General features: G+C 44.8%; 55 protein-coding genes and 1 riboswitch (2 of these 56 cut by a window edge). Of the genes, 33 read left to right on the top strand and 22 right to left on the bottom strand.

Annotation, left to right across the window (positions count from 1 at the left end):
- Positions 1-633, top strand: partial view of a FecCD family ABC transporter permease gene (locus L4D74_RS15620; protein WP_428753124.1) — the 3' portion only. It extends 402 nt beyond the left edge of the window; the window shows 633 of its 1035 coding nt (coding positions 403-1035); its start codon lies beyond the left edge, outside the window; the stop codon is at positions 631-633.
- Positions 633-1454 carry a heme ABC transporter ATP-binding protein gene (locus tag L4D74_RS15615; protein WP_428753122.1) on the top strand — a complete coding sequence of 274 codons (822 nt, stop codon included), beginning with the start codon at positions 633-635 and terminating at the stop codon, positions 1452-1454. Before L4D74_RS15620 ends, L4D74_RS15615 begins: the two co-directional genes overlap by 1 nt.
- Positions 1455-1623: 169 nt before the next feature.
- On the opposite strand, the gene L4D74_RS15610 is transcribed toward L4D74_RS15615, so the two are convergent.
- A complete protein-coding gene (locus L4D74_RS15610) occupies positions 1624-2085 on the bottom strand; it encodes a TetR/AcrR family transcriptional regulator (RefSeq protein ID WP_428753120.1) in 462 nt (153 codons plus the stop codon).
- Between the two features lie 521 nt (positions 2086-2606).
- Between L4D74_RS15610 and L4D74_RS15605 the strand changes: the two genes are divergently transcribed.
- Positions 2607-2906, top strand: a complete 300-nt coding sequence (locus tag L4D74_RS15605; protein WP_428753119.1) for a YfcZ/YiiS family protein — start codon at positions 2607-2609, stop codon at positions 2904-2906.
- A gap of 37 nt (positions 2907-2943) precedes the next feature.
- On the opposite strand, the gene L4D74_RS15600 is transcribed toward L4D74_RS15605, so the two are convergent.
- The gene (locus L4D74_RS15600; protein WP_428753118.1) at positions 2944-3255 is read right to left on the bottom strand and encodes a YnjH family protein; all 312 of its coding nucleotides are present in this window, start codon (positions 3253-3255) and stop codon (positions 2944-2946) included.
- A 43-nt stretch (positions 3256-3298) separates the two neighbouring features.
- Between L4D74_RS15600 and L4D74_RS15595 the strand changes: the two genes are divergently transcribed.
- A complete protein-coding gene (locus L4D74_RS15595) occupies positions 3299-3901 on the top strand; it encodes a hypothetical protein (protein ID WP_428753117.1) in 603 nt (200 codons plus the stop codon).
- A gap of 71 nt (positions 3902-3972) precedes the next feature.
- Here the strand turns inward: L4D74_RS15595 and L4D74_RS15590 are convergent, their stop codons facing one another.
- A complete protein-coding gene (locus L4D74_RS15590; protein ID WP_428753226.1) occupies positions 3973-4875 on the bottom strand; it encodes a LysR family transcriptional regulator in 903 nt (300 codons plus the stop codon).
- 135 nt (positions 4876-5010) lie between these two features.
- On the opposite strand from L4D74_RS15590, the gene L4D74_RS15585 reads away from it, so the two are divergent.
- The 5 genes from L4D74_RS15585 to L4D74_RS15565 all read left to right on the top strand — a co-directional run bounded on the left by L4D74_RS15585 (position 5011) and on the right by L4D74_RS15565 (position 11400).
- Positions 5011-5769: a (Fe-S)-binding protein gene (locus L4D74_RS15585; protein ID WP_428753115.1), complete on the top strand. Its 759-nt coding sequence runs from the start codon at positions 5011-5013 to the stop codon at positions 5767-5769.
- Complete coding sequence (locus L4D74_RS15580) at positions 5766-7220, top strand: LutB/LldF family L-lactate oxidation iron-sulfur protein (protein ID WP_428753114.1); 1455 nt, start codon at positions 5766-5768, stop codon at positions 7218-7220. Before L4D74_RS15585 ends, L4D74_RS15580 begins: the two co-directional genes overlap by 4 nt.
- Positions 7221-7230: 10 nt before the next feature.
- The gene (locus L4D74_RS15575) at positions 7231-7896 is read left to right on the top strand and encodes a LutC/YkgG family protein (RefSeq protein WP_428753113.1); all 666 of its coding nucleotides are present in this window, start codon (positions 7231-7233) and stop codon (positions 7894-7896) included.
- A gap of 19 nt (positions 7897-7915) precedes the next feature.
- A complete protein-coding gene (locus tag L4D74_RS15570) occupies positions 7916-10795 on the top strand; it encodes an FAD-binding and (Fe-S)-binding domain-containing protein (protein ID WP_428753112.1) in 2880 nt (959 codons plus the stop codon).
- A 260-nt stretch (positions 10796-11055) separates the two neighbouring features.
- Positions 11056-11400 (top strand): helix-turn-helix domain-containing protein, encoded by a 345-nt coding sequence (locus L4D74_RS15565; protein ID WP_428753111.1) that lies wholly within the window; start codon positions 11056-11058, stop codon positions 11398-11400.
- A gap of 90 nt (positions 11401-11490) precedes the next feature.
- On the opposite strand, the gene mepA is transcribed toward L4D74_RS15565, so the two are convergent.
- Both mepA and L4D74_RS15555 read right to left on the bottom strand, forming a co-directional pair.
- Positions 11491-12336 (bottom strand): penicillin-insensitive murein endopeptidase, encoded by an 846-nt coding sequence (gene mepA, locus L4D74_RS15560; RefSeq protein ID WP_428753110.1) that lies wholly within the window; start codon positions 12334-12336, stop codon positions 11491-11493.
- 348 nt (positions 12337-12684) lie between these two features.
- Positions 12685-13692: an adenosine deaminase gene (locus tag L4D74_RS15555; RefSeq protein WP_428753108.1), complete on the bottom strand. Its 1008-nt coding sequence runs from the start codon at positions 13690-13692 to the stop codon at positions 12685-12687.
- Between the two features lie 183 nt (positions 13693-13875).
- A riboswitch (purine riboswitch) is annotated at positions 13876-13975 on the bottom strand.
- Positions 13976-14210: 235 nt separating this feature from the next.
- On the opposite strand from L4D74_RS15555, the gene L4D74_RS15550 reads away from it, so the two are divergent.
- Positions 14211-15059: a pirin family protein gene (locus L4D74_RS15550; RefSeq protein ID WP_428753106.1), complete on the top strand. Its 849-nt coding sequence runs from the start codon at positions 14211-14213 to the stop codon at positions 15057-15059.
- A 183-nt stretch (positions 15060-15242) separates the two neighbouring features.
- On the opposite strand, the gene ppnP is transcribed toward L4D74_RS15550, so the two are convergent.
- Positions 15243-15524 (bottom strand): pyrimidine/purine nucleoside phosphorylase, encoded by a 282-nt coding sequence (gene ppnP / locus L4D74_RS15545; RefSeq protein ID WP_428753105.1) that lies wholly within the window; start codon positions 15522-15524, stop codon positions 15243-15245.
- A 353-nt stretch (positions 15525-15877) separates the two neighbouring features.
- Between ppnP and L4D74_RS15540 the strand changes: the two genes are divergently transcribed.
- From L4D74_RS15540 to L4D74_RS15520, 5 genes are all read left to right on the top strand, one after another.
- On the top strand, positions 15878-16300 hold the full coding sequence (locus tag L4D74_RS15540) for a DUF2850 domain-containing protein (RefSeq protein ID WP_428753225.1): 423 nt from the start codon (positions 15878-15880) through the stop codon (positions 16298-16300).
- A gap of 248 nt (positions 16301-16548) precedes the next feature.
- A complete protein-coding gene (locus tag L4D74_RS15535) occupies positions 16549-16845 on the top strand; it encodes a hypothetical protein (protein ID WP_428753103.1) in 297 nt (98 codons plus the stop codon).
- 199 nt (positions 16846-17044) lie between these two features.
- Positions 17045-17785 carry a phosphatase PAP2 family protein gene (locus tag L4D74_RS15530; RefSeq protein WP_428753101.1) on the top strand — a complete coding sequence of 247 codons (741 nt, stop codon included), beginning with the start codon at positions 17045-17047 and terminating at the stop codon, positions 17783-17785.
- Between the two features lie 76 nt (positions 17786-17861).
- Positions 17862-18185: an ArsR/SmtB family transcription factor gene (locus tag L4D74_RS15525; RefSeq protein WP_428753100.1), complete on the top strand. Its 324-nt coding sequence runs from the start codon at positions 17862-17864 to the stop codon at positions 18183-18185.
- A gap of 312 nt (positions 18186-18497) precedes the next feature.
- Positions 18498-20114, top strand: a complete 1617-nt coding sequence (locus L4D74_RS15520; RefSeq protein WP_428753099.1) for a methyl-accepting chemotaxis protein — start codon at positions 18498-18500, stop codon at positions 20112-20114.
- Between the two features lie 106 nt (positions 20115-20220).
- Here L4D74_RS15520 and L4D74_RS15515 read toward each other — a convergent pair whose 3' ends face one another.
- Entirely contained in the window at positions 20221-21093 is an 873-nt protein-coding gene (locus tag L4D74_RS15515; protein ID WP_428753223.1) for a patatin-like phospholipase family protein, read from the bottom strand.
- A gap of 148 nt (positions 21094-21241) precedes the next feature.
- Positions 21242-21817 carry a YceI family protein gene (locus L4D74_RS15510; RefSeq protein ID WP_265674192.1) on the bottom strand — a complete coding sequence of 192 codons (576 nt, stop codon included), beginning with the start codon at positions 21815-21817 and terminating at the stop codon, positions 21242-21244.
- Between the two features lie 357 nt (positions 21818-22174).
- On the opposite strand from L4D74_RS15510, the gene L4D74_RS15505 reads away from it, so the two are divergent.
- The 6 genes from L4D74_RS15505 to L4D74_RS15480 all read left to right on the top strand — a co-directional run bounded on the left by L4D74_RS15505 (position 22175) and on the right by L4D74_RS15480 (position 29173).
- A complete protein-coding gene (locus L4D74_RS15505) occupies positions 22175-23068 on the top strand; it encodes a Fe(3+) dicitrate ABC transporter substrate-binding protein (protein ID WP_265674193.1) in 894 nt (297 codons plus the stop codon).
- The gene (locus tag L4D74_RS15500; protein ID WP_265674194.1) at positions 23068-24075 is read left to right on the top strand and encodes a FecCD family ABC transporter permease; all 1008 of its coding nucleotides are present in this window, start codon (positions 23068-23070) and stop codon (positions 24073-24075) included. The genes L4D74_RS15505 and L4D74_RS15500 overlap by 1 nt, the downstream gene beginning before the upstream one ends.
- On the top strand, positions 24072-25061 hold the full coding sequence (locus L4D74_RS15495; protein WP_428753096.1) for a FecCD family ABC transporter permease: 990 nt from the start codon (positions 24072-24074) through the stop codon (positions 25059-25061). The genes L4D74_RS15500 and L4D74_RS15495 overlap by 4 nt, the downstream gene beginning before the upstream one ends.
- The gene (fecE, locus tag L4D74_RS15490; RefSeq protein WP_265674196.1) at positions 25061-25825 is read left to right on the top strand and encodes a Fe(3+) dicitrate ABC transporter ATP-binding protein FecE; all 765 of its coding nucleotides are present in this window, start codon (positions 25061-25063) and stop codon (positions 25823-25825) included. The genes L4D74_RS15495 and fecE overlap by 1 nt, the downstream gene beginning before the upstream one ends.
- A 168-nt stretch (positions 25826-25993) precedes the next feature.
- On the top strand, positions 25994-28216 hold the full coding sequence (locus L4D74_RS15485) for a TonB-dependent receptor (RefSeq protein WP_428753095.1): 2223 nt from the start codon (positions 25994-25996) through the stop codon (positions 28214-28216).
- A gap of 201 nt (positions 28217-28417) precedes the next feature.
- Entirely contained in the window at positions 28418-29173 is a 756-nt protein-coding gene (locus tag L4D74_RS15480) for a YMGG-like glycine zipper-containing protein (protein ID WP_428753093.1), read from the top strand.
- Positions 29174-29311: 138 nt separating this feature from the next.
- Here L4D74_RS15480 and add read toward each other — a convergent pair whose 3' ends face one another.
- Positions 29312-30304 carry an adenosine deaminase gene (gene add / locus L4D74_RS15475; protein WP_265674199.1) on the bottom strand — a complete coding sequence of 331 codons (993 nt, stop codon included), beginning with the start codon at positions 30302-30304 and terminating at the stop codon, positions 29312-29314.
- 338 nt (positions 30305-30642) lie between these two features.
- On the opposite strand from add, the gene L4D74_RS15470 reads away from it, so the two are divergent.
- On the top strand, positions 30643-31647 hold the full coding sequence (locus tag L4D74_RS15470; RefSeq protein WP_265674200.1) for a LacI family DNA-binding transcriptional regulator: 1005 nt from the start codon (positions 30643-30645) through the stop codon (positions 31645-31647).
- Between the two features lie 271 nt (positions 31648-31918).
- The gene (locus L4D74_RS15465) at positions 31919-32500 is read left to right on the top strand and encodes a porin family protein (protein ID WP_428753092.1); all 582 of its coding nucleotides are present in this window, start codon (positions 31919-31921) and stop codon (positions 32498-32500) included.
- A 79-nt stretch (positions 32501-32579) separates the two neighbouring features.
- On the opposite strand, the gene L4D74_RS15460 is transcribed toward L4D74_RS15465, so the two are convergent.
- The 3 genes from L4D74_RS15460 to L4D74_RS15450 form a co-directional block, all read right to left on the bottom strand.
- A complete protein-coding gene (locus L4D74_RS15460) occupies positions 32580-33098 on the bottom strand; it encodes a DUF2058 domain-containing protein (protein ID WP_428753091.1) in 519 nt (172 codons plus the stop codon).
- Positions 33099-33391: 293 nt separating this feature from the next.
- Entirely contained in the window at positions 33392-35188 is a 1797-nt protein-coding gene (gene edd, locus L4D74_RS15455; protein WP_428753089.1) for a phosphogluconate dehydratase, read from the bottom strand.
- Entirely contained in the window at positions 35181-35693 is a 513-nt protein-coding gene (locus tag L4D74_RS15450) for a gluconokinase (RefSeq protein WP_428753087.1), read from the bottom strand. Before L4D74_RS15450 ends, edd begins: the two co-directional genes overlap by 8 nt.
- 152 nt (positions 35694-35845) lie before the next feature.
- Here L4D74_RS15450 and L4D74_RS15445 point away from each other — a divergent pair, with 152 nt between their 5' ends.
- Positions 35846-37222, top strand: a complete 1377-nt coding sequence (locus tag L4D74_RS15445) for a GntP family permease (protein WP_428753085.1) — start codon at positions 35846-35848, stop codon at positions 37220-37222.
- 8 nt (positions 37223-37230) lie between these two features.
- Positions 37231-37839: a bifunctional 4-hydroxy-2-oxoglutarate aldolase/2-dehydro-3-deoxy-phosphogluconate aldolase gene (locus L4D74_RS15440; protein WP_428753084.1), complete on the top strand. Its 609-nt coding sequence runs from the start codon at positions 37231-37233 to the stop codon at positions 37837-37839.
- Positions 37840-37973: 134 nt separating this feature from the next.
- Here L4D74_RS15440 and L4D74_RS15435 read toward each other — a convergent pair whose 3' ends face one another.
- Entirely contained in the window at positions 37974-38891 is a 918-nt protein-coding gene (locus L4D74_RS15435) for a LysR family transcriptional regulator (RefSeq protein WP_428753082.1), read from the bottom strand.
- A 160-nt stretch (positions 38892-39051) separates the two neighbouring features.
- On the opposite strand from L4D74_RS15435, the gene aptA reads away from it, so the two are divergent.
- The 6 genes from aptA to L4D74_RS15405 all read left to right on the top strand — a co-directional run bounded on the left by aptA (position 39052) and on the right by L4D74_RS15405 (position 46001).
- Positions 39052-40368, top strand: coding sequence for an omega-aminotransferase AptA (aptA, locus tag L4D74_RS15430; protein ID WP_428753081.1), 1317 nt, complete (start codon positions 39052-39054; stop codon positions 40366-40368).
- A 67-nt stretch (positions 40369-40435) separates the two neighbouring features.
- Positions 40436-41926: a CoA-acylating methylmalonate-semialdehyde dehydrogenase gene (locus L4D74_RS15425; protein WP_428753080.1), complete on the top strand. Its 1491-nt coding sequence runs from the start codon at positions 40436-40438 to the stop codon at positions 41924-41926.
- Positions 41927-42016: 90 nt separating this feature from the next.
- The gene (gene dctP / locus L4D74_RS15420; RefSeq protein WP_428753079.1) at positions 42017-43048 is read left to right on the top strand and encodes a TRAP transporter substrate-binding protein DctP; all 1032 of its coding nucleotides are present in this window, start codon (positions 42017-42019) and stop codon (positions 43046-43048) included.
- A gap of 180 nt (positions 43049-43228) precedes the next feature.
- Positions 43229-43789, top strand: coding sequence for a TRAP transporter small permease (locus L4D74_RS15415; RefSeq protein WP_428753078.1), 561 nt, complete (start codon positions 43229-43231; stop codon positions 43787-43789).
- The gene (locus L4D74_RS15410; RefSeq protein ID WP_428753076.1) at positions 43786-45090 is read left to right on the top strand and encodes a TRAP transporter large permease; all 1305 of its coding nucleotides are present in this window, start codon (positions 43786-43788) and stop codon (positions 45088-45090) included. The genes L4D74_RS15415 and L4D74_RS15410 overlap by 4 nt, the downstream gene beginning before the upstream one ends.
- Before the next feature lie 131 nt (positions 45091-45221).
- Positions 45222-46001, top strand: a complete 780-nt coding sequence (locus tag L4D74_RS15405; protein WP_428753075.1) for a sulfite exporter TauE/SafE family protein — start codon at positions 45222-45224, stop codon at positions 45999-46001.
- A 102-nt stretch (positions 46002-46103) separates the two neighbouring features.
- Here L4D74_RS15405 and L4D74_RS15400 read toward each other — a convergent pair whose 3' ends face one another.
- The 8 genes from L4D74_RS15400 to L4D74_RS15365 all read right to left on the bottom strand — a co-directional run bounded on the left by L4D74_RS15400 (position 46104) and on the right by L4D74_RS15365 (position 52490).
- Positions 46104-47048, bottom strand: a complete 945-nt coding sequence (locus tag L4D74_RS15400) for a YadA C-terminal domain-containing protein (protein WP_428753074.1) — start codon at positions 47046-47048, stop codon at positions 46104-46106.
- A gap of 607 nt (positions 47049-47655) precedes the next feature.
- Complete coding sequence (locus L4D74_RS15395; protein WP_428753073.1) at positions 47656-48249, bottom strand: outer membrane beta-barrel protein; 594 nt, start codon at positions 48247-48249, stop codon at positions 47656-47658.
- Positions 48250-48288: 39 nt separating this feature from the next.
- On the bottom strand, positions 48289-49185 hold the full coding sequence (locus tag L4D74_RS15390; protein ID WP_428753072.1) for a transporter: 897 nt from the start codon (positions 49183-49185) through the stop codon (positions 48289-48291).
- Positions 49186-49286: 101 nt separating this feature from the next.
- On the bottom strand, positions 49287-50222 hold the full coding sequence (locus L4D74_RS15385) for a DUF1989 domain-containing protein (protein WP_428753071.1): 936 nt from the start codon (positions 50220-50222) through the stop codon (positions 49287-49289).
- Between the two features lie 149 nt (positions 50223-50371).
- A complete protein-coding gene (locus L4D74_RS15380) occupies positions 50372-50695 on the bottom strand; it encodes a hypothetical protein (protein WP_428753070.1) in 324 nt (107 codons plus the stop codon).
- Positions 50696-51282: 587 nt separating this feature from the next.
- Positions 51283-51576 carry a hypothetical protein gene (locus tag L4D74_RS15375; protein ID WP_428753069.1) on the bottom strand — a complete coding sequence of 98 codons (294 nt, stop codon included), beginning with the start codon at positions 51574-51576 and terminating at the stop codon, positions 51283-51285.
- Positions 51577-51731: 155 nt separating this feature from the next.
- Entirely contained in the window at positions 51732-51989 is a 258-nt protein-coding gene (locus tag L4D74_RS15370; RefSeq protein WP_428753068.1) for a hypothetical protein, read from the bottom strand.
- A gap of 174 nt (positions 51990-52163) precedes the next feature.
- Positions 52164-52490, bottom strand: coding sequence for a hypothetical protein (locus L4D74_RS15365; protein ID WP_428753067.1), 327 nt, complete (start codon positions 52488-52490; stop codon positions 52164-52166).
- A gap of 504 nt (positions 52491-52994) precedes the next feature.
- Between L4D74_RS15365 and ggt the strand changes: the two genes are divergently transcribed.
- Positions 52995-54734, top strand: coding sequence for a gamma-glutamyltransferase (ggt, locus tag L4D74_RS15360; RefSeq protein WP_428753065.1), 1740 nt, complete (start codon positions 52995-52997; stop codon positions 54732-54734).
- 92 nt (positions 54735-54826) lie between these two features.
- On the opposite strand, the gene L4D74_RS15355 is transcribed toward ggt, so the two are convergent.
- Positions 54827-56203, bottom strand: a complete 1377-nt coding sequence (locus L4D74_RS15355; protein ID WP_428753063.1) for an aldehyde dehydrogenase — start codon at positions 56201-56203, stop codon at positions 54827-54829.
- Between the two features lie 520 nt (positions 56204-56723).
- On the opposite strand from L4D74_RS15355, the gene L4D74_RS15350 reads away from it, so the two are divergent.
- Positions 56724-57671 carry the 5' portion of a diaminopimelate decarboxylase family protein gene (locus L4D74_RS15350; RefSeq protein ID WP_428753062.1) on the top strand. Its footprint extends 696 nt past the window's final position, so only the first 948 of its 1644 coding nucleotides appear in the window; its start codon is at positions 56724-56726; its stop codon lies beyond the right edge, outside the window.

The following is a 57671-nucleotide window of genomic DNA, read 5'->3' as shown; positions in this document are numbered from 1 at the left end:
CTCGGCGGTGCATTGACCACCGTTTTAGTCTATAAATTAGGCTCTGGGAAATTTGGCACATCAGTGACTATTATGCTGTTAGCCGGGGTGGCAATAAGTGCTCTAGCTGGGGCGGGGATCGGTTTTCTCAATTTTGTCGCCGATGACCAAATGCTTCGCGATCTCTCTCTATGGTCAATGGGTTCTCTTGCAGGAGCAACATGGGGAAAAATATCGCTTGCCGCATTGACGCTTCTGGTTCTAATCATACTTTTTGCAAAGAAGGCAATGGCGATTAACGCATTGCTTCTCGGAGAATCTGAAGCGTTGCACCTCGGTATTGCCGTACAGCGCCTCAAACGTCAATTGATACTACTCACCGCCGTCGGTGTCGGAGTCACCGTCAGTGTTTCTGGCCCAATCGGTTTCATTGGCTTGATTATCCCTCACTTGGGGCGAATGCTCATAGGTCCTGATCACCGAACTCTGTTGCCGGTATCGGCACTGCTTGGTGCACTGTTAATGACGGCAGCTGACATGATTGCCAGAGTCGTAGTTGCACCAGCAGAATTACCTGTCGGGATTGTTACTGCGATCGTCGGTGCCCCGTTTTTCCTCTATCTGCTTTTTCAGCAAAAAGGGAAGATTCTTTAATGACATACCAAGAGACAACGACAGGAAATTCAGTGACAAGTAAATCTGAATACGCCATTTCGGCCAGCAATATTTCGGTTAAGTTTGCCGATACGACTATTCTGGACAATGTTTCAATAGACCTAAAGCCCGGTGAAGTCACCGCACTACTCGGCCCAAATGGAGCAGGGAAAAGCACGTTGCTAAAAGTACTCAGTGGAGAAATCAAAACACAAGCTAACCTTTGCTATTTCGGTCACTCACGCGACCTCTGGACGCCTGCTAAGCTCGCCATGCATCTAGGTCTCGTGTCACAGCACAGTACGTTAACGTTTCCATTTCTTGCTTCGGAGGTGGTTGAACTTGGGGCCATACCACTTAAATTGCCCAACCGAGATATCAAAGCGTTAGTAAAACACTACCTCACGACTGTCGATATGTTGCCGCTTGCCTCACGTCCCTACCCAAGTTTATCCGGGGGAGAAAAGCAACGTATCCACTTTGCAAGAGTATTAAGTCAGCTTCACCATGCTAAAGGGCAAACGATCCTCATGCTTGACGAACCGACTTCTGCCCTCGATCTTGCTCATCAACACAATACTCTTTCACTTGCACGAGAGATGGCAACCAAGAATAACGCAGCCGTCATCATCGTCCTCCACGATTTAAACCTAGCCTCTCAATACTCAGATCGGATCATTGTATTGAATCAACAAAAAATCGTTGCTGATGGCTCACCATGGGATGCAATTACCAGTGAAATGATCTCAGACGTTTATGGCTATGACGTCATTATTACTGAGCACCCTAAAAAGGGCTTTCCGTTAGTAATCTCACAGTAGTTAAATAGAGAAAATATACTAAATGAACGTTATTTATTTAAAATAAGATGATTTTTGGGCAAAAAAATACCGCAACTATTAATTAGTCACGGTATTTTTAGTAAATGCACAATCCACACTTGCGGGGCTGCAAGCTAACGATAGTACAAAATTAAGTAAGCGCGATGCCCTACTTACTTAATTGAATCAAAGAGCGGCCTAACAGCCACTCCAATTCTTTTTCACTTCCAGAGCCATATTGAGTTTCAACCAATTTGTATAAACGGTCGATACCTTTAGAGGCAAACTCATGCGCATTTTCTGAAGTAACAATATGATGAAAGAGCAATTTCAAAATTGCCAAAAATTCATCATTTTTCAGTGCCGCCAACCAACTATTTACAAAGCTATCTAGCCCACCTTCAAACTCAAGGTGTTCAACGAACATCTTGAAAATGCGTCCATCGAGCGCTGCTGTAAAGTCCGTTTTCTTTGGAAAATGGTGACTAATCCCTGTTCTTGATACACCGGTCTGCTGACTCAAAGTCGTGTAAGACATCTTGTCGTAACCCAAACGGATAATTTGGTCGACAACCGCCTCCATAATCTTCTGAATAGTGATTTCAGTATCTTCTTTACTACGCTTTGGCATTTGACGCTCTTCTCTTATCGCTGTGCTGCATTGACTGTATGCTATACCATAATTAAAGCAATTCTCTGTAAATTAATCTAATAAAATAACATGAATATTTATTAACCCTTGCTTACGGCATCAAGGGCCACACCCATTAGTGGATATTAGATATGCATACAATTGAAATATTATAAAAAATCATTAATAGATTTATAACTTATAAAGTCTACCACTTCTCCGTTAAGTAAATACAACTGTGTACTCTATCGCTAGGACACTGGTCTCGTTTTTGAGACATTAGTCACATTGACAACAAATCACTTGCATAATAAATGCAAATACGAAACTAAAACGCATTGATTGGGAAAATACCCATATCACTCATCCAATACCTTATTAGCAAAATGTGGATGATATAGGATCAATCACAACAAAGGGCCCTATGGTCCTAAAGCGCTGACATCATCGCTATCAATTTTTTCTGGCTACCTGAAAACCACAGTTATAGAATGGTCTCATAATTAGTAAGAGGTATTGTTATGTCAAACACGTACAAAGAAGAAGCGGTATGTGACGCATGTGGCGTCTCCGGAGAGATGGGCTTCATCATCAAAGAAGGTGACGATGTGGCTGAGGTTCAGCTCTTTGCTGAATCTAAAGCGCTATTAGAACAAGAAATTCAAAAGTACATCGATCTTGCTCAGTCAGTCTCTAAGGAAGTTGAATACGACATCTCTGCTCTCGAAGAGGACTCGACCGAACTTCAAGCCCGTTTTAAATTCGAAGTGAGTGCAGAGAAGCTCATTTTTGAACTTAAGACGCGCTCAATCTCACGCTAGCCTTTAATACATCGGCTAAACGTTACTAAAGCGAGCGCTATTGCTCGCTTTTTAAACGCTTCCACTTTAACTCACCATTCATCTCAAAGTCTTGCTCAGCCACGCACTGCAAGATGACACCTTCAACAGTGATCACTGACCCCAATGAAAACGCCTTGTCATTGTAATAACACACGCGTTTACCTAACTTAGAATCTGAAAGCAGCACCGCAGCCCCTACATCCACACCTGGTGTCGTAATGACCTTTGCATTAACAGATGACAGCGGTACGCCTACGGCTACAATAGCTATTGCCGTTAATTTTGAAATCGCTCGCCACGTTTTCCATTGTTTTCGTTGACTATCCATTGCACACTACCTGTATTGTCATTAATTTTCGGCTCTGTTTTCTATGATTCGCGTCTGTTTACTTATTATCACTTGGCTCGCTTCTACTAGTCAGCTTAACGCGACATCACTTGATCACTATAAAATTCTCAACCATCTTGATAATTATGGCAACCTCCACCTTCGCAACAAACCCTACACTGCATTACCTGATGGGTTAGTAGTCAAAGGTAACCTCAACATCGCAAAAACCGCTATAGAAGCGTTACCCAATAATTTAGATGTCCAAGGTAGCCTAGACGCTTCCAATAGTTTAGTGGCATATATCCCAAGAGGAACGAAAATCACAGGTTATGCGAATCTTCTTGGCAGCCAATTAAAGGCATGGCCTGAAGGCGTCACGCCCGGAGGGTATATCAACTTAACCGATACGCCCGTAGCTAAGCTTCCTGATGGCATGATCGTCAATGGTGATTTAGGCTTGATTCGAACCCCACTATCAGAGCTACCAGATAATCTTATCGTCAAAGGTAGTTTGTATATCGGTGGCTCAAATATTACCGTCCTTCCGGCTAGACTCACCGTTGACGGAAATATCTTTCTTGGCGGTAATCGCATTACAAAATGGCCAACAAACCTCACCCTTGGTGGTGCGGTTGCTCGCTAAGTAGCGCTATTTTCAAGCTGGTTCCTCCTGGCTCCTTTGCGTTTCACTGCGTTTAAAAATTGGGGATATGGTTAAAAATAATGGGATATGGTTAAATATCTTGTCCGTATATGTTCAATTAATAGACGGACTTTATTTGGCGGCTGCCGAGTAAAAGGGTACACCGCATAGATACCCAACTTTTTCCCAACTTGTTCCGGAAATATATCCACCAGCTGTCCGTTTCTTACATCGTGATACACAAGGCAACGCGGTACATACGCAATACCATGCCCTCCCAGTGCTGCCTTTCTCAATGCTCCAGCATTATTGGTTGAAAACGAACCCGAGACCTTAATAATTTCATTGCCACTCTGTCCAGCTTTAAACTCCCAATCCGACGCCCCTGTTGTTTGGTAGGCGTATTGCAAGCAATTATGCTGCGTTAAATCATGCGGTTTTAACGGCTTACCATTTTTGGCAATGTAAGAGGGTGAAGCACACACAACCCATTGGGAATCCAAAATGTGCCGAGCAATCAAACTTGAATCTTCTAAGTAACCAGTGCGAATCACTAAGTCATAGCCGCCATCTACCAAATCGACAAAACGATTGTCTAGCGACATATCGACGCTAAGACCCGGATACATATTACAAAATTCCGCCACGGCATCGGCTAAAATCAAATCACCGGAAATCGTCGGCACCGACATTTTGATATGACCACTAATATTCTCACCAAAGCCTGAGACAGACGCTGCAGCTTCCATAGTCGCTTGGGTCACATTTTTAGCACTGTGGAGCAAGGCTTTACCCGCTTCAGTTAACGTTAATTTACGCGTTGTTCGATATAATAATTGCACGCCGAGTTCATCTTCTAGCCGCGCAATCCTTTTGCTAACTACCGAATTTGTCAGGTTATTTTGCTCAGCAGCTCGACTAAAAGCACCCAGTTCAACTACCTGATAGAACAAAATCAAATCATCTGCACGCATCATATTAGGTCACTTTTGGAAATAATCATTTTCATTATTTCTCTGTATAAAGAAAATTGGAAGCGTTAACTTCACACTTTATTAACAGCCCAGTCACAACGTGGCATAACATGAGTTTAACGTTGGAGTCATACCATGCGCATCTACCCTTCACGACCAACAAAGGTCTATTTGTACGCTACCTGTCTCGTTGACGTGTTTGACCCTGATGCTGGGCTCGACGCAATAACGCTGCTCGAGCAGCAAGGCATCGACGTCATTTTTGTCGAAAAGCAAACCTGTTGTGGCCAACCCGCTTATACCTCCGGCTATACCCAAGAGGCAAAACACGTCGCACAGAGCCAAATTGACTTATTTCCAGACCCTTTTCCCATCATCGTGTTATCAGGGTCTTGCGGTGGCATGATGCACCACCACTACCCAAAGCTGTTCAAAGGAGACCGTCAAGAAGCCAATGTACACGCCTTCTGTGATCGAGTGTTTGAACTGACTGAGTTCCTAGTCAATGTCTGCCGAGTTAAGCTAACCGATCAAGGGCAGCCGACCTCAGTAGTGATGCATACCTCATGCGCGGCACGACGAGAAATGAATGTCCATACCACCTCAACCGAGCTTCTGTCGCAGCTCTCCAATGTCGAACTACGGGTACAAGATTACGAAAGCGAGTGTTGCGGATTTGGGGGAAGCTTTTCGGTCCGTCATCCCGACATCTCTCAAGCGATGGTAGAAGATAAGACTCGCCATATCAGCAATACACAATCTGATATTCTCGTCAGTGCTGATTGGGGCTGTTTACTTAATATCAACGGCGCGTTCGAATACCAACAGAAACCGATCATTGGTCGTCACCTTGCGTCTTTCTTACTTGAGCGTACGCAGGAGGTAAATTCATGAGCCAACAACCTAACAACTTTCATCAGCAAGCCAAAGAAGCGCTCGATGATGCTCAGCTTCGCGACAATTTTCGTGGCGCGATGGATTACTTACGCGACAAAAGAAAGACGGCGTTTGATGATCCTGCGGAAGAAAAGAATATCCGCAATATTGCAGAATCCATTCGCCAACGCTGCTTAAGCAAACTACCCGAACTTTTAGAGCAACTAGAGTTCAACTGTTATCGAAACGGAATACAAGTGCACTGGGCAGAAACACCACAACAAGCCAATGCTTTGATTGCTGATATTTCTGATCAGCACGATGCCAAACTGATCATCAAAGGTAAGTCGATGGTCAGCGAAGAAATAGAAATGAATCATACGTTGGAAAAGCTTGGGATCCGCTGCCTAGAAAGTGATATGGGCGAATATATTGTACAACTTGATGGTGACAAGCCCTCACACATCATCATGCCTGCGATCCACAAAAACAAGCAAGAAGTCAGCGACACGTTTAGTACTCATTTGGAGAACTTCACCCCGACTGACGATGTTGATAGCCTTATTCAAACGGGTCGTACTCGCCTAAGACGTAAGTTTTTTGAGGCGGATATTGGCCTATCTGGAGTGAACTTTGCGGTAGCCGAAACCGGCACACTCTGCTTAGTTGAAAATGAAGGAAATGGCAGAATGTCCACCACCGTGCCCAAAGTGCATATTGCCATTACGGGAATTGAGAAAGTTGTCGAGTTTCTGGCAGATGTACCACCTCTGTATAGTGCCCTAACCCGCAGCGCGACGGGGCAAGCTATTACCACCTATTTCAATATGATCAGTTCACCTCGAAAACATGCCGAAAAAGATGGTCCCGAAGAGGTTCACCTCATCTTACTAGATAACGGTCGCAGCCAAGCATACCAAGACGAAGAACTGCGTAAAACCTTACAGTGTATACGTTGCGGTGCGTGTATGAACCACTGCCCTGTCTACACAAAAATAGGGGGACATGCTTATGGGACGGTGTATCCCGGCCCAATAGGGAAGATCATTTCACCGCACTTATTAGGGCTGGATAAAACCAAAGACCTTGTGACGGCATCAAGCTTATGTGGCGCGTGTGGTGAAGTCTGTCCGGTTAAAATCCCTATTCCTGATATGCTGTTACGGCTAAGACAGGAAGCCAAGCACCCGGCACGCAAAGACAGTGCCCCATTAAAAGGGCAAAACACCGCGCATAGTACGATAGAGTCTGCGCTCATGTCCGGTTATGCGCTAGCCGCATCATCGCCAACCCTTTATCACTCGGCCACTTTTCTTACCAGTAAGCTGCAACACCTTATTCCCAGTGACCTTGGTGCATGGACGCAATGTCGCACACGCCCTAAGCCTGCCGGCAAAACGCTGCACCAGCGTATTAAGGCTCGTCAGCGAATGACCGACCATAAGGGTCAAACGAATAATCCGAAATGAGGTGATAACAATGGATACACGCAGTAGTAAAGAAAACATCCTTAATCGCCTCAAGCGCGCACCACGTACCGCTTATCAAGGCGATGAACCCGTTTATCGTCCATGGGGGAGTGATTCAGCGATCAGTATGGATGACAAAGCACAACGCTTTATCTCAATGATGACGGCCAATCATACCGACGTAAAAGTCACCACTCGTGCGACGCTCGTATCCACACTTCAGGACGTGATATCAGACTATCAACTTAATCACATCGCTATTGGGACCGCTGGTGAATACATAGACGCGTGCCAAGATGCCACCTCCCACGTTCAAGTAACGGAATTTAACCAATGTATAGAGCATTGGAAAGCGGAACTTTTTGACCAAGTTGATGCTGGCATCACACACTCGGCTGGCGGAATTGCCGATACTGGTGCCATCATTTTGTGGCCAACTGAGCATGAACCGAGAACACTCTCACTCGTTCCCCCTTGCCATATTGCACTGGTAAAAAAATCGATGTTATTTGGGCATTTTCAACAAGCAATGGCGCACAGTCAGTGGAATCATTATATGCCCACCAACGCCTTGTTAATTTCTGGACCATCAAAGACCGCAGATATCCAACAAACCTTAGCGTATGGCGCGCATGGCCCCAGCCAACTGGTCGTCATTTTCTTGGAAGATGAATAACATTTAAAGGATGATAGTAATGAGCCCCCCAAAGCATGACTCGACGATAGATCGCTACCAGACGCTGCAGACTATCCTCGCTAAAGAAATTCCTACGCAGCGAATCATCACCGGTGAACCTGAGCGACTGGCTTATGGTACCGATGCCAGCTTTTATCGCCTGATCCCTAAAATGGTCCTACGGCTTAAAAGCCTCGACGAGGTCATCTTCGCCATTCAACAATGCGCCACACTTAATATTCATTTCACCTTTAGAGCAGCGGGAACCAGTCTATCAGGACAAGCGGTATCTGATTCGGTTTTGATTACCCTGACCGACGATTGGCGTGGGCATGAAATTAAAAACGACGGCTATAAGATTCGTCTTCAACCTGGTGTTATTGGGGCAGACGCCAATCGGTATTTGGCGCCTTATCAAAGAAAAATTGGGCCAGATCCTGCGTCGATCAACACCTGTAAAATTGGTGGCATTGCGGCAAATAATGCCAGCGGAATGTGTTGTGGTACCGCTCAAAATTCTTATAAAACCGTTGATAGCATGAAAGTCGTGTTTGCTGACGGATCCATTCTTGACACGAGCGATAGTCACAGTATTGCTCGATTCAAAGAAACGCGTTCCGATATTGTCACTGGTCTACAAACCCTAGCTAAGCAAACGCAAGAAAACGTCACATTATCAGAAAAAATCAGCCATAAATATCGCCTAAAAAATACCACAGGGTATGCTCTCAACGCCTTGGTTGACTTTCACGAGCCCATCGAAATTCTAAAGCACCTGATGATAGGTTCTGAGGGCACGTTAGGGTTTATTGCCGACATCACATACAACACAGTGATAGAGCACCCATTTAAAGCTTCTACCCTACTTACCTTTGCCAGTATTGAAGAAGCTAGCCAAGCCGTCACTATCATTGCTGAGACCCCTGTCGCAGCTGTCGAAATGATGGATGGTCGATCACTTCGTTCTGTTGCTGAACAACCTGGCATGCCTGCTTTTATTCAACATCTCGATCTTGAAGCTGCCGCATTATTGATTGAAGTCCACGCGTCGCATGACGATGATCTTCAACGCTCTAACGCTATGGTTATGGAAGCACTCAGCGACTTTACTGTTATTGAATCGGTCCCCTTCACTTCCGACCCTAGCACTGTCGCAACGCTATGGGGAATCCGTAAAGGGATGTTCCCCGCCGTCGGCGCAGTCCGAGAAGTGGGAACGACGGTGATCATTGAGGATGTCGCCTTTCCTGTTGAAAACCTAGCCGCGGGTGTTCGCGATCTTCAGCAGCTCTTTGACCGCTACCAATACAATGAAGCGATTATTTTTGGTCATGCTCTCGAAGGCAACTTACACTTTGTTTTCACGCAAGGTTTTGATAGCGAAAAAGAGATCCAACGCTATGGCCAGTTTATGGATGATGTTGCAGAGCTTGTGGCGGTAAAATATCAAGGTTCACTAAAAGCCGAGCACGGAACGGGGCGTAATATGGCACCGTATGTTGAACTTGAATGGGGTCGAGATGGCTACCAATTAATGCAGCAGATTAAAGCCTTATTTGATCCTCACGGTTTACTTAACCCTGGAGTGATCATCAATGACAATCCTCACTCTCATATCGAGAATCTAAAGCCCATGCCCGCAGCAGACGATCTTATCAATCGCTGCATTGAATGTGGATTTTGCGAACCCGTGTGCCCTTCACGCACTCTTACACTGTCTCCTCGTCAGCGTATTGTACTGTACCGGGAAATCCAAAGAAGACGTAGCGTCGCAAGTTTCTCTGCCAACAGTCATAACCATGAGACCTCTTCCATAACGATTAACGAAAGCGATGCTCAGCTTGAGCAAGCCTTTAAGTATCAAGGTCTAGACACCTGCGCCGCCACTGGGCTATGCGCCGAACGCTGCCCTGTTGGCATCAATACCGGGGAATTGGTGAAACAATTGCGAACGGCTCACTATAAGAAATATCAGCCCATTGCCAAATGGACAGCGCAACACTTCGCAACCACGACATCCATTGCTCGTGTTGGGCTGAAAACCAGTACGTTAGCTGCTAATCTAATTGGCAATGAAAGAATCGAAAACCTTGCACAGGGGCTAAGAAAGCTCAGCCATAACCGTACGCCGGCATGGTTAGCAGAAACGCCCACCGCTCATGTGAATAAAACGCTGGCTTCTTCATCAAGACAATCTGATAAGAAAGTCGTCTACCTTCCTTCCTGCGCAAGTCGCAATATGGGTACTCAGCCCAAGGCAAAAGATCAACGCCCGCTTAGCGAGGTGACAATGTCACTTTTAACAAAGGCTGGCTACGATATAATCCTTCCCGAGGCACTAACGGAGCAATGCTGCGGTATGCCTTATGACAGCAAAGGGATGGTTGAACTCGCCGCGCAAAAATCAGCACAGTTAGAAGAAAGTTTATGGCAAGCCAGCAAAGAAGGAAAATATCCAGTACTGATGGATACCAGTCCCTGTGCCAAGCGCAGTATCGAGCAGTTTACCAGACCACTTAACATTTCAGAGCCCGTTGGGTTTGTCAGCCGTTATCTGCTACCACATTTATCTTTAGTTCCAATCAATGAGTCTGTCATGTTGCATGTTACTTGCAGTGCACGTCGAATGGGACTAGAGCACAGCATGATCCAACTTGCCCAACAGTGCGCGGAGTCTGTCATCGTTCCTGAGCATATTCAATGCTGTGGTTGGGCAGGTGATAAAGGCTTCACCACGCCTGAGCTTAACGAAGCGGCTGTCGCGCCACTGAAAGAACAGGTACCTAGTGATTGCCAGCGTGGTTATAGTAATAGCATCACCTGTGAGATAGGGCTCGCGCATCATAGCGGGATACCATACCAATCTATTTTGTATCTTGTTGATGAGGCTGCAAAATAACAATATCTTTGCGATCAAATTAAGTAACATCGAACTTGAAACGCTCTCATTGAACTAATGAGAGCGCTTTTTCATCCATTATTCTTTGCAATGAGGAGAGGATCCCACACTAGGACAATTTTGCCTGAAATTGTCATTTTCCCGACCTAACGCTTACCTAGCTTTCTCAATCCTGACAACCATAAAACGTAATTACGGTTGAATACTGCGCATAAATAAAGGGGCGTTAGTCCTCTTAGTCATTGCAGGGTTAAACACACATGAATTACACACTACAAGATACCGAAGCGCTCTACAGCGTCTGGATGTCACAAAAAGCAAAAATGCACATTACCCAGATGGAAGTCGCGAAACGCTTGAGCATTAGTCAGGTTGAACTTTCCAATCGCCTAAACGGTCAACATCCATTAGATGCCCCCTTTATTGACCGATTCTGTAAATTGCTCCATATCAACCCTAACCATCATTTACCGTCACTAAAAGGCTCAGCTCGGGTTGCCGCTATCGACGAGCGCCTGTTTAATACGAAATTGACCATTGATGGCGAAATCACCAACGTGAGGATCGATGGTAATCAAGTGGTCATTGAATATCGTGTTCAGTAAGCTGATGCGCTAAAAACACATTCACATTTTGCTTGAAGAACCTAGCTCTTGGAGAACCTAGCCAAAGACTGACGGCATGCATGACGCCTATTACTGATTAAGTAACGCTACACACTCTTGATATTTAGGTTTTGTTGGTTTTTTCTTCTGTTTATCGGCGAGCTTGACCACGGGTTTTGCAGGTTTAGGCGCGACATAAGGATTAGGTTTCCACGACGCTAATTCTGCGCCGCAGCCATCACCTTTTGGTGGTGGCGATTGCGCCACACATTGGCTATCGCCCTCAGGGCAATGCAAACGAACATGGAAGTGCGAATAATGCCCCCACCATGGTCGAACCTTTCTAAGCCAAGTTCTATCCTTCCAAGCGGTATCACACAATTGCTGCTTTATTAACGGATGCACAAAGATTCGAGCTACCCGCTCATCAACCGCTGCGGTTTGAATTAACAGCGCATGACTCTCGGTCCATTTCTCTTTTTCTAAGCGATAGCTATTAAGGTCAACCACCGAGTAAGGCTGGGGCGTTGAAAGCTGTTCAACACTCAATGGCGCAGCTGGAAGTCGAAGCCAAATATCGGCGTCTAATCCAGTCTGATGACTTGCATGTCCTGAGGAAAAACGCCCTCCCCGGGGCATAGCAATATCACCAACTAATATACGACCAATTCCCAACGAATCGACACGAACCGCAAGTGACGTCAGATAATCAATCATATCGGCGTGACCGTAATAACGATTTCGTTGAGTCCGAATCACTTGATAGCCCGTACCTGCTGGCGCAAGCTCTGCGCCTCCAGCTAGGCAGCCATTGGCATAGCTTCCAATCGAGTTTGATTCCCCATCACTTGGTAGAGCGACCTCTTCCCATGAACGATTCATTGCTAATGACGAGAATGGTAGGCACAAGCACAGCAACAATCCATATTTTATCATTACGTTTCTCCAAGCCCTCTCATTATACTTCGCCTCCATTTGCCTCCAGTACACAGAGTCATACGTCCCATAAAATTGGGCGCAATTCATCAACCTAGCCAATTTTATAAGCATAGCTTGTCACGGCGATGTTGGCTGATATGACGTCGATTAATTCAATATATCAAATTTGAAATCAATCACATTCATTAATAAAAGACTCATAAAGCAACGAGAGCATATTGATTCATCGCCATTTTACCACTCATACTAACCCTCTTATGTCTAGGCATAGATGTGAGTAACGAAAAGTCGTCATTCCTTTTTAGGCTGCCACCTTCGGGATGACGACTTCATTTAAGATGCCCCTTAAATATTCTTGCCAAGGTAGTCTTCAACACGACGTCGATATTCATGTTTCAGTGAAGATTCAATAAAACTGGCGTCAATGGCATTAAACGTAAACTGAGCTAATTCACTATACGTCATGGTATGAGCAGCACTCACCGCTTGGAAGTTATCCGTCATATAACCGCCGAAATAGGCCGGGTCATCGGAGTTAATTGTCACAGCAACCCCTTTACGTAATAATTCCACAATGTTGTGTTGGGACATATCATTAAACACACGTAGTTTAATATTGGATAGCGGACAGACTGTGAGTGGCATTTGACTCGCAATTAGCGAGTCTAACAACTCAGGGCTGTCTACACAGCGAACGCCGTGATCGACACGGCTCACTCCAAGGATATCAATCGCATCAACGATATTTTGCGCGGGCCCTTCTTCCCCAGCATGAGCCACCGTCAAGAATCCCTCATTTCTCGCCTGTGCAAAAACATTCTGAAATTTTTTCGGTGGATGCCCTTGCTCTGATGAATCTAATCCAACTCCTATGATCTTATCCTTATGATCAAGTGCAAGCTTTAAGGTTTCTATCGCTGACTCTTCCGACAAGTGGCGAAGAAAACACATAATGATGTGAGATGAAATAGCCAGTTTCTGCCGGCCATCCTGTAAAGCGCGATAAATGCCACTGATCACAGTATCAAACGCAATCCCGCGGTCGGTATGTGTCTGAGGATCAAAAAATATCTCGGTATGAATAACATTGTCCGAATGGCAGCGCTGTAAATAAGCCCAAGTTAAGTCGTAAAAATCTTGCTCCGTAATCAGCGCATTTGCCCCTTGATAATAGATATCTAAAAATGACTGAAGATCATCAAACTCATAGGCTTTGCGAAGCGCTTCTGGTGATGAGTAGGGCAAATCGATATTGTTACGCTGAGCCAGTGTAAATAGTAATTCAGGCTCGAGTGAACCTTCGATGTGTAAATGCAGCTCTACCTTTGGAAGACCTTGAATAAATGCGTTCATATTCCACCTTTATAATTAGTGTTGTGGGTGCACTTACTCTTAGTATGGAATGGATCAGCGATTTTTTTCGAAATTCAGTCGCCGCTTTATCGCTTAGAACCTAGAACCTAGAACCTAGAACCTAGAACCTAGAAAAGGATTGAGCGCATCCTGAGCCGGTACCAACACAAAGAGAAGAACACACGAGTGCTCTTAACTCTTCGTAATCAGCACTTTCAGGGCACTGGTAGAGACCCCCAAACCATATTATTGGGGTTATACGAAGCAAACGATTGTCATTATACGGAACATCCGTTCGATTACCACTATTGATACGGCTATCGATATTGCCATTGCTGCTTGAGCTTTTACTGCGGTAGACACGGCTGACTTAGGATAAAGGATAGACTTAGCTCATCTCGCATTACATGGTCACGATAAAAACATCCTTCGATTTTTTTGAACAACTCAATCACTTCTTTCCCCTGCAACCCGCACTACTTGAGTTCTATAGTGATTCCAAACCAAGGAGATTCATTATGACTGTCTATCGAAATGTTCAACACATTATTCCTTCTCATGCCACCTCTGATGGTGATGGCGTAAAGATTCGTCGTGTACACGGGTTTGATAATCAAGCGTTTTCACCTTTCTTAATGGTTGATGAACTCCGTTCTGACGACAAAAAAGACTATGTTGGTGGCTTTCCTCCACACCCTCACCGAGGGATTGAAACCCTCACTTACATGCGCCAAGGGCACTTTCAACATCGTGACCACATGGGAAACGTGGGTGAATTACGATCTGGGGGCGCGCAATGGATGGCAGCGGGTCAAGGTGTGATTCATAGTGAAATGCCGATCATGGAAGAAGGCGCGTTGCACGGTTTCCAGATATGGATAAACCAACCAGCGAAAAACAAAATGATACCGGCTCAGTACCATGACTATCAGCCTGAAACCATCACACAACGAGCCGATGACGACATGGGTTCCATTCGTATTATTGCAGGCGAGGTGGGGTTTAATGACGCCATTGCCACTGGTCCATTGCAAAAAACGGGGGTACCACTGATGGTCGCAGACTGGCAAGCAGCGCACGACCAAAGTATTCAATTACAACTCGATGCCAACCACAATGCGATGGTCTACGTGTATCTTGGACAAGCAACGATTGAAGGGAAAATGCTGAAACAGGGCGAGTTAGCACTGTTATCAAAAGGTGATTTGCTGGCACTCACCGCGAAAGGCGAGTCTGGCATGTTAATTTTCTCTGGTGAGCCCATCAACGAACCTGTGGTTCACTACGGTCCATTTGTCATGAACAGCAAAGAAGAGATTCAGCAGGCGATTGATGATTATAATGCCGGACTATTTGAAACTTACTAACTGGGCATAGGGAAAAACACTTGGACACGATATTCACTGCTAATGTGTCACGCATCGACAACTTGTCGATGCGTCATTTTATACATCAAACGATCACTTCTGATGCTTATTTCCACTCACCATGATCGTTTAATCAATAAAGCACTAACAATAGTAAAGTAGCAAGGTTAGTGCAGAGCTAAGTTACAAGTACTCACACAAATACGCGGTTGGTGTTTCGACTTTTACATCAAAACTTGAGTCACCTTCAACATCAAAGCTCTCGCCAGCGTTAAACGTCACCCAGTCAACGTCCGTGCTGCGTTTAATCGTTAAAGCGCCTTTCACTACACTCATTTTTTCCGGCGCTACTGTTCCAAAGGTGTAACTACCCACAGCCATTACGCCAACACTACTATCACCATCAGCTTGAGTAAAACCAAGCGATTTAACGCCGCCATCAAAATAGCTATTTTCTTTTATCATGGGACTTCCCTGTTTAAGTATCTAACATAAAAACATGGTTTTACCGCACTATTTAACGTAAAACAAGTTATTGATCAATAACGCTGCTCAATTGGTATAACACGGTCGTAGCGAGCATTTATTTGCTTAATTTATGAATCCACTAACAGAAAAGTCTTATGTCCAACATTCACGAGAAGCTCCGCTCAATAACCTGCAACGACTGACAGATAAACTGTTACAATCTAAACCTACAATTAATGGATGTAAGCTCAAGTAATAGCTAAGCTGGCCGATATCATGATTAAGGCCAAAAAAGGGAGTGGTGAATGGCGTCACGCAGAGGAAAGCACACACAAAGCAATGATAGTTTAATGCTCATCATCATTTTGTTGGTATCGATTATTCTCGCTTCGGTACTAGGGTTTGCCTTTTATAACAGCCATCAAAAACATATCTCGCCAACACAAGTCTATGGCAATTGGATTGAAATCGGTGCGCCAAAACAAAGTACCGAAATACTCACATTTGCCTCTCACGGCGTACAACGAAATCATCGCCTTATCGCCACTCAATATGAGTTTGATGGTCGCATTGTCAAGCTAAAAACAGGCAGTGGTACTTGGGTCTACGAAAAAGTAGGCACCCCCCGATCACCTCAGTTACGTCGTATTACTCCGGCATTACCTCCCCAACGATTCATATTACAAGGGTTCGAACACACGGTACCAATGGATGGTTATAGCCCAGGGCAGAATCGTCGTTCTGCATTGAGCGAGCACTTCACAACTAAATAACCGTTCTCCAATTGTTGAGGCCTATATTCCTGCAATATGAGAACTGAACTCTCAATTTCATTGATATAAATCAACATTCATAACAATTTCATTTTTCTCTTCTGGTTTTATCCTAAACTTTTACTAAGCGTGTTAACGAATAAGACACCACGACTGGAAGCCTAACGGCAATATCTCATCAACAGAAGTTGAGGCAATAGCTTGTAATAATGCGCTTCCCCTTAATACACGTAACCAAGGAGAGGAACATGATCAAAACACACCGTAATTTTTTGCTCCCTGAATCCAACGGTCACCACGTCAATATTGATATCAACCCGATCGGTCACCTAGATATTGATATTGTTGAATTAAAGGAACACCATGATTCAGAGTTTGAACAATTGACGTTCAAGCACGCTGGCTCTGTGACCCACATTCAGGGTGTCGACGAACACAGTAACCAGCTCTGGAATATTCCTTTACATTGCCAAGATGCGCATGAGCTTAATGCATTAATTTTGCGTGCTAATGATGAACTTGAAACATTGATGCGCGATTTGTAGCCTGTTACCCGGCAACGGTAAGTTGAATTTTTAGACTCACGTCACCTATGAACAGCATGCCTTTGAAAAGGTGTGCTGAGCATTGGCGATAATAAAGGGCAACCATGCCTCTCTCAATGTCACATTATGACATTGCTCTGTTAGAAACTGCCTAACAATCCATTATGATGCTCGCTCTTTAATTCAGCAGACGGATACCATGCCACTTACTTCGACCAAAGATACCAAAACATCCGGCATGATTTGCCTCGCTATCTTCGCTACCGTCACATTTGCCCTTACGCTACTTTTTTATCCATTGCCTTTACGCGGTGATGTCGATGCTATGACAGGTAAAGCGATGCAAACGCTCACCTATTCTGCAGGGCACCAAGGTTTTCTCATCACCTTATCCATATTGAGCATCACCACGGCATGGGTGATTAAAATGTCCCCTATTAAACTGCATCTGCTTATTCAATTAGGCTTATTGCTAGTGCTGAGCTTTGGCGCGAAGTCTCTATTAAAGAACGTCACTGAAAGCCCGCGCCCCTATACCCACTTACTTGCTGAACAGCATGTCGTTAAAACTCCAAGTGACTTTTACACCCTCAATCTAGCAGAAAAAGATCAAGCGATTGATCAAGTGTCCGAGCAAGTCAGCTCATGGAGAACAAAGCACTGGATGGGTGAAACCGACTATTCCTTTCCGTCTGGGCACACCATTTTTGCAACGGTATGTGTATTATTTTTTGGTGGACTATTGTTAAATAGTGGCCGCTATTTTTTGGCAGTCTTAACCATTGTTTGGGCATCAAGCGTGGCAATGAGCCGACTCTGGCTTGGTATGCACCGCCCTATCGACCTATTTGGTTCTATGCTGTTTGGTTTACTTTTATACGCCGTTATCCCGATGACTTACCCTTTCCTTGATAAATGGTTAAAAAAGATAAAAGGCTGAATAAAAGTGTCAAAAATCGCTAGAGCGCACTCCTAATTTCCATTACTATCGAAATAGGATATTTGGGAGAACCTTCATGCAGATCACTACCGCCGCCAAAGCACTAAAAGAACTGGGTCACGTCACGCGTTTAGCGATCTACCGGCAAGTCGTCCGCGCTGGGCACCAAGGCATCCCAGTAGGGGAAATCCAAGAGAGACTAGACATTCCCGGTTCTACGCTATCCCATCATATTTCAAGTTTAACGTCGGCAAACTTACTTACTCAACGCAGAGAAGGTCGTACTCTTTATTGCGTTGCACAATATGAGCATTTACAAGGCGTTATCAGTTTCCTACAAGACGAATGTTGTATTGAAGAAAGCTGCAACGACGAAGCAATAAACCAAACTCGGGGCTAAGAAAGCCAACCACCACTATAAAAACAGCGTGGTTTCTCAAGCTGCTGTATCAATGGCTTAATCAATGGCTTGGAAACCCTTTCTCCGCGTAGTGCCCCCACACAGATAAATATAAAACACCAAATCCATACGCCAAAAGAATAACAACTTCCGTTATCTTCGATCGACTAATAGTACACCCCATACAAACATTCACACTGCCTATACGTCCTTAATCACGGGCATCAACATCTGCGTTAACATGCCGACAACCTCTTAGTACTGCTCAATAAAAATCATCAAATGACGAAAGCCCACCTCGAGGACCTCTAAGTGAATCTCAGCAACCTGTCTATTCGAACCAAATTGCAATGCATCGTTGTCATTGCCGTGATTATCCTTTTTTCTATTGGTGTGTTTAATCTCAACATACAAAAATCCAATAGCTATGAACAACGTAAAAACAGCATTCAAGCCAATGTTGATATTGCAAGAACCCTCACTGAACACTACGTTTCGCTTAGCTCTGAGATTGGTAAAAGGCAAGCAAAAGCACAGGCTATGGCGGCAATTCGTCAACTTAGTTTTGACCACGACAAATATTTTTGGATCGCTAGCTCAGATCAAAAGATCGTCATGCACCCAACCCAACCTCACTATGAAGGAATGAGTACCTCAAGAATCACCGATGCGCGTGGTAAGCCTTTTATGCAGCAACTTATTGACTTAGCGACCAGTCAAGGGCAAGGCTTCGTGCAATATTACTGGAAAGACGCCTCGGGGGACGAATCAGAGAAGATCACCTATGTGACGTATATTCCTCAATGGAACTGGATCATTGGCTCGGGTGTTCCTCTGTCTGATATAGACGACAGCTTCAAATCAGCAATGATCAAAGAACTGATTATTGATGGCATTGCGGCAATATTCCTGATTCTATTATGTGGCGCCATTGCACGAAACATCGTTGTTCCCATTGAAGCCCTAGTAAAAAATGTTCACCACATTGCAGATGGGGATCTTAGCCAAAATCTAGATACCAAACGACAAGATGAGATTGGTGTATTAAGCGGCGAGCTCAACCGAATGACGCAGACATTGCGCGAAACGATAGCGGTCGCTAAAGAATCAGCGGGTCACTCTGGTCAGCTGTCAGCGTCGATTGCCGCCACCAGCGAAGAAACAGCAACCTGCATCAACTCACAAAATGAGCAACTTGAGCAATTGGCGACGGCGATGAATGAAATGTCATCCACCATTCAAGATATTGCAGAAAATGCAGAGCGCACCTCTGCTACCACAGAGCAAAGCAAGGCCCTTGCTGGCGATGGCAGCCGAAGCATGGGATACACGTTAGACAACATTGCCACCATTTCAGACGACATTACCGATACTTATGAACTGATGACATCGTTGAAACAAGGCGTCGCTGATATTAGCAACGTTGTCGGCGTGATTACCGAAGTCTCTGAACAAACAAATTTACTGGCGTTAAATGCTGCTATTGAAGCCGCTCGTGCTGGTGAGCAAGGTCGTGGCTTTGCCGTGGTTGCCGATGAGGTTCGAAACCTTGCTAGCCGAACGCAAGAGTCAACCACTCAAGTACAAAGCACTATCGATGATCTAAACAAGCGTACGACCAGTGTCTTATCTGTCATGGCGACCAATCAAGAAAAGATCACCCATAGTGTTCAACTCGCCACAAAAACGCAAGAACAGCTGGATGGTGCCGTTAGCAGCCTAAACCAAACTTATGACATGGTCACTCAAATCGCGGCGGCGGCAGAGCAACAAGGGATTGTCGCTAATGACGTGAATGAGAACGTGACGGTCGTGCACACTTCTATTAGTGAGATAAAACAAACGAGTCAACATTTAGCCCTGCAATCTCAAACGATGGCGCAAGCATCGGACGAGTTATCACAAAAACTGGCTTACTTTAAATTTTAATTAAAAATTATCGAGCGCTACATAGTAGTTAGCTGACTATGTAGCGTTGTTATTATCACCTTCTCACGACGGCCTTTCTCCATCGCGCTTCGCTCTCATCAATAATCTACACACAAAAATGACAATTTTCTTGGTGTAAACCGTATTCACCACGACGAATAGACAAGTGTTCCTCACCCGCCGCTAGCCCCATTTCATATCCTTGGTGCAAAGTCTTCTGCTTCATCGTTAATCGTTTGACGGCAAAATTCTCTGGAGGTGTGATCACTCTGATCGTCGCGTCTTTCGGCGGATGCCTAATAAATTCTAGCGATTGATTGTAGTTTTCGGCTCGTACCCTCATCGCTTGAGCAATATTCGGATACTTCGCTAATAAGGCCTGAACCAACCAAGCTGAACGACTGGTCTTCATTTCATAGCTCAGTGGATGCGACAAGATCACCGTAATATCACGCGCACCACGACGGTAGGCTTCTCTTACGGGAATAGAATCCGCGACACCACCATCGGTATAACAACCACCAGAAAAACAAGGTGGGCGACGGTAAGCAATAGGGAGCGCGGTTGTTGCTTCAATAATATTGGATAACGAATGAGGCTCCACGCGATAATAATCAGCAAGACCGCTATCAATATTCGTCACTGCCGCAAACATAGGGATGCTGGAAAAAAGCGCCTCGCAGTTAAGTGGGTAGCGTTGATTAGACTCATTCCATAACCACTTTACATCAACCAAATCTCCGCCTTTGGCAAAGCGCGCTGGATTAAAAAACCGCTTGTTCGTCGCCATTTTAGTGATGACCTCAAAGCTACGTTGAGGAGAGTTTGATAAATAACCAACTAAATTCGATGCCCCTGCAGAAACACCAATTGCAAAATCATAAGGCATAAAATCATGATTCATAAAGGTATCGAGCACACCACTTGCGAAAACACCTCGCATTGCCCCACCCTCTACAATCAATGCACTGTTATTCATCATTTCTCTCTCATCATCAATACTGGTGACAGAATAATGAAACATAAGCCTGAAATATAATGGGACTTGTAAATTACTTCGATAGGAAAAAGCTATCAAAGTGATGTTTTATACGCTCCCTAAAATACAATTAGGGAGCAAACAGAGGCTATTTTTGATCGAAAACCAAAACAAACGTCACGGGAACTGACGTCGCTATCGAAGGCAAAGCAGCCACTTCTCGCAGTTTTTCAATCCCTTTCTCTAAACCAAAATCAGCCGCTTTGACAATGAGTGGATCATTAGCCACCACGACAATTTTATCATCAGACATTTTCATCACGGTCAAATTAGCTGGGTAGGTCTTTTGTTTACCATGCAAATCAACGGTAACATCGAATGTCGCTGAATAAATACCACCAATATCCGCGCCATCTAATTCGCTCATATCGATGACCGTGGTAATCGTCGCCGTTTTAAATGATGCCACATCAAATAGCATACTTTTCATTCGTTCGTTTCGAATTGCGATATTGGTTTCCACACTGCTTAAATCCAATATCACCGTCGCTTTCCCATCATCCGATATGGTGCCAGACATCGCCTCAAAATGATGAACTTCACTCGCAGCATTTTTTTTCGTTGAAACAAACTTTAATGACGATGCCTCATTATCTAGTATCCACCCTGCTGTCGCGGGAAAGGCCAACATTAAGGCCAATAAACCACTGATTCCAGCTCTCATATCGCGCTCCTTTGATTTTTTGTACCTAATAGGTGTAGTTCACCGTTATCAGAACACCAAATCTAATACCTGAACCCGCTACCATTATCCGCTTATTTTTGTTTATCGCACTACGTTAATAGGGTTTGTTAACAAGCCAATTAACCTTTATATAAATAAGGTTAATCTGTGCGCCTGTTATATTCACTTTAGTAATTATTAATAGTATTGATAATAATTCGTAATTACTTTAGTATCCGTTTTTCTTTTCAAAACCTCGACGGTGTCAAGTTGTTAGCAATAAAACAGTTAAAATCTAAAGCCTTTGAATCCACTCTTTGCAAACCTCATCTTGCTTCAAGACTTGGCCCCCTAACGATGCTCCGTCGATTACTTGTCGTTGTTTTTATATTTGCCACACCATTACTATCAGCGGCGGAACAAGCTCGAACCATTAAAGATGAACATGGTGAACTCACTGTTTTCGGTACGCCTCAGAGAATCGTCGTACTTGAATACTCGTTTATCGACGCTCTGGCTTCTGTTGGTGTCTCGCCTATTGGCGTTGCTGATGATAAAAACATTGAGCGTATTCTTCCTGAAGTCCGCGCCCTTATTTCACCATGGACATCTGTGGGAATGCGACCGCAACCTAGCTTAGAAGCCATTTCTGAACTCAAACCGGACCTGATCATTGCTGATGCAGAACGACATGCCACGGTTTACAAGGATCTTAGCACCATCGCCCCAACGCTATTGCTTAAAAGCCGCGGTGAAACCTATCAAGAAAACCTAGCTTCAGCGTTAAAAATTGGCATTGCGATCAATAAACAGAGTCAAATGGAACAGCGAATTTCGCAGCACAAAACCAACATGGCATCGTACAAACAGACATTAGCAAGCGCGGAAACCATCCAATTTGCTGTTGTCACCGACAAAGGGATGTGGCTGCATGGCCCTAATTCCTATGCTGGTGGTGTCATTACAGCGCTTGGTCTGCAAGGACCAACGTTGCCAAACCATGATAAAGCCTACATTGAAGTCAGCTTCGAGCAGCTATTAAAAGTAAATCCAGACTGGTTACTGCTCGGTCCATATAAGCCGCATACTGTGTATGATGACTGGCAACAACAACCATTAAGCAAACTACTTAAGGTGTCACAAAAACAGCAAGCCGTGCGGGTCTCTCCGCAATTATGGTCACTAAATCGAGGCATGCTCGCGGCCGAAGGCATCGCCAAAAATCTGCAAACACTGTTAACCAAAAAGTAATGTTGACGACATTAAAACCCCAAGGGCTTGCGCTTTGGTTTGCATTGAGCGCCGCCTTAGTTATCACATTCAATCTGTCGCTGATCGCTTGGTCTAGTTTCGACCTATCGATGGCAACACTTTGGAATTTTTGGCTCCACTTCGATGAAACGAGTATGGAACAGCAAATCATCGCGACACTAAGAATGCCAAGAGCGTTGAGTGGTGCGGTCATTGGCGCTAACTTGGCGGTAGCAGGAGCACTCATGCAGGGCCTTACCCGTAACCCGTTAGCCTCGCCATCCGTACTTGCAATCAATGCTGGTGCGTCGCTGTGTATCGTCATTGGCAGTGTTGGCCTTATTACCCTGCCAATACCCACCATGCTCATGGGCGCGATAGGCAGTATGCTAAGTGGCCTTATCGTCATCTACTTAGGTGGCTTCTTTGACCATCGACCTCACCCTTTAAAACTGGTTCTTGCGGGTATTGCCGTCAATGCTTTACTACTTGGCTTAACGCGCGCTTCTATCATATTGGCCGATGATATGGCCTATAGTATTCAATCTTGGTTGATAGGTTCAATCAGTAACCTAGACTGGGCCCTATTCACACAAATGATGCCCATAAGCGTAGCGGCGCTTACCCTCTCATGGCTGTTAGCGCACCAACTCAATCTACTTTCTCTCGGGCATGATGTTGCCACCAATCTTGGTGTTAATACCAGTCTTGTACGTTTACTTGCTTGTCTCGCGATCGTCATTTTGACCAGTGTCAGCGTCGCAACAGCAGGCCCTATTGGCTTTGTTGGATTACTTGTTCCCCACATTGCTAAAAAACTTGTTGGACAAAATTATCGGCTAATCATTCCTGCCAGCGCATGCCTTGGTGCACTACTGATGACACTAGCAGATATGCTCTCTAGAGCGATTGCTTTTCCTACTGAAACGCCCGTAGGAATTGTCACTGCGCTTATCGGCACGCCATTTTTCATTTTACTGTCTATTCGAGGTCGCTTGAACTCATGAGTGTCACTCTTCACCACACAAAATACTTACCATGGCTGACGCTCGCGGTAGTTATTTTACTGGCTAGCATCATAAGTTTGATGGTTGGCGTCGCGGATTTATCCCTACCAGACGTTATCCAGGCCGTGATGCATGGCGGTGATTACGATTTTGTTGTCAATCACTACCGACTACCTCGCTTATTTCTTGCTATTGGTGTTGGCGCAGGTCTTGGACTATCTGGCGCGTTGGTTCAGGGGGTCATCCGTAATCCTCTCGCCTCTCCTGACCTTATTGGTATTAGTGCAGGTGCAGGATTTGTTGCCACTCTCGTATTAACGATCTACCCCAATGCGCCATTATATGTGCTTCCTATTGCGGCAGTGATTGGGGGAATAGCAACGGGTATATCACTACTAGTCATCACTCACTACGCTCACCTCACCCCTGCGAGAATGGCGCTTGTCGGCATTGCTATCAGTGCATTTCTTGCCAGTGGTATTGATTATTTACTCGTGGTACACCCTATCGAAATCAACACCGCGATGGTGTGGTTGACGGGGAGTCTATGGGGAAGAGACTGGGAACAAGTTCCGTATATTTGGATGACGCTAGCGCTACTTCTGCCCGTGACATTATGGCTGGCATGGCGACTAGATGTTGTAGGCTTGGGTGACGATACCGCCATTTCATTGGGCGTTGACCTCAATAAGGTTCAAGGTATCGCACTGATTTGTGCCATCGTACTCGCAAGTATCAGTGTCGCTATCGCTGGTACCATCAGCTTTGTCGGTTTACTCGCTCCCCATTTAGCCAGACTTATTTTTGGACACCACCACAAGGCTCTGCTCGTTGGATCCAGTTTAATCGGTGCACTCCTTGTACTCACCGCCGATACCATTGCTCGTGGTATCCAACCACCCATTGAGCTGCCTGCTGGCGTGTTGACGTCCATAATTGGTGCGCCGTACTTTATCTTTTTACTACAACGCTATAAGGGTTGGTAATGCTGTCTGTTCAACATTTGCAAGTTGCCTATGGCAACAACGTGATTATCGACGATCTCAACCTGTCTATTCCAAAAGGCAAAATTACCGCCCTAATTGGTCCTAACGGATGTGGGAAATCTACGCTACTAAAAACCTTAGCGCGCATTAACAAAGCCAAATCAGGAAACGTACTTCTTGATAACGTCGCGCTTGAGCAAATTCCCACTAAGCAGTTAGCGCAACGTCTTTCGTTGCTGCCGCAAATCCACACTACCCCAGAAGGGATCAGTGTACGAAAATTGGTGGGCTATGGCCGCGCACCCTACACTTCTCATTGGGGTAAATTGACAGCAGATGACCAACGTATTGTTGAGCAATCTATGGCATCAACGGGCGTAACTGATCTTGCCGACACCCCGGTAGACAGCCTGTCAGGTGGGCAACAGCAGCGTGCGTGGATCGCGATGATCATGGCGCAAGATACCGACATTGTCATGCTCGATGAACCGACCACCTATCTCGACCTTTCTCACCAAATTGATCTGATGAACCTAATGCATGAGATGAATCGTCGAGGGAAAACGGTCATCGTTGTACTCCATGATCTCAATCAGGCCTGTCGCTATTGTGATCATTTGGTGGTCCTTGAAAAAGGCAAACTCATTGCTCAAGGCTCACCAGAGCAGGTTTTCACTGAGTCATTATTGCAGCAAGTGTTTAACCTCGACGCAATGATCATCTCCGATCCTATTTCCCAGTCACCGATGTGCATTGCACGGTAACCGAGCGGGGCCGCTCCCCTTGTGAAGGCAAGTCAAACCATTATCTAGGAATCATTGATTGTCCTCCCGGTGGTGCTCGACTGCACGCGACTTTAATTCGATAGAGTAATACGAATCACTCTAATAATAAAAACCAACAATTTATCCAAGCAGTATAAGGACACTATTTTGAAATCGTCTCACTCCGTTAAGACAGGTCTATTTACCTTGTCTCTTTTAGCTTTATCAATAAACAGTGCGTACGCTGAAAATGCACCGTTGGATCAAGCTCAAAATCACACGTCTCACAAAACAGCGGAAGACACGACGCAGGCAGCGCCGAGTGAATCGAAAGCAGCGGAAACCATGGTGGTCACGGCGACGCGTTACAGCCAGGATACCGATAAAATCCCAGGGTCTATTCACGTCATCTCTAGCGAAGAGCTGAAGCAACAGACAGCGGTAAGTGATGACTTAACCAGTGTCATTGCAAACCTTGTTCCGGGTATGACGCCTAGCCGCCAGAAACTCTCAAATCAAGGTGAAAACCTACGTGGTCGAACCGCACTTATCATGGTAGATGGCGTACCACAAAATAACCCACTACGTAACGGTAACCGCTACGGTTATACGGTTGATCCTTCAATGGTTGAACGTGTCGAAGTTGTACAGGGGGCGAGCGCCGTCCAAGGCAATGGTGCAACAGGCGGTATCATCAACTACGTCACTAAAAGTGCGAAACCGGGCGATCACTGGAAACAAACGATTGGTACGCGAGTCACCTCTAACCTAAAAGACGATGGCACGGGCGGCAAGGTTTACTACAACCTGAAGCAGTACGACGAAGACTACGATCTATTCATTGGCGGCTCTTGGGAGCAACAAGGGCTTTACTATGACGGTAACGGCAACCCTATCGGCATGAATGCCATTCAAGGTGAAACTCAAGACTCAAATGCGACGAACTTTTTAGCTAAGGGTGGCTATAACTTTGATGGTGGCGATCAACGCGTCAGCTTTAGTGCCAGCCGTTTTCAGCTGAAAAGTAACCAAAATTACATCCCAGTGAAAGGTGACCATGTAAACGGCACGCCGGGTACGGTTGTGCGTGGCACACCAGATGGCGTTCCAACCTCTAACTATGCTGAGCTCTATAACTTCGGTTATGACCACTACAACTTCGCGGGTGGTGAATTGAAGTTCCAAGCGTTTTACCAAGAGTTCGAAGCGGTTTATGGCCAAGCATCATGGTGGCCTACTGCTGACAAACAAATGGATCAAGGCGCGATCGTCTCGTCTAAGAAAGGGTTTAAGCTCAGCTATGTAAGAACCGACATCCTAGGCTGGGACGACAGCTGGGTAGTTGGCTTAGATGGCATGGAAGACGCCACGAAACAAAAACTCATGCAATCAGGTAAAGATGTCACACCGGATATGATGTATCAAAGCCTCGCGCCTTTTGTTCAAGGTGATTTTCTTGTCTCAGACTCCCTACGTTTGTCCGGTGGTGTTCGTCTAGAAAATACCAAAGTTAAAGTCGCGGACGGGCAAACCCTATGGGGGTACGGCAATGCAGGTCATCGCCAAGTTGATATCATCGGTGGTGAGCAAAACTTTAGCCAAGCAGTATTTAATGCCGGCGCAGTTTACGATTTTACACCTTCGGTAAGTTCTTTCGTTGGCTTTAGCCAAGGTTTTGGCTTACCTGATATTGGCCGCGTATTACGCGGTAACTGGATTGGCGGTCCTTCAACTGCACCAGTTGGTGGAGCACCGATCGACTTCAACACTATGCCTGCAGTGAAACCCGTTGTGACCGACAACTATGAAATAGGCTTAAGCTACAGTGACGACAAACTGCATGTGAGCGGCAGTACTTATATGTCTATTGCCAAAGATGGCGCTAACCTATCGCTCAACAGCGGTGGGACTTATGATGTCACTCGTCAACGCACCGACATCAAGGGCTATGAGCTAACGGCAACCTACAATGTATTACCGACCACATCTATCCAGTCGTTGTACTCTCACGTACAAGGACAAGTAGATAGCACAGGAAATGGTAGCGTTGATAGCGATATGGATCTTAAAAACTTATCCCCAGACCGCCTGCTTGTTGCGGTTAACCATAGCTTTTCAGACCGCTTGAATGGGCGTGTCCAGTACAACCATATGTTTTCTCGCTCAAAAGAAGCCAACGGTGCTGGCGCTGCGCAACACTTCGAAGGCTATGGACTGATGGACATATCAATATTTTATGACATGAACGGCTATGGTCGCGTAAGCTTTGCCGTTGAAAACTTACTCAACGAGCAGTACATCAACTACTTCAGCCAGATCCGCAATCACTCAAGTTACTACTTCTCTGGCCGAGGACAAACCTTTAGCCTAGGGTACGAACTCGACTTTTAAGCGATTACATCACGGCCAGCAGCTACCCCTCTCGTTGCTGGCCGATCCCCCTATCGCACAAGGGGATTCCTGCCCCAATACATTTAAAAACCATATAGATAACCCAGACATTCGTACAAATCATCACCACAATCACTTGCAACCCATTCGTAATTTAAATAGAATTCCATTCCCTTAATTCCTGATACGAGTGTTTGTTCCATGAACCTTAAATCTAAATTTGCCGCGTTATCACTAGCAACTATCGTGTTAACTGGTTGCGCGACACCCGGTGAAACCGATCCCAATGAAATGACAAAACAAGGCGCGATTGGCGGCGCGTTACTTGGACTTGCGATTGGCGCTATCACAGGGGATGCTGACGTCGCAGCAAAAGCCGCTCTAGTTGGTGGTGTGGCTGGTGGCGTGTCTGGTGCCTCGGAAGATCTCGCCAATAATAGAGAAAATATTCGCGCAGAAAAAAGAGATGCCGCTCTTGCTGCAATTGGCAATCAAAACAGCGAATCTACGCCAAAAGTTTGGAAAGAACTCGATAACTTCACTGGAAAATGGCGGGTAACGGTTCAAACTCATGTTGTTGAGCCGGGTTCAACAACAACATCAGCGAGCGGTTCATTGAAGAAGACATCTGAAGCAGAAGTCGTACTCTCTGGCACTGATGAATTAGCGATTAACGCTAACTTTAGTTTTACTCCCGAAACTGGCTATAAGATGCAAATCAACAACGAGAAATCAAATACATCCGTTGAGTTTGCTGGTGAGTTTCAAGCTTCAAAAAACCGCTATAGTTTCTACCCAGAAAATTTAGATGCCGTTATTTATGAAGGGGTTAATGCAAGCGATGTCCACATGGAATTAGGGTTCGTTGGTAAGAATATCTGGATTATCGATACGTTCGTGGTCGTCAAAGGCGAAGAGCTAAAAGTACAAACCTTTAAGTTTAACCGTCAAAGTTAATAACATGCCTACCAGTGTGGTAAATCATTAACCTATACTCATAAAAAAGCCCTGAAAGCAGACACTTTCAGGGCTTTTTCTCGCTATTGCTTAGTTCAACCAGCGATATAACCTAAAGCCACTAAACCCGAAACGCGTTTAGATTTGCGACATTAGCCATTGCTTAGTCTCAGCGTCGGTAAATGCGCCTTCAACACTATTACGATAGATGTGAGCATAGTCATCAGCCGATAGGTTGAACTGCTCAATGACCTTTTGTACTTCTTTTGTCATGGTGGTATTCGATACTGTGCGATTATCGGTATTGATCGTCACTGGAATGCCTTGCTTACGGAAAGACTCAATCGGGTGAACGTCTAAGCTCTCTACCGCTTTCGTTTGTACGTTACTGCTTGGGCACGTTTCAAGAGCAACTTGTTTCTCGTGTACCAAGTCAAACGCTTGTTGATGTGTGGCAATGTGAATACCGTGTCCAACACGCTCAGCACCTAGCATGGTGATCGCATCAAACACGTTCTGACCTTCACCCTGCTCACCGGCATGAATCGTGACATTCAAGCCTTTTTCCTTTGCGTATTGAGCAAAAGGAATAAACTTCTCGCAAAAACCCAGCTCCTCACCACCGGCTAAGTCAAACGCAGCAACACCCTTGCCAACATATTGAGCACCAACATCAATGACGTCTTTAATTTCATCAGTCGGCATATGACGCAACAGCGATAAAATAATATTGCCTTTAATGCCATGTTCCTTCTCAGCACGTTTCATACCGGCGACAACACTGCCAATAATGCCGTCGATAGACAAACCTTGCTCACGGTGCAACAGTGGACCAAAGCGCACTTCCATATACTTGACGTTTTCTAACGCCGCATCTTCATACACTTCAAAAGCGATTCGCTCTAGCGCATCTTGTTGCTGCATCACAGAAAGGGGAAGATCAAAACGTTTCAAATATTCAAGCAAGTCGGTACAGCTTTCAGGCGCCACCATCATTTCACGAACAACATCAACATCTGTGCTCGCGAGCGCTACGCCTTGTTGCGCAGCCAATTCAATGATGGTTTCAGGTCGCACGCTGCCATCTAAATGACAATGTAGATCAATTTTGGGTAATGCATGGTAGTTCATTATCGCTCTCACTCTATTTTTATTATTGAAGTCTTTAAGGTGTGGACTTCTGCTAACGAAGGGGGTTCATAAACCGAGCTACGCTTGAATCTCCATTCTCAAAACTTGCTTAGCTATAGACCATAAACCTACAGGATTAGAAATTCGCTTTCAAACCTCAAATTTGACGCAAACGTATGCGTGAAAAATAAAAATTTTCTCATCACTGTTGGTTTATAAATAATCAATTAATAATAGAACAGTTTACTCAGCTAATAGCATGCATTCATAAGTCATTGGCATACTAAGGGATTCGGTGATAATGTTACATGTAACATTACATTGGTTAGTAAAAGATAATGACAACTGAACGAAAAGGGCGCCCTACTCTACAAGATATTGCCGATCAAGTAGGCGTAACAAAAATGACCGTATCTCGCTTTATGCGCAATCCAGATTCTGTCGCTCAAAAAACGCGTGATAAAATTGCGGCTGTCATAGAACAGGTGGGTTACATTGAAAACCGCGCGCCAGCTATGCTCTCTAAGTCTTCCAGCAAAGCCATTGGTATTCTTCTTCCCTCTTTATCAAACCAAATCTTTGCCTCTTTTGTGCAAGGTATTGAAGCGGTCACCAAGGCCAATGGTTATGAAACCCTTATTGCCCATTTTGGCTATGATGAAATAGAGGAAGAACATAAAATCGCTTCACTACTGTCTTATCAAGTTGATGCTTTAATCCTTACCGAGAGTCATCATACTCAGCGCACATTGCAAATGATTAAAACCGCGGATATACCGGTTGTTGAAACCATGGAGCTACCCGCAACACCTATTGATATGGCGGTAGGGTTAGACCACGTGGAAGCCTCCTATCAAGCGGTTCGACAGATGATACAAAAAGGGCGAACCTCGATTGCCTATTTTGGTGCTCGTTTGGATACCCGTACTCAACTGCGTATGCAAGGTTATGACAAAGCCATGAATGAAGCGGGCCTGGAAATTAAGCATATCCTCACTGAATCGCACTCTAGTTTTTCTCTGGCTTCCGAGCTCCTAGATATGGCGTTGAGGCAGCACCCTGATATAGATGGCGTATTTTGTACCAATGATGATATTGCTATTGGTACCATTTTAACCGCTCAGCAACGCGGCATTGCGGTACCGCAGCAACTTGCCGTCGTGGGTTATAACGCCTTGGATATTGGCCAAACTATTCATCCTAAACTCGTAAGCGTCGATACGCCTCGTTATGACATTGGCGAAAAAAGTGCTGAGTTATTGATTGCAACTTTGAAAGGCAATGCACCAACGCAGCGTAGCTTTGATTTGGGCTATCGAATAACAGAAGGTGAGAGTCTGTAACGGTTAGTACTTGCTCTCTTCTCTCACACCTTGTTCTTTCATTTAGCCATGACTCTTTAGCTCCCCTTCCCCCAAAACGCGATCAGTGACAGATCGCTTTATCTCTCATCAGAGGGTCGAATGTACGCCGTTACATACCCCTGACAATTCGCGACATTTCCTACATTATCAGACATTTCTCTCGTGGATGTTTTAGTCGCAAACTATTACATTGCACGCCAAGTTATTACGTCCCCTATAAATACCACTTTTAAGAGTAAAAGGTTTCAGAATGAAAAAAGCAATCGCACTCGCACTATGTACCGTTTTTGCCTCAAGCGCTTACGCTGGTGCAACTGACCCAGGTTTCTACATCGGTGGTGGTTTTGGTTTAACTGAAAGCAAATTGGACAGCCTAGATGACTATAGCTTGCCAACACCTGACAGCGAACGCGCACTAAAAGTTTACGGTGGCTACCAGTTCAACCGCATCGTTGCTGTTGAAGCAGGTTACACGAACTACGGTAAATTCACACACCCTGCTGCGCCTGGTTTATCTGCGACTCCAACTGCACTCTCTGTCGCTGCAAATCTTGGTTACACGTTTGATAACGGTATTCGCCCATTTGCTACTGTAGGTTTATCCCATGTAAACACGAAAACCAGATTCGGTCCCTTCTCAGATGAACAATCTACTCTAGGCATTCGTTACGGCGTTGGAGTCGAATACGCTCCCAAAATGATTGATGGATTGGCTATGCGTCTTGCTTATGAGATGGATGCATTCAGCTATGAACATCCATTACATATCACAACAGAAAAAGCAAAGATCGCTGTTGGTGGCCTGTACCTAGGTGCTTCATACAAATTCTAAAGGCGTCAATGCTTTAGATTAAACATAAAAAAGACCGCTGAATGAACAGCGGTCTTTTCGTTTGTCGTGATAATATCTTCTACCACATGAGGTCATCTGGAACAACAAAGTCCGCATACGGATCATCTTCTGCTGCGACTTCTTCTTTCACGTCATTCTCGATGACGGTTTCAGTATCGCGCTCAGCAATCTTCTTCGCAACAATCGTTGGAATGACGACATACGTATCTTCATAACGCGCAATCGATAGAATGCCTTTCGCCAATTGATCACGTGTTTCTTGCTCTACATACAACGACTTAACCAAGTTATCATCGGTAAAGTTGTACTTAATATCGCCGTTCTTATTGTCGATTTTATTCATATTCAACAATTGCTTAACTTGAGCACGCATCTCTTTACTCAGAACCAGTGCGTCACGCTCTTTGTTTAACTGTTTATCACGCTCGAGTTGCGCCGCTTTATTTTCTTCTACCGCAGCTTTGGCTTCACGAGCTTGTACTCGAGATTTTTTCGAGCCTTTCTTGGCTTTTTTCAGTTTCTTTTCGTTGACTAAACCAGCTTTTAGCATCTGCTCTTGGAGACTTAGTTTGGACATAAAATAACAGGCCTATAAAAATGTGTTCATCTGCTGTGATGATCCCAAGAAATGACGCATTGAGCAAGCCTGAATAGCAACTTTCCTACGATGTACAGAACAAAGCGACTGAAAACGATCACGTAAAGGCTATTGCGCAGGATGGTTACGCAAGATCATGACGCATGCCCCCCAAAATAAACAAAAGAGCCTGCCAAAATAAACTTAAGCAGGCTCTTCAAATAGGTCAGACAAACAGCGGGCTCGTTTGACTCTGTGATAGTTGAATATATGGACGGTTAGTCAAACGCTTTCTATACGATAAAGCTCGCGCCTTCTTGCGCACTCGATACGGTATTGCGCATCACTGAGAATAGGTTGCGTCCCCACTCTTGTTGTTGGGATTCTGTATCGATCACCGCCGGCGTTCGTCCTGTCATGTCGGTCAGGTTTTCTAAGGTTCCTGTGTGACAATCTAAGCGAATAATGTCACCTTCTTGTACTAGCCCGATCACGCCACCACGCACCGCTTCTGGTGACATATGAATGGCCGATGGAATCTTACCTGAGGCGCCCGAGAGACGGCCATCAGTCACCAGTGCCACTTGGTGTCCTGCTTTTTGAATATTACCTAGAATCGGCATCAACTTATGCAGTTCAGGCATACCGTTGGCGGCTGGGCCATTATGCGTCACCACAATCATGCAATCTTGATTAAGCTCGCCATCATGATACGCTTTTTCAACATCATGCTGAGATCGAAACACTTTAGCAGGCGCTTCAATCACCCGATAATCTTCCGATACCGCAGAGACCTTAATAACAGACGTACCCAAGTTCCCATTGAGTACCTTCGTCCCACCACTTTGACTAAACTGCTCATCAAATCGTGAGATCACGCCGCCATCCGTCGATTCCTCAACGGGTGTCCAAACCAACTCTTCACCTTGTAAACTCGGTAGTGACATTTGGTCTGCAAATGACCCAAACACAGGTTGAACATCTCGGTGCAGTAAGGATTCCGAATCTAGACGTTTCAGTAACGCAGGCACCCCACCCGCGTCATGGAAGGCATTCACATCAGCAGGACCATTGGGATACACCTTCACTAGCAATGGCACGACATCCGACAGATCACTCATATCCTGCCACGTTAGAATAATACCTGCCGCTTTTGCCACCGCGACCATATGAATGGTGTGATTCGTTGAACCGCCAGACGCAAGCAGTGCGATAACACCATTAACGATATTCTTTTCATCCACCACTTTGTATAACGGTCGATAATTTGGTGTTGCCTTCGCCATTGAGGCGATTGATACTGCCGCAGACTTCGTCAGTGCATGTCGCAGCGCGGTATCAGGTTGAACAAACGCAGAGCCTGGTAACATCAATCCCATGGATTCAAAAACAAGCTGATTGGTATTGGCAGTACCATAAAAGGTGCAGGTTCCCGGTGAATGATAGGCGCTGCATTCCATCTTTAATAACGCATCGTCACCCACTTCACCCGAAACATATTTCTGGCGAACATCGACTTTTTCTTCGTTACTTATGCCCGTTTTCATTGGTCCTGCAGGCACAAAAGCCGTGGGTAAGTGACCGTAAGTCAATGCCCCCATCAATTGCCCTGGGGCAATTTTGTCACAGATACTTAACAGTAATGTTGAATCAAATACATTGTGACTCAGCGAAATCGCCGTGGCTTGTGCAATCACATCGCGCGAGAAAAGTGACATGTCCATACCCGGTTGACCTTGGGTCACACCATCACACATTGCAGGCACCACGCCAGCAACTTGTGCGGTATGCCCATATTCAGCCAACGCCACTTTAATTTCTTGCGGGTAACCCAAATATGGCTGATGAGCACTCAACATATCATTGTACGACGACACTAAACCAACGTTAGAGCGGGTAAAATTGAGTATTTGGTCCTTTTCAGACTGACATGACGCCGCCACCGCATGGGCCAAATTTCCGCATGATAGTTGTGTCCGCCCTTTGCCTTGAGACTCCTGATGTTTCATGGCATCTAAATATTGGCCACGTAATACTTTACTGCGCTCAATGATACGAGCCGTTACTTCTCTTACTATTTGATTAGTCACGCGCTACCTCCAAAGCAACAGCCGCACGTTCAACGACCTCTTCCATGGTGCAATCAATATCCACAACCACGGTCTGAGGTTCTGCATCAGGCCGCTCCAAAGCATCAAACTGGCTTCTCACCATGTTCTCTTTCATAAAATGACCAGAACGATTACGCATGCGATCAAGAATAAGGTCATAGCTGCCGTCAAGGAACAAGAAGGTAACGTGTTCATTGCCTTCCCGAATTTGATCGCGGTAGTGTTGTTTCAATGCGGAGCAAACAATAATGCCATGCTCATTTTTACTCTCTAGGCTATAAGCCGCATCACGAATGCGCTCTAACCACGGGGCACGGTCATCATCATTGAGTGGTTCACCCGATGCCATTTTTTGAATGTTTGCTCGTGGGTGTAAATCATCTCCATCAATAAATTTTCGACCAAGCTTTTGCGCTAACATTGCCCCGATTGTGCTTTTTCCTGATGCGCAGACACCCATCACAATTACACTACTACCCGCCATAATCTCTTCTCCTATCCAAGTTTGCGCTGGATCCCAATTTTTGAATTAACTCGTAAATATGGGTTTATCTTATTCGTGTTATCGGTAACATGTTACCCGTAACTTAAATAAATGTGAACTATAACACAATTAATATTCCTAAAGGTGAACACATGGAACAACTAGCCCAAGGTATGGATCCTACCTACCTATTAACCGTGGCGGTGCTTGCAGTAGCGGCATTGTTACTGCTTATCATCAAGCTCAAAATACACGCATTTGCGTCGCTAACATTAGTAAGTTTAGGTACTGCGCTCGCGACGGGTGTCTCTTCTGATCAAGTCGTACCAACCATGATGGGTGGCTTTGGCGGCACGCTTGCTTCTGTTGCTTTACTGGTTGGCTTAGGCGCTATGATTGGTAAAATTTTAGAGGTAACGGGAGGCGCAAAAGTACTCGCCGATACGCTTATTGGTCGATTTGGAGAAGAGAAAGCCCCCTTTGCTTTAGGTGTTGCTTCTTTGCTATTCGGTTTCCCTATCTTCTTCGATGCGGGCTTAGTCGTGATGATGCCAATCATCTTTAGCGTCGCAAAACGCTTTGGTGGTTCACCAATCAAATACGCCCTGCCTTCTGCTGGTGCGTTTGCAGTAATGCATGCCTTTGTCCCTCCACACCCAGGGCCAGTTGCTGCGGCCGATCTTCTTGGCGCTAACATCGGTCTATTGTTGTTTGTTGGTATCTTGGTTGCGATTCCTACTTGGTACTTTGGTGCTTACTTATTTGGCTTATACGCGGGTAAAAAATTCGATATCCCACTGTCTAAAGCCTTCTTTAACTCTGACGCGATCATCGACGAGTCTAAACTGCCAAACTTCGCAACAGTACTCATGATTCTTGTACTCCCTGTATTCCTTATCTTTATGGATACAGGTCTGAACACGCTTGCGGTTGCTGGCGTGATTGACGGTACATCACCACTCGTTGAATTCTTAAGAATGCTGGGTAAAACACCCGTTGCATTATTAATTACATTGCTGGTTTGTTTGGCTGTTTTTGCCAAAGACTACGGCATGAAGAAACTGGAAAACCTATGTGGTGACTCTTTAGCCCCTATCTGTGCTGTTATCCTGGTAACAGGTGCTGGCGGTATGTTTGGTGGTGTATTACGTGCCAGCGGTATCGGCGATGCTTTAGCAGACGTGATGGCTGACACTGGTATGCCTGTTATTGTTGCGGCTTTTGTTATCTCAACCTGTCTTCGTGTTGCGCAAGGCTCTGCAACGGTCGCGTTAACGACAACGGCTGCCCTTGTTGCACCAATGGTCGCAGCAACCACTGGCCTAAGTGAATTAGACCTATGTTTCATCGTGATTGCTATTGCAGGCGGTGCAACCGTACTTTCTCACTTCAATGACTCAGGCTTCTGGTTAGTGTCTCGCCTACTTGAAATGGATGAGAAAACGACACTTAAGACATGGACTGTGATGGAAACATTACTTGGTACGATTGCGTTTGCTATCGTCGCGACACTCAGCTTTATCCTTTAAGGTTTACTATGAAAACGCTAGAACAACAGCTAAAAGAAATTCGAATCGTCCCGGTTATCGCCATCGACAATGCCGATCACGCCGTGCCACTGGCTAGAGTGTTGGTCGAAAATGGCCTGCCTTGCGCGGAAGTGACATTTAGAACGGAAGCTGCGGCGGAATCCATTCGCCTCATGCGTGAGGCGTACCCTGAGCTACTCATTGGTGCCGGAACCGTACTTAACGCTGCGCAAGTAGATATTGCAAAGGACGCAGGTGCTGACTTCATTGTTAGCCCAGGTTTAAATCCAACAACCGTGAAATACTGCCAAAAAGTCGGTATTGCGATTGTTCCGGGCGTCAATAACCCAAGCTTAGTAGAGCAAGCAATGGAACTCGGACTTAAAACCGTTAAGTTCTTCCCTGCAGAGCCCTCAGGTGGCGTATCTATGCTGAAAGCATTATCCGCCGTTTACCCGGTTGAATTCATGCCAACGGGTGGCGTCAGCCCGAGTAATGTTGAGGAGTACCTAGCCGTACCAGCCGTTCTTGCTTGCGGTGGTACTTGGATGGTGCCAACTCACCTGATTAATGAAGGAAAATGGGATGAGCTTGCTGAACTAGTGAAAGCTATTTAGCACACCACTCGTCTTAGTAGGTACAAACAAAAAAGGAGCCTCGGCTCCTTTTTTGTTCACAAATTACATTCATCGCATCGTATTGGTTAGCTGATTAACGCTTTGTATTGTTCCTATCAAATCCTAGCGTGGCTTTAGTGCCGCGTAGAGGGCTCGACCATCTTACTGTACAGTTCCATCCAATAATCCATGATTAAACTTTTAGAATTTGATTTATTAATCGCCATCTCATAAGAAATTTGATTTTCAAGTTCCTTAACTTTCAGGCGCCGCATGCGACCACTGATGACCCACTGCTCTGCATAAAAGTCAGGTAAGAAACCAAGGTAACTGCCGCTTAACACCAGAAATGCAGCGCCTTCTCTATCTGGTGACTCAGCGCACACATTAAACAATGACCAGTCGATATTCGCCGTGGAGCTGGATTGAATCGTGGGATAATGGCTGATATCGTCAATTTTGTAATCCACTGATTTAACAGAAAATAGAGGATGACCTACTCCACAATATAAGTTCTCAATTTCAGAATAGAGCGGGAAATAATCAAAGCAATCGACCTTCTTTCCTACCTGAATAACACCAACATTCAATAAATTATTACGCAGATCAATCTCCACCTTTTTCGATGGCATCATTTGCAAATGAACCGCCACATCTGGAAATCTATCTCGCATCTGAGTAATCATGTCCGTAATAACCATTTTTTTATGGTTAATAAAATTATCGGTAATTCCAAGATAGATCTCACCTGCCGCTTTATTATGTATTCGGTTCACTTCACTGCAAAAATTTGAAATCGACATTTGCAGATCCTGAACGTGTGAATAAAATTGCTCCCCTTCACTCGTCAAAGAGAAACCTCCTCGCCCCCGATTACAAAGATGAAGTCCCGTTCTGGTCTCTAAGTCCGAAATAGCAATACTGACCGCTGAGCGACTAATATTGAGTTCGCCCGCCGCCTGAGTAAAGCCCGACAATTCCACCACTTTGCAGAAAATTCTCATCGTTCTTAAGTCCATATTGGCTAACTGCCTAAAATAATCTCTGCTCATGAGGGGAATATCCATCCATTTTGAATGGGGATAATGTAGCACCAAATGGCCGTATGTTTACATATTGTTAACGTAAGGTTTCGTAATTGGTGATTTATCTCCTATTTCGTCGTGTGTAGATTGCTGTCATAGAAACCAACATCAAACAGGGAGACACACTATGTCATTGACCCAATCTCAATTTGACGCTCATTGGATGCCTTTTTCGAGCAATAGAGAATTCAAAAACAATCCACGTATTTTCACATCAGCATCGGGTCACTACTTTACGGACGACAAAGGAAGGAAAATCTATGACAGCCTTTCTGGCTTATGGACGTGCGGTCTGGGTCATAATGTAATGGAAATCAATGATGCCATCAGCAAGCAATTAAAAACGTTGGATTATGCGCCAGGCTTTCAGTTTGGGCATGCAAAGTCTTTTGAGCTAGCAGAAAGAATACTTGAAATCATGCCTAATGGGCTCGATAAAGTTTTCTTTACCACGGGCGGCTCTGACGCGGTTGAAAGTGCGTTAAAAATTGCCAGAGGGTATTGGCGCAAGAAAGGCCAAGCATCAAAAACGCGCTTTGTGGGCCGAATGAAAGGCTACCATGGTGTCAACTATGGCGGCATTAGTGTTGGCGGCATTGTCGGCAACCGTTCACTCTTCGGGCAGGGTCTTGAAACCGACCATCTGAGCCACACTATGCAGACCGCTGGTACCTTTAATAAAGGGCAACCAGAGAATGGTGCAAGTCTCGCGAATGAGCTGCTTGATATTATCGCACTGCATGATAGCTCTACGATTGCAGCAGTCATTGTTGAACCCGTTGCAGGCTCAGCTGGCGTCATCCCTCCCCCTGCAGGGTATCTGGAAAGACTGAAAGAGATATGCGTTGAACACGATATCTTGCTCATTTTTGACGAGGTGATTTGCGCCTTTGGACGCATGGGCGCTTATAGCGCTGCCGAAGCATTTGGCGTTACCCCGGACCTAATGACAACTGCGAAACAAATTACCAACGGTGTTTTTCCATTAGGGGCGGTACTCGCACGCCAAGAAATCTATGACTGCTATATGAGTAACAGCGGAGCTGAATCTGCCATTGAGCTCCCGCATGGCTACACATATTCAGCGCACCCGATCGGCTGTGCGGCTGCTTTAGCGACACTCGATTACATTCAATCTAACAATGTGATCAGTCAGGTTGAGGCGCTAAGTTCTGAATTTGAATCCAAAGTACATTCATTAGCCAACCTCAACTCAATATTGGACATTCGAAATTATGGCCTAGCCGCTGGTCTCACTATCGACTCCTCTGGTCGAATGCCAACCGATAGACCCTATGAAATCGCAATGAAGATGTGGGAGAAAGGCTTCTATACCCGCTTTGGCGGCGACACTATACAGCTCGGCATTCCTTTCATGTCATCGTCTGATGAAATTGATTCTTTGGTTAATGCGCTTGGTGAAAGTATCGAGCAAGTCAATTAAATAGCGCTTTGGCGCAGGTCACTAAATAACATTACACATCACTAAATAACATAAAAAGGGAAAAAACATGGCGAATATAGGACACTTTATTGGTGGTGCATTAGTCTCTGATTCACTAAGAGAAATACCGGTATACAACCCCTCAACTGGTGGCGTTGATAATACGGTTGCCACCGCCTCGTTAGAAACAGTAAAACATGCCATTGAAAAAGCCACCAATGCCTTTCCAGCATGGCGCGATACTCCCCCGGCTAAACGCGTTAAGGTCATGCAGAACTTCAAACTGTTGCTGGATGAAAATAAAGACACCATTTGCGAGCTTATTGGTCAAGAACACGGAAAAATTGGCCATGATGCGCTCGGTGAGCTCACTCGCGGTATCGAAAATGTTGAATACACGCTGGGTATCGCTGAAAAGCTCAAAGGAGAACATTCTAACAATGTGGGACCTGATATTGACTCGTGGAGTGAATTTGCACCTGTCGGTGTCGTCGCAGGTATTACCCCATTCAACTTTCCTGCCATGGTGCCGTTGTGGATGTATCCCATCGCCATTGCATGTGGCAACTGTTTTATCTTAAAACCCTCGGAGAAAGCCCCTTCGGCACCACTATTCATCGCTAAGTTGTTGAAAGAGGCTGGCTTACCTGATGGCGTCATGAATGTCGTCAATGGTGACCATGAGGTGGTCAATGCCCTTCTCACCGATGATCGCATCAAAGCCGTTAGTTTTGTGGGTTCCACGAATGTTGCTGAGTACATCTATAAGACTGCTGCCGATAATGGCAAGCGCTGTCAGGCATTAGGCGGCGCAAAGAATCACGCCATCGTCATGCCCGACGCTGATTTGGATAATGCAGTAGAACAACTCATTGGTGCCGCCTTTGGTTCCTCTGGCGAGCGCTGTATGGCACTGTCTGTCGCCGTAGCCATTGGCGATGACGTTGCTGACAGGCTCATTGATAAACTCTCAACGGCAATGGAAGGACTTAAAGTAGGTCCTTACCATGACAATAGCGCCAACTTTGGTGCAGTGATCAGTGCAGAGCACCGTGATGCTGTGGTCGCACATATCAACAGCGCTGAAGAACAAGGTGCGAAGATATTAATCGATGGTCGTCATACAAAAGTAGACGGTTACGAAAATGGTTATTTTGTTGGCGGCACACTCATCGACAATGTGACAACTGAGATGTCTAGCTACCAAGCCGAAATCTTTGGTCCTGTACTTCAAATCGTACGTGTCAGTTCAATGGAAGACGCAATGCGTTTAGTCAACGAACATGAATATGGAAATGGCACTTGTATTTTTACAAGAGACGGTGAGGCCGCACGCTACTTTAGTAAGAATATTGAAGTAGGCATGGTTGGGATCAATATCCCGTTGCCGGTCCCTGTTTCCTACCATAGCTTTGGTGGCTGGAAGCGTTCCGTGTTTGGAGACCTTGGAGCTTACGGCCCTGACGCTGTCCGCTTCTATACCAAGAGAAAAACCATCACTCAACGTTGGCCTTCAAACGGTGTCCGTGAAGGCATCAAATTCTCATTCCCAAGTTAAGCGTTCCTGTACCACTAACCCTAATACCAATTGGGGTTAGTCCTTTTACCACAGCAAAGCATAATACCATTTATGTTAAGGATAACGTCTATGCAGTTTCAATTACACACGACCAAAAAAGCCTTATCTCAATTATTAGTGGGGACCGTTATTGCGACATTAGCGACCGCAACATTAGCGACATCCTCCGTATACGCGAAAGACTTTATACTGTCTCAATCCTATCCGACCGATCATATATTCCATATGACGGCTCAAAATTTCATGTCTAACCTTGACTCGACAGGCTCTCAGTTCAAGCCTTCTTATCATTCCGGCGGTGACCTAGGAGGTTGGGAAGCTCAATTCGAACAAACCATAGACGGCGTGATTCCAATGACCATTAGCTATGGCGCTTCTGAGTTCGATAGCCGCCTCGATTTAACATGGTTAGGCTACGTCGTTGATGACTGGGAAAGCGCCAAAGTGGCCTATGGTCCAAATGGCGACATGTTAGATATCTATAATGAAATTTTTAATGACATCGGTCTACATGCGTTAGGGATCGTCCCGACTGGTTTTGGTTCTATTGCCGTACGTAAGGGTGTGGGAAAGGTACCTGTAAACTTCCCCGAAGATGGTAAGGGCATTAAGATGAGAACGGCGACCGTTCAAATTGGGGTTGACCGATTCAATGATCTTGGCTTTGCTGCTGTACCTATCCCATATGGCGAGCTATACACCTCTTTACAACTCGGTGTTATCGATGCTCGTGCAACCGCCCCGGCAGTTGAAATCTGGCAAATGCGAGATGTTCTTGAAACCTATATCCTAACCAAAGATTACTTTGAGCAAGCGTTTTTCCTCGTCAATAAAGACTGGTGGGAAGACCTACCTTCAGATGAACAAGCGAAATTCCAACAAGCCGCGGATAAAACAATGGCTTGGGTATGGAATGAAGCACAAGCCATTGATGAAGGGTACCTACAAAAAGTAAAAGATTCCGGCATCAAAGTCGTTGAACTGACAGATGACCAAATGAACAAATCAAAAAGCATTATTTACAAAAATGAGTGGCCAAAAATGGAGAAACTGGTTGGTGTCGACATTATGAAGAAAGTGACGGCCATCACCCAGCAATAGCCAAGTATTAGTCAGTATTAATAAGATCCCCGAATTGTCTTATTTGTTCCACTGAACTAACTATGATCAAGTCTTGTATGGTTAAGGGTCTTTGGGTGTTCTCTTAACCGTACCGGACTTTTATTCATATCTGCTGGCAAGCATAAAGTAAATAAATAGAAGTAATTAAAGAGAGGGTGTATGAGTGAGCAGAGTTATCAACGAGTGGGTAAAATTCTCGAATCCATAATTCGAATGCAAATTATCGTAGCTTCCGTTGGTTTATCTATATTAATGTTTACGCAAGTAGTTACCCGTTACTTTTTTGATTCCCCATTCCCAGGTATCGAAGAGGTCGCTATTTTATTAGGCGTATGGATTTATTTCCCTGCTATGGGGTATGCCACAAAAACAAACGAACATATATATGGTGGTATCGTTGAACTGTTAGTAAAAGACGAGTACATACTGTCTGTCATTAAATTTATCATTTATCTTATCAGCATTTTTTCCGCTGCGATATTTTGCTATTTCGCGGTCAACTATGCCTATGGCGTTTTTGATAAAGGTCGCGTAAGTATTAGCCTACGCTGGCCTAGATATTTATGGAGCACTTCTATGGCATTTGGATTTGTCGTGATGCTCGCTTATTTTTTCCTAGGTGCCATTCGTCAGTGGAATACTGTATTGACGATGAAAGCACTCAGGAAACGAGTGGATACGAGCGCTATTAATCCAGAAAATAAAGGGACCTCTATATGATCATTTTCCTCGTTTCGCTTCTCATCATCGTCGTACTGTTATTAATAGGCACTCCCGTTGCCTTCTCATTTGGTGTTGGTGCATTACTGTTTAGTTGGTTTACCGGAAGTGACCTTTCATTTCTATTGCCTCATGGTTACAACACAACAGCAAGCTTTGCACTTCTTGCTTTGCCCTTATTCATCTTAGCGGGTTCCATTATGGCTGAGGGCGGTATTTCTGAACGAATACTAGACTTTGTCTCAGCGATTGTAGGTCGAGTAAAAGGTGGGCTTGGTGCGGTAACCGTTTTAACCTGCGCCCTATTCGGTGCGATCTCCGGAAGCTCTTCTGCGGCTATTGCTGCTATCGGCCAAATCATGATCCCGCGAATGATTCGGGAAGGCTACCCAGAGGGATACGCCACTGCCTTAGTCGCTTCTTCTTCTGTATTGGCGCTATTAATACCTCCGAGTATTCCGATGATTATTTTCTCAATTACTGGAGGTCTGTCTGTCGGTGCCGCATTTTTGTCAACCATCATTCCCGGTATCTTCCTGACAATATGGTATTGCATTCTCAACTTTATAATACTACGCAAAAACGACCATATTATTGTCCAACCTAAAACAACACTTTCCACTTCGATTAAAGAAGTCATGCGTTCTGGGTATAACGCTTCTTTTGCTTTGTTAATGCCTATTCTCATTTTAGGCGTGATTTATAGTGGTATGGCGACCCCCACAGAGGCTGCGGCGATTTCGGTGGTTTATGCAGCGGTAGTGAGCGTATTCATTTACCGAGGAATGTCGTTCAAACAATTAGGGGACGTGGCACTTAGGGCGTCGATCGTGACAGGTTCCATCATCGCGGTGCTGTTCTTTTTATTCGTCATGAGCCGAGCCATGATAATGCAAAAAATTCCTTCCGAGCTGGCCGAAGCGATGCTGGGACTCAGCGACAATAAATATGTCATCTTATTTCTGATCAACATTCTACTTCTATTGATCGGTATGATCGTCGATGATATTTCAGGAAGTATATTAGCCGCGGTCATCTTTTTACCTGTCACTCAGGCGCTGGGGATACACCCCATCCATTTCGCCGCCATCGTAGGGGTCAACTTAGGGTTAGGTAATGTTTCCCCACCCTGTGCGCCAATGCTCTATATGGCAGGAGGAATAAGTAAGCTTCGATTAGATCAGTACTTTAAACCAACGATCATATTATTGGCATTTGGTCACCTTCCTGTTGTCTTCATTGTGACTTTTTTCCCACAAATATCTCTCTATTTACCTAAGTTACTGATGGGTATTTCTTAACCAAAAGGCTCTATGTGCACATCGTGTGTATAGAGCCCATCCCCTATCCATTCTGTCACCCCATTGCCTACAGAAAGAAAATCCTTTAGTGTTAATGAATTGTTTCTTTTTCATCGATTTAGGTATTCTCCATGTCACTGGACGTACTACAATTATTATTACTCTTTGTGGCTGGTATCTTCGGTGGCATTCTTAATTCGATTGCCGGCGGCGGCAGCTTTATCACATTCCCCACACTGATTTTTGTTGGCGTACCGCCCATCATTGCCAACGCTACCAACACATTTGCAGCTTGTGCGGGTTACATCAGCGGCACGTTGGCCTTTCGACGTGAAATTGTCAAAAGCAAAGCCAATTTGGTGAATATTGTGTTACTCAGCATATTGGGGGGATTCAGCGGTAGTCTGCTGTTGATCTACACGACTGAGCAACAGTTTTTGTATGCCGTTCCGTGGCTTCTTCTTATCGCCACTTTGCTGTTTATCTTTGGCGGGAAAGCCAATCGCGCTCTGCAAACACTCTCAACCAATAATACTCATCATGGTGGCTTCATTGCACTTTTTTTGGGCTTATTCTTGTTTTCAGTCGGTGTATTTGGCGGTTTTTTTAATGCCGGACTGGGAGTGATTGGGTTAAGTTATCTCGCCATCGCTGGTTACCGCGATATCAACCTAATGAATGGCCTAAAGCTGCTGATTTCTACCTGCGCCTCCGCAATGGCCATCGTCATTTTTATCTTCTCTGATTTGATTGACTGGTATTCTGGTATTGCTGTGATGTTAGGCACCTTAACAGGTGGATATTTTGCTGCACACTTCTCACAACAAGTTCCACAAATAATTGTACGACGCTTTGTTACCTTTAGTTCGATATCGATCACCTTGTATTTCTTTTACAGCACTTACTTGTAGCGAATATTGAATAACTGGTTTTGAATATAAACGAAAAAAGCCCAGCTAATGCCAGGGCTTGATTAAGAGCTCAGTAAAAGATTATTCAGCCGAAGGCTTTCACTACTTGAAGCTAAATTGCGCGCCAATTCCAGCCGATGTATCCGCTTTAGTATGACGGCCTGCTGTTTCGTGGTTGACAGTGAATGAGCCAGCCCATTGTTCATTGAAGCGATACGCACCACCAATAGCGACCGCCTGCTTGCTACCCGCCGCGCCTAGACCTGCACCTACCGCAAACTCACCGACATCATACGCCACTGGCTTCGCGTTAGTAATAGCGTGCATGGAGGCTTTCACACCATCGTAACGCTCTCGCATTTCTTGACCCTGCTTTTGCATCGCTTCACCAAGGTTGTCAATCGCCGCTTTGTTGTCTGCGATTGCGGTCGCGTTGTCTGAGATTGAACGCTCTGCTTGACCAAATTTTTTGTCTACCGAATTCGCCAATTCTTTGCCCGCTGATTCCGCTTGCTTGTTCCATTCGCGTTGACGCTCTACTTCTTTAATTACTTCAGAGCGCTCTACTGGTGGAGCTTTTACGCCAGTATCAGGCATGTTCACATGGTCGGGACGTTTCACACCAGTATCAGGCGTGATCGCACCTTCAATAACATTGCCTTTGCTATCTAATACTGCGTAGTTGTCGCCCGTATCGTCTGAAATTAGCGTTCCTTGTTCATTGGAAATAGCCGTATGCTTCTCACCATTTTTATCACTATCACGAATTACAAGGTTTTTGCCATCTCCGTCTACCGTCGTATAACCCGACTTATAACCTTCTCTCACTTCATGAACTTGGAACTCACCGTTTTCATTTACGTACTCTCTAATTTCATTCCCATGACGATCCGCGGTAATACGCACGGCCTCGCCTGATTCATTGTCAGTAATAGTGCATGATGCAGCTGAATTTTCAGCCTCGCAACCTGCATCAATATTATTGGCCATTACAGCACCAGACGAAAGTGCCGTTAGTAATGCCAGAGCGATAGTTTGTTTTTTCATTTTAGCCTCGAAAATGATTTTGATTTCTTAGCCATCCGTGGAAATACAAATTTCCGAATCCTTCTCGAAAATTAATAGTTATTGGCTGTCAGGTTGTGCCCTTTCAGCAGGACGGACTATACGAGGGATCGGAATTTTCACTAAATTAGGTGGTTGGAAGAGGCTCGAATAGATAAGCAGTGCAGGGGCTTGCTTTGATTTTAAATTTATGAACCTACCCATATATCATTTGTTAACCCCTCCTATTTATAATTCTTCAGCCACTTTTTCACTACCAGAACCCGGTATTTCATGCCGAGAAATATGCGAGCCAGCACTACAATAAATATACCGACAATCGATAAGTAACTCACGATAGGATTCCTCCCCATAGTAATACCGCCCAGCTACTCGCTAATACTGATCCAAATAAACTGAAAAGAAATTTCACACTCTCCTCCTCTCTATGATAAATACCCTAGCACCCGTCATTACTCGCACTAATAAATTTCGGGTGCTCCTGTACACTATCTATTATTTAATTTTTTACTGGATCGTAAATACACGCTTTGACTATCTCAATGGAACTATTCTTGAGAATAGTCAGAGACTCACATCAGGGAAAGTACTAAAATTTAGCGCCGAAACTTATCGTGAATGTGGGACTATTTTGTACAAATTTATACTTACCATTTAGGGGTTCATAGTTAATGCGCACGTCACCATAGGCCGCCCGATGTGTTGGCATGATTCGAACGCCTGCAGCCACGATAAGTCCGCTGGCCTCTAGGCTATGACTGACCCGATGAATTGGCGTATGATTAGTCGTATCACTAAATGACTTGGTTAATTTCCCACTCTGGTGCATAAAACCGAACGCTGTATAAGGTTTTACTCCCCAACCATCTTGTATATCGAAGGTGTAACCCGCCTCTAACTCTGCTCCAGTGCGGTAACCTGACGCGCTAATTCTTGCGTAGTGGTAGTGTTGAGGATCTTGAGAACGTTCTTCTTCCCACCGCTTGATCATGGTGGTGTGCAAATTCACTGACAAGTATCCATTAAGATCGTAGCCGATCTCTAAGCGTGTTTGTGGACCAAGGCTACCAACCCCTTCCGATCCCGAAGCTCCTAACGTCGATCCCACCCCCAAACGGAAACCAGAATAATCGTGTGCCACAACGCTGCCGGAGATAACGGCACCCAATAGGACTTTTTTCATTTATTACCTCTAGCAAAAACCCCCTATCGGGGGCTAACTTTAGAATTGATGACCGTATGATAGAAATAGCCGAGTACCTTGAGTCGAGGTTTTTGAATTGAGTTCATTAAACACGCGCATCGACACGCCAGATTGAGCAGATACAGGGACTGCAATTTCTACACCGTAACCTGTTAGGGTACCGCGATGGGGGTTAGCGCCGTACTTATTAGGCTTTCCATCCTTTGAACGGTATGAGTGGCCTCGATCGGTGGTATCGTTACTCATGTGATAACCCAATAAGCCCAAAGAATAGCCTCCCTCAAATTTACGCACGACAGATCCGTCTAAGGTGAGAATATTACCCGGTCGCACATCGTTATTTTGCGCAGTATGCTTGCCACGCAATTCATAAGCCACGGCCCCATTTAATTGCCAATAACCACTAACATCATAGGTAGCCGCGGTCATTAACTGATGGGTTTCGTAGGGCTTATCTAATACCCCATTATTCGCCGAACGATAAAACCAACGGGCCGTAACGTTTAACTTCTCACCTTCCCAATACAATTGAGCGGGCATCAATACTGGCTCACCAACCTTTATTCCAGAACTCACATTGCCCGCATTCGGTATTCTTGAGTGCACTTCACCAATTGGCACAATAGCACCGATACTATATTTCGCTCCTAATACCTCCCACGTCGTATTGTAATTTAGGCCATTGAACATCGTGTATACATCGACTCCCCCGCCGGCTTGACCATTTTCATCGGTGGTATTCGAACGATAATTGTTATAAATAATGGAACCAAAAAAACCATCACCTGTACGCTTCGCAGCGTTAGCACCCGCATTCAATCCTGGCTGAAAACTGGTTGTTTCGCGATCTAGATGGTTTGCACTCACAGCGAATGCAGCCGATAGGCTAACGGCTATAATTAATAGTTTTCTCATTTAATTATCTCAGATTTAAAAAAGCCCCCAAAAAATAAGGAGGCTTTGCATAAACTCTCTAGTGGACATAAAGAGTTTTATTTATAAGCTATCTTTCCCGACTACTTCGCTGTGACTTCTTTGGTGTGGATACGATCCCAAACGTAGCCTTTCCACTCTGTATTACCAATACCTTCGTGCTGTGGAGCAACACCAGTGTCATAGACCGATACATAGACAGGATTTGGTTCACACTCAGGGAATGCGGTTGCTTGATCCGCGTAGGGACAGTTTGAAACCACGACATACATGTCCATTTCAGCGTAATACTCACAACCTACACCATCTTCAACAGCAGGGGCTGGGGCCAGCACACAGCGGGCAATATTGCCATCTTGGAGTTCAAATTTATTTGGCTGAAACATATTGATGTCATTGCGGTCTGAATGAAATTGCACCACACGGCATTTCTCTTCTTCATTTTCAATTGCCGCAATAGCGGGAACACGCAGGAAGCCGTGCATAAAGTTTTCATGACAAGAATTGACATTGCCGCTATCCCCATAGAGCATCGTTAACCAGTCAGCATTGCAGTGTGCAGCGAAGAAAATGTGATTAAATCCTTCGTCTAATGTTTCATACGGGAATTCATCTTCTACTAGCGTCGCCATTTTTGAACAGTTTCCAGATTGCGTCCATACTCCAGAAAACTGACGTTGATTTAGGCCTTCGAATGCCGATGTATTTAAATGGTCAGCCCACATAGATAGATCAGGAGTCACCATTTGCACATCAATAATTTGAGTACGGCCGTTGTGTAAACTAGGACGCTGCTCAAAGCGGATGACTTGACCAGCTTTCACAAAGAACGCGTTGCCAGTGTGCGCATCAAGAAGATCATCATACACATGAGTACGAGTACCTTCCGACTTTGCCGCCCTAACCTTTGCGTAAAATTCCATATCAGGAGCCGCTTTAGCTTCATAGGTTTTCACAGGATCGATATCCGTGTTGTATTCTGTGTTAATTTGATCTTGCTTTGAATGTAAGTCGCACATATTAATTACCTTTTTAGGTTTGTGGTCATCCTATTACCGAGTTTATTTAGTGGTATCCAACCCACCATTAATTTCGTTTGGTTCTTAGCCATTTATGGCAAAGTCAGTTGGTATGTCAGTTGGTATGTCAGTATTGAAACAAATAATATTTAGTTATTTCCTGTTGGTTTCTTTTTAAATATTTTAACTATTTTTGATTTAACTAGACCTGCAGCAGCTTTGCCCATCACTAAGATCGTAGTCCAAATAAAAACCTCACTAACAACAAATACCGCAAAAACTAAACTCGCTATTTCACCCGCAGTCATATCTAACATGCTACCAATAGTCCCCCCGATAGCAGGTGAGCCAACCATTGTGATATTTGATAGCACAAATAATATTAGCGCTGCCTTTTTAACTGGTGTATTTACTAAGTCTTTAATTGTTGGTTCTGGCTTTTCGATAGCCGACATTCCTATTGTATTAGTCATGGTTTATTACCTCAAAATTTAAAGCCGATAGTGGCCGTGTAGTGTTCGCTGTTCATAGCGTGAACAACTCGTCCATTCCCGTAGCGCCCGTCTATATATACTCCGTATGGAGTGTTAACGCGTACGCCTACAAAAGTAGTCACGCTGTTATCCCTACCGTTCATTAGTTTATTATTAAGAGTGACCTTCCCCTTAATATCAGTAATCCCTATCCCTAAATACGGTTTAATATCGAATTTGAAAGCAGGTGTTGCATAACCTCCTTAAAACTCAAAGTCGGCTCTTTTCATATTAGCTTGGTACTTTTCGACCCCATTTGTCGCGGACCCGAGTATGTTTTGGTCGCTTAAATTTAAAGTTAAAAATATAATTAATTGTTTCACTTTAATAACCATAGCCAACTTTATAATACCGTCTCACTAGCTGAGCTTTTCTTCTGGTAGAATCATGGTGCCGTTAATGCAGGACTAATATATCTTTCTGGCAAAGTTTTCACAAAATAGGTTTGTCACGAGAGAGCGGATAGATGGGATTGCTATCTACCGCTTGTTACCCTAGATCCATCAAATTCATTACAGCCAGTCCCATCATTTATATGTATATTCCTTTGCTAATCTCAATTCCTTCATTATTTTCATATGCTTATGATTTTCTCCTACTGCAACACATTGAATCCCCATCGGATCGATCAATCGGCGCTCTAACTCTTGTTTAATTTGACGATCAGACATGTTGAATTGCAGCGGAGAGTTGGCATTTCGAATCACCTCATGCTGGCTAAGAGCGACACATAATTGATAGCTGTTTATTTTGCTGGCGGGATTGTGGATAGCACACCCCGTCAGAAGTACTACCACGATACTAAATAGTCTAATTTTCACGATGACCTCAATCTATAGAGGCAGAAAAGATATACAGAAGGAGAGTAGATGTAGCTCGCGCTACCCCAATCACTATGGCGATATTAGCCATGAAAGCATCGATTCGGCCTCACTTAATTAAGTAAGGTACTCAATAGCTTCCATAGCTAAATTTTTTAGTGCGCGGGTGGTAATTCATAATCACCCAAAATATCCCCCACTTTCAAGCGCAACTCTAGAGCGGCAAGTAATGTTTTTCGAGCCTGTTCTACATTTTCCTGCTCGCTAGTGACATGCTGTAGCACCGCTATTGTGCGGGCGATAAGGTGCTGGTCACTCATTAACTCCATGTACGCCAAGTCGGCGGTTTCATTCACCTTGTCAAGCAAGCTGCAAAGTTCTTTTAATTTCGGGTAATCATTTTGAACAGACATATTATTAGCCTCTGATGATATTGGTTTACTTTATTATCGTAGGGTCTGGATCTAGGGAATAATTAGCTACTATTGAATTAGCGAATGATACAACTCGAAACCAGAGCCGTTGCTGAATTATGATGCTGGATTTCCATTAGCTAGACGAGAACTCAGAGATGCATTAACCCCCAACTAATAACACTGATATGCGATTGCCATCACCTCAAATCGACCGGAAAAAAAACGATTTTCTGTACGGTCATTAATAGCGGTTACATTGGCCGACGGGAACTCCAAAGCCACTGCATCGCGTATCGCAAACCTAGCTTTATCACGTAGTTCCCCATCAGAATCTTGCCAAGATGACCGTGCATCAACTGATACGTGACCTAGCACTTTACAATTGGCCAGCATCGTTGCGTTGTGCTCAACGACCATAATATTTTGCCCATACTTAGGCGCGCCAGCGCATCCCACTAGAACCAAAGCGGCTAGGGCGGACAAGAATAACTTTTTCATGATAATTACCTGTATTGTAGATGTTTAAAGACGATGTCTTTTATCGGTCTCCCTCAATAGAAGAACTGTACTGCTTTGTTCAACGTTCGGCTTAATTAAACTGAGGTTTATCGCGACTTCAATGGTGTTTAAGTGCTTCTATCTGGTAATGATACGTACTTCAACTTTGGCTGATTATGCATGCATAGCATCCAAGGAACTAATTAGATCCGTATCGGTATTTTCAATAGGTGACTAGAAATTCGTACTCAGCAAAGTAAAAGTGCCCCCCGTTATTCTTCACCGTCGAATACCTGACGCTTTGTTGCATTTCATTTAACTCCTATAACACTCAGGCTCTTTAAAACCCCTAAACATAAGCAGCTACTATCTATCAAGATATTTCACCTCTTTATTACATTTCTCAGCACACTCTCTGACACTGGCGTAACATCACCTTGACTGGATATGTTACTCCTATCCCCTAACCTACTAACTATCAACCGCCAATTCATTGAGGTCTGCATGTCTGTCCGAAGTCTCCTGCTTGTAACCATCGTATCAAGTGCCGCTATCGCTAAACCCGATCCCTTTCCCACCCTACCCAATGCACAGGGTGAGAGGTTCATGGTCAGTGCCACCAACCCTTATGTCACCAGTACGGGCTACTCTATTTTAAAACAAGGGGGCAATGCGATTGATGCTATGGTTGCCATGCAGCTCGTCATGGGGGTTGTAGAACCGGATATGACAGGAATTGGTGGCGGTACGTTTGCACTCTATTACGACAATAAGAGCAAGAGTTTCACCGCATACGATGGTCGTGACGCTGCACCAGCAAGCGCTACAGCGGATATGTTCCTAGATAGTAATGGCAAAGCTATTAGCCGAAATGACATTCTTGGGCCTCGCTCAGTTGCGATACCCGGCACCTTAAAACTCTTATACACCACACACCAGCAACACGGTAAGTTGGAATGGAAACAATTGGTTCAACCTGCTATCCACTATGCCGAAAATGGTTATGCGATGAACAGCTACACATACGATATTGTAGTGCGAGAGCAAACACGCCTCATTCACGACCCTGAGATCAGATCGTTATATTGGAACGTAAAAGAGATTCGGCCAACCGGAACAAACATGACCAACCCGAAAATGGCAGTGGTCTTAAAAGAGATAGCTCAACAAGGAGACCAATACATGTACGGCGGTCCCCTAGGTCGCCATATTGTTGAGACCGTCAATGCTCGCCTTGACGACCATGAGGCCAAGCTAACACTAGAAGATTTCACCAACTACAAAGTCAAACAGCGAGATATTGTTAAGTCGCAATACCGAGGGCACGACATCATATCATTCGGTTACCCGGCTTCTGGGGGGGTATTAGTGTCACAATCTCTAGAAATGCTAGAAAAATCAGATATCGCCAATATGGCTTATACGGATGCGGAACCTTGGCGCCTAATGGTCGAGGCAATGAGACTAGCAAAAGAAGATCGCATTGCTTACGCTGGTGATCCAAGCTACGTCGATACACCAGTGAAAGAACTCTTAGCAGAGGACTATATTGACGATCGCTACGAGCTTATTCCAGAACAAGGTAATGCAGGTAACGCTAAATCTATAAAGCCGGGGTTAGATGAAGCAACAACCCCCGCTAGTCATGAAGGATTTGAAAGCCAAGATACGGGGCATATTTCCATTGTCGATAACGAAGGAAATGCAATTGCAATGACCAGCACTGTAGGGACAGGGATGGGCTCTGGTGTCATGGTCGATGGCGTATTACTTAATGCACAAATGGCCAACTTTTCATCAATCCCAACGCTCAATGGCAAACCTGTTCAGAATGCAATCGAGGCAGGAAAACGACCTCGTTCTGCCATCACGCCACTCATGGTGATGGACCCAGAAGGTCAGCTAAGACTCGTCGTAGGAAGCCCTGGTAGTTCGCAAATTCCAGGTTATGTGCTTAAGACGATTGTCGGCGTTGTTGATTGGGGTCTTTCCGCTCAGGCCGCTATCGATCTGCCCAATATCCAATATGGGACTAAAATTGATAGAACCAAACCATACAACCCAACGGGGCTTTTGGTCGAAAAAAGGACGTTTGCGGAATCGCTCGTGCCCGAATTTAACGATATGGGCTATAAAGTGCATGTTATTCCTGTGATTAGTGGTCTCAATGCCATAGAAATAAAAGATAAGAAAATCTATGGTGCAACCGATAGACGCCGAGCTTCCACTTCAATGGGTGAGTAGGTACTGGAAACCGCTCTTTCCACGCTCTTAAACGATAAAAGCCGAAACAAAATGCTTCGGCTTTTTCGTCTAAATCAATCGTGGTGAATCAATTAAACGATACGTAGACCGCCTTGAGCGATAGCAAAACGACGGGCACGTGTGTAAGACATCGCGTTGGTGATGCCTTCGCCAGTTGGACCAGCAATCGTGAACGTTGACGTACCTTCCGCATTGTAACCAACACCAGATAATGTTGGGCCGTTGTGAGCGAAGATAGTCGTGTTGATTGCGCGGCCAAATTTAGTCACGTTCTCAATGTTACCAGAGTAGATGCAAGAAGAGTGCTTGTTGCCACGCTCTGCCGCTACTGCGCGCTCGATAGCTTCGTCGATGTTGGCACAACGAACCACTGGAAGTACTGGCATCATTTGCTCAACGTGCACGAGTGGGTGATCGTTCTCTACTACCATAACCGCAAGGCGAGTTTCAGACTCTATACCGATAGATTTCAAGATATCACTAGCATCTTGGCCAACGTGCTCTTTAACTGGGTGCCATACGCGTGCAATTTCTTGAGCAGTACAAGGCTTAGCGCCATCGATTTCGTCCATCGTTAGAATTTCTGAAGTTAACTTCTCGGCTTCTTCTGCAGAAAGTACATAAGCGCCTGTTGCTTCTAGTTTAGCTAGGAACTCATCAGCCACTGAATCTTCAACGAAAACTTCTTTCTCACCAATACATAGTAGGTTGTTGTCAAATGAAGCGCCGCCGTATACGCCAGCCGCCGCTAGATCTAAGTTAGCAGAAGCATCGACGATGACTGGTGGGTTACCCGCGCCAGCGCCAATACCTTTCTTACCTGATTGTAGGATAGCTTTCACTAGACCAGGGCCACCAGTACCAACAAGCATGTTGATGAGTGGCGATTTAGCGATTTCGTTGAGGGTTTCTAACGTTGGTTCTTTAACCATAGTAATTAGGTTAGCTGGACCGCCGGCTTCAATAATTGCTTTGTTTAGCATGTCTACCATCACAGCTGATACAACTTTTGATGATGGGTGAACGTTAAACGTTACTGCGTTACCAGACGCTAGCATAGAAATAGCGTTGTTAACGATAGTTTCCGTTGGGTTAGTAACAGGAGTCACTGCGCCGATAACACCGTATGGTGCACGCTCTTCTAAAGAAATACCGTTGTCCCCAGACCACACTTTCGTTTCTAAAACTTCAGTACCTGGCGTTTTTACTGCAGCCAATTGATGTTTAGCCACTTTCTCTTCCACACGGCCTAGCTTTGTTTCTTCACGAACCATTTTTGCAAAGTCTTCTGCACGCGCCAGTACTGCCCCACGAATAGCAGTCAGGATAACTTCACGACTTTCTTTTGTAGATGTTGCATAAAATTCTACTTGAGCTTTGTGTGTTGCTTCAATCGCAGCGTCCACTGTCGCGAATACACCTTGGGCGTTATTCAAATCAAAAGACATAGTCATTACCTCATAAAGATTCAGTGGCTAGGCACTGTAGTTAGAATTGTTTAGCCAATAATTTAGCTTTAGCGCTTTCTCGACAGTAATTAATGTGTTGAGCATGCCGAGGAAGTGATTGCAATTTAATCGAATAAACAACGTGGGTAATGTCACTCAGTGTCAATAATATTGAATGGATTGTTATCGTTTTGTGATCTAGGTCTTCTTGAAAACTTGACAAGCATAATAAGGGAAAATGCAAGAGGTGAGGTATAGATAATACTTATTAAATCATTAAGTTGCAAAGGTTATTCGTATCTAAACCTAACAATAATTCGTGTTCCGTACTTTAGAGTAATCGTTCGATATTGCAACCCATAAATTTAATTAATGGGTAAAATAACTTAAATGCAACAAAAAAACCTTATGCGTAAAATTTATTGACGGTGGGTGACGTGATGGCTTTACAAACAATCGATACCATTATCGTCAATTAGACTAACTAGAAATTTGATTTCCAATTCGACAGAGGCAACATATGAAGCATCAAGATCGTTTAGCAGAATCGGTAAAACACTTAAGCATTGTCCTAGAAGAGCAACGTCAACTTCTAAAAGAACACAAAGCAACTATGAATTACGCTGAGCGTCTTGATAATATTCTCACTCCTACTGACGAACTCACGACTCAAGGCGACGACCTATACATCGGCGGTTGTAAAGCAACTGATCTTATCGAGCAATACGGTAGCCCGCTTTTCGTACTAAGCGAAGACACGCTACGTAACAACCTACGTCGCGTTAAAAATGCATTCGGTAACAACTGGCCTAAACCGGTAAACGTTATGTTTGCTATCAAATCAAACACTAACTTCGCAGTTCGTGCCATTTGTAACGAAGAAGGCGTGGGTGGTGACTGTTTCGGTCCGGGTGAAGTTGAGGCAACTCACTACGCTGGCGCCGATCCAAAAACGATTGCACTTAACGGTACGGTTAAGCCTGAGCTTGCTATCCGTAAAGCRATTGAATACGGCTACGCGGTTCACCTAGATTCTTATGAAGAGATTGAAATYGTTGAGCGYATTGCTCGCGAAGTGAAGCCAGCTGAAAAAGTTCGCATCGCGGTTCGCCTAAAAGTTATCCCTGACGATTTCTTCAACGACTTCGAACCAGATGCWTACCCGTTCCCTAACTTCATCGGCGCGATGAAGTGGATCAAATTCGGYCTTCTTAAAGAAGAAGCAAAGAAAATTGTTAACCGCGTTAAAGAAATCGACGTATTCGAATTCTACGGTTTCCACACTCACCTAGGTCGTTTCTCTAAGCAACCTGAAGGTTGGGATGCGCTTTACCGCGAATACGCACGCAACGTTATCGAAATCTCTCGCGAGTGTGGCGTGCAACCTTTCCAAGTTGATCTAGGCGGCGGTTGGCCACGTGAGCGTGARCCAGAGTGTCGTAGCAAAGAGCACATGATGAACTCAAAC

It is taken from the genome of Vibrio cionasavignyae, from assembly GCF_050337155.1.
GTDB lineage: Bacteria > Pseudomonadota > Gammaproteobacteria > Enterobacterales > Vibrionaceae > Vibrio > Vibrio nomapromontoriensis.
The sequence above is the reverse complement of the archived record's forward strand: the minus strand, read 5'-3'. Positions and strand labels throughout refer to the sequence as shown.

Bases quoted from the DNA above. Each gene is read 5' to 3' on its own strand.
- L4D74_RS15390 (WP_428753072.1), bottom strand. From the start codon at position 49,185: ATGAGAAAACTATTAATTATAGCCGTTAGCCTATCGGCTGCATTCGCT.
- L4D74_RS15480 (WP_428753093.1), top strand. From the start codon at position 28,418: ATGAACCTTAAATCTAAATTTGCCGCGTTATCACTAGCAACTATCGTG.
- L4D74_RS15530 (WP_428753101.1), top strand. From the start codon at position 17,045: ATGCCACTTACTTCGACCAAAGATACCAAAACATCCGGCATGATTTGC.
- aptA (WP_428753081.1), top strand. From the start codon at position 39,052: ATGTCATTGACCCAATCTCAATTTGACGCTCATTGGATGCCTTTTTCG.
- L4D74_RS15615 (WP_428753122.1), top strand. From the start codon at position 633: ATGACATACCAAGAGACAACGACAGGAAATTCAGTGACAAGTAAATCT.
- L4D74_RS15370 (WP_428753068.1), bottom strand. From the start codon at position 51,989: ATGTCTGTTCAAAATGATTACCCGAAATTAAAAGAACTTTGCAGCTTG.
- L4D74_RS15555 (WP_428753108.1), bottom strand. From the start codon at position 13,692: ATGAACGCATTTATTCAAGGTCTTCCAAAGGTAGAGCTGCATTTACAC.
- L4D74_RS15380 (WP_428753070.1), bottom strand. From the start codon at position 50,695: ATGACTAATACAATAGGAATGTCGGCTATCGAAAAGCCAGAACCAACA.
- L4D74_RS15565 (WP_428753111.1), top strand. From the start codon at position 11,056: ATGAATTACACACTACAAGATACCGAAGCGCTCTACAGCGTCTGGATG.
- L4D74_RS15435 (WP_428753082.1), bottom strand. From the start codon at position 38,891: ATGAGCAGAGATTATTTTAGGCAGTTAGCCAATATGGACTTAAGAACG.
- L4D74_RS15440 (WP_428753084.1), top strand. From the start codon at position 37,231: ATGAAAACGCTAGAACAACAGCTAAAAGAAATTCGAATCGTCCCGGTT.
- L4D74_RS15425 (WP_428753080.1), top strand. From the start codon at position 40,436: ATGGCGAATATAGGACACTTTATTGGTGGTGCATTAGTCTCTGATTCA.
- L4D74_RS15460 (WP_428753091.1), bottom strand. From the start codon at position 33,098: ATGTCCAAACTAAGTCTCCAAGAGCAGATGCTAAAAGCTGGTTTAGTC.
- L4D74_RS15540 (WP_428753225.1), top strand. From the start codon at position 15,878: ATGCTCATCATCATTTTGTTGGTATCGATTATTCTCGCTTCGGTACTA.
- L4D74_RS15385 (WP_428753071.1), bottom strand. From the start codon at position 50,222: ATGTGCGACTTACATTCAAAGCAAGATCAAATTAACACAGAATACAAC.
- L4D74_RS15505 (WP_265674193.1), top strand. From the start codon at position 22,175: ATGCTCCGTCGATTACTTGTCGTTGTTTTTATATTTGCCACACCATTA.
- fecE (WP_265674196.1), top strand. From the start codon at position 25,061: ATGCTGTCTGTTCAACATTTGCAAGTTGCCTATGGCAACAACGTGATT.
- L4D74_RS15605 (WP_428753119.1), top strand. From the start codon at position 2,607: ATGTCAAACACGTACAAAGAAGAAGCGGTATGTGACGCATGTGGCGTC.
- L4D74_RS15400 (WP_428753074.1), bottom strand. From the start codon at position 47,048: ATGAAAAAACAAACTATCGCTCTGGCATTACTAACGGCACTTTCGTCT.
- L4D74_RS15595 (WP_428753117.1), top strand. From the start codon at position 3,299: ATGATTCGCGTCTGTTTACTTATTATCACTTGGCTCGCTTCTACTAGT.
- L4D74_RS15465 (WP_428753092.1), top strand. From the start codon at position 31,919: ATGAAAAAAGCAATCGCACTCGCACTATGTACCGTTTTTGCCTCAAGC.
- L4D74_RS15445 (WP_428753085.1), top strand. From the start codon at position 35,846: ATGGAACAACTAGCCCAAGGTATGGATCCTACCTACCTATTAACCGTG.
- L4D74_RS15535 (WP_428753103.1), top strand. From the start codon at position 16,549: ATGATCAAAACACACCGTAATTTTTTGCTCCCTGAATCCAACGGTCAC.
- L4D74_RS15365 (WP_428753067.1), bottom strand. From the start codon at position 52,490: ATGAAAAAGTTATTCTTGTCCGCCCTAGCCGCTTTGGTTCTAGTGGGA.
- add (WP_265674199.1), bottom strand. From the start codon at position 30,304: ATGAACTACCATGCATTACCCAAAATTGATCTACATTGTCATTTAGAT.
- L4D74_RS15525 (WP_428753100.1), top strand. From the start codon at position 17,862: ATGCAGATCACTACCGCCGCCAAAGCACTAAAAGAACTGGGTCACGTC.
- L4D74_RS15550 (WP_428753106.1), top strand. From the start codon at position 14,211: ATGACTGTCTATCGAAATGTTCAACACATTATTCCTTCTCATGCCACC.
- mepA (WP_428753110.1), bottom strand. From the start codon at position 12,336: ATGATAAAATATGGATTGTTGCTGTGCTTGTGCCTACCATTCTCGTCA.
- L4D74_RS15395 (WP_428753073.1), bottom strand. From the start codon at position 48,249: ATGAAAAAAGTCCTATTGGGTGCCGTTATCTCCGGCAGCGTTGTGGCA.
- ppnP (WP_428753105.1), bottom strand. From the start codon at position 15,524: ATGATAAAAGAAAATAGCTATTTTGATGGCGGCGTTAAATCGCTTGGT.
- L4D74_RS15580 (WP_428753114.1), top strand. From the start codon at position 5,766: ATGAGCCAACAACCTAACAACTTTCATCAGCAAGCCAAAGAAGCGCTC.
- L4D74_RS15590 (WP_428753226.1), bottom strand. From the start codon at position 4,875: ATGCGTGCAGATGATTTGATTTTGTTCTATCAGGTAGTTGAACTGGGT.
- L4D74_RS15355 (WP_428753063.1), bottom strand. From the start codon at position 56,203: ATGTCTTTTGATTTGAATAACGCCCAAGGTGTATTCGCGACAGTGGAC.
- L4D74_RS15610 (WP_428753120.1), bottom strand. From the start codon at position 2,085: ATGCCAAAGCGTAGTAAAGAAGATACTGAAATCACTATTCAGAAGATT.
- L4D74_RS15415 (WP_428753078.1), top strand. From the start codon at position 43,229: ATGAGTGAGCAGAGTTATCAACGAGTGGGTAAAATTCTCGAATCCATA.
- L4D74_RS15405 (WP_428753075.1), top strand. From the start codon at position 45,222: ATGTCACTGGACGTACTACAATTATTATTACTCTTTGTGGCTGGTATC.
- L4D74_RS15470 (WP_265674200.1), top strand. From the start codon at position 30,643: ATGACAACTGAACGAAAAGGGCGCCCTACTCTACAAGATATTGCCGAT.
- L4D74_RS15495 (WP_428753096.1), top strand. From the start codon at position 24,072: ATGAGTGTCACTCTTCACCACACAAAATACTTACCATGGCTGACGCTC.
- L4D74_RS15575 (WP_428753113.1), top strand. From the start codon at position 7,231: ATGGATACACGCAGTAGTAAAGAAAACATCCTTAATCGCCTCAAGCGC.
- L4D74_RS15515 (WP_428753223.1), bottom strand. From the start codon at position 21,093: ATGAATAACAGTGCATTGATTGTAGAGGGTGGGGCAATGCGAGGTGTT.
- L4D74_RS15450 (WP_428753087.1), bottom strand. From the start codon at position 35,693: ATGGCGGGTAGTAGTGTAATTGTGATGGGTGTCTGCGCATCAGGAAAA.
- L4D74_RS15510 (WP_265674192.1), bottom strand. From the start codon at position 21,817: ATGAGAGCTGGAATCAGTGGTTTATTGGCCTTAATGTTGGCCTTTCCC.
- L4D74_RS15410 (WP_428753076.1), top strand. From the start codon at position 43,786: ATGATCATTTTCCTCGTTTCGCTTCTCATCATCGTCGTACTGTTATTA.
- L4D74_RS15585 (WP_428753115.1), top strand. From the start codon at position 5,011: ATGCGCATCTACCCTTCACGACCAACAAAGGTCTATTTGTACGCTACC.
- ggt (WP_428753065.1), top strand. From the start codon at position 52,995: ATGTCTGTCCGAAGTCTCCTGCTTGTAACCATCGTATCAAGTGCCGCT.
- L4D74_RS15570 (WP_428753112.1), top strand. From the start codon at position 7,916: ATGAGCCCCCCAAAGCATGACTCGACGATAGATCGCTACCAGACGCTG.
- L4D74_RS15500 (WP_265674194.1), top strand. From the start codon at position 23,068: ATGTTGACGACATTAAAACCCCAAGGGCTTGCGCTTTGGTTTGCATTG.
- dctP (WP_428753079.1), top strand. From the start codon at position 42,017: ATGCAGTTTCAATTACACACGACCAAAAAAGCCTTATCTCAATTATTA.
- L4D74_RS15600 (WP_428753118.1), bottom strand. From the start codon at position 3,255: ATGGATAGTCAACGAAAACAATGGAAAACGTGGCGAGCGATTTCAAAA.